61 protein-coding genes (2 of these 61 cut by a window edge) are annotated in these 54,377 nt (G+C 67.7%); 26 read left to right on the top strand and 35 right to left on the bottom strand.

All coding sequences use genetic code 11. The features are described 5' to 3' along the window. Positions 1-313, top strand: partial view of a cytochrome P450 gene (locus tag ACIBO2_RS15705; RefSeq protein ID WP_358539101.1) — the 3' end only. The gene continues 875 nt to the left of window position 1, outside the view; only the last 313 of its 1,188 coding nucleotides appear in the window; its start codon lies beyond the left edge, outside the window; the stop codon is at positions 311-313. Positions 314-584: 271 nt separating this feature from the next. Here the strand turns inward: ACIBO2_RS15705 and ACIBO2_RS15710 are convergent, their stop codons facing one another. Next, complete coding sequence (locus ACIBO2_RS15710) at positions 585-1,052, bottom strand: ATP-binding protein (RefSeq protein WP_397297498.1); 468 nt, start codon at positions 1,050-1,052, stop codon at positions 585-587. A 476-nt stretch (positions 1,053-1,528) separates the two neighbouring features. Between ACIBO2_RS15710 and ACIBO2_RS15715 the strand changes: the two genes are divergently transcribed. Both ACIBO2_RS15715 and ACIBO2_RS15720 read left to right on the top strand, forming a co-directional pair. After that, positions 1,529-2,329 carry a helix-turn-helix transcriptional regulator gene (locus tag ACIBO2_RS15715; protein WP_397297500.1) on the top strand — a complete coding sequence of 267 codons (801 nt, stop codon included), beginning with the start codon at positions 1,529-1,531 and terminating at the stop codon, positions 2,327-2,329. A 14-nt stretch (positions 2,330-2,343) separates the two neighbouring features. After that, the gene (locus ACIBO2_RS15720; protein WP_358539095.1) at positions 2,344-2,562 is read left to right on the top strand and encodes a DUF397 domain-containing protein; all 219 of its coding nucleotides are present in this window, start codon (positions 2,344-2,346) and stop codon (positions 2,560-2,562) included. 105 nt (positions 2,563-2,667) lie between these two features. Here ACIBO2_RS15720 and ACIBO2_RS15725 read toward each other — a convergent pair whose 3' ends face one another. The 4 genes from ACIBO2_RS15725 to ACIBO2_RS15740 all read right to left on the bottom strand — a co-directional run bounded on the left by ACIBO2_RS15725 (position 2,668) and on the right by ACIBO2_RS15740 (position 6,592). Then, the gene (locus ACIBO2_RS15725; RefSeq protein WP_358539093.1) at positions 2,668-3,171 is read right to left on the bottom strand and encodes a GNAT family N-acetyltransferase; all 504 of its coding nucleotides are present in this window, start codon (positions 3,169-3,171) and stop codon (positions 2,668-2,670) included. A 136-nt stretch (positions 3,172-3,307) separates the two neighbouring features. Then, a complete protein-coding gene (locus ACIBO2_RS15730; protein ID WP_397297502.1) occupies positions 3,308-4,123 on the bottom strand; it encodes a class I SAM-dependent methyltransferase in 816 nt (271 codons plus the stop codon). 167 nt (positions 4,124-4,290) lie between these two features. Then, a complete protein-coding gene (locus ACIBO2_RS15735; protein ID WP_397297504.1) occupies positions 4,291-5,877 on the bottom strand; it encodes an alpha/beta fold hydrolase in 1,587 nt (528 codons plus the stop codon). A 328-nt stretch (positions 5,878-6,205) separates the two neighbouring features. Then, positions 6,206-6,592, bottom strand: a complete 387-nt coding sequence (locus tag ACIBO2_RS15740; RefSeq protein ID WP_357949875.1) for a helix-turn-helix domain-containing protein — start codon at positions 6,590-6,592, stop codon at positions 6,206-6,208. A gap of 101 nt (positions 6,593-6,693) precedes the next feature. Between ACIBO2_RS15740 and ACIBO2_RS15745 the strand changes: the two genes are divergently transcribed. The 3 genes from ACIBO2_RS15745 (at position 6,694) to ACIBO2_RS15755 (ending at position 8,427) form a co-directional block, all read left to right on the top strand. Further along, positions 6,694-7,356: an NADPH-dependent F420 reductase gene (locus tag ACIBO2_RS15745; RefSeq protein ID WP_397297507.1), complete on the top strand. Its 663-nt coding sequence runs from the start codon at positions 6,694-6,696 to the stop codon at positions 7,354-7,356. A gap of 224 nt (positions 7,357-7,580) precedes the next feature. After that, complete coding sequence (locus ACIBO2_RS15750; RefSeq protein ID WP_358539083.1) at positions 7,581-8,141, top strand: RNA polymerase sigma factor; 561 nt, start codon at positions 7,581-7,583, stop codon at positions 8,139-8,141. After that, positions 8,134-8,427 (top strand): hypothetical protein, encoded by a 294-nt coding sequence (locus ACIBO2_RS15755; RefSeq protein WP_358539080.1) that lies wholly within the window; start codon positions 8,134-8,136, stop codon positions 8,425-8,427. The genes ACIBO2_RS15750 and ACIBO2_RS15755 overlap by 8 nt, the downstream gene beginning before the upstream one ends. An 81-nt stretch (positions 8,428-8,508) precedes the next feature. On the opposite strand, the gene ACIBO2_RS15760 is transcribed toward ACIBO2_RS15755, so the two are convergent. Together ACIBO2_RS15760 and ACIBO2_RS15765 are read right to left on the bottom strand one after the other, a co-directional pair. Further along, entirely contained in the window at positions 8,509-9,114 is a 606-nt protein-coding gene (locus ACIBO2_RS15760; RefSeq protein WP_397297509.1) for an SMI1/KNR4 family protein, read from the bottom strand. Beyond that, entirely contained in the window at positions 9,108-10,019 is a 912-nt protein-coding gene (locus ACIBO2_RS15765) for an endonuclease domain-containing protein (RefSeq protein ID WP_397297511.1), read from the bottom strand. The genes ACIBO2_RS15760 and ACIBO2_RS15765 overlap by 7 nt, the downstream gene beginning before the upstream one ends. A 61-nt stretch (positions 10,020-10,080) precedes the next feature. Between ACIBO2_RS15765 and ACIBO2_RS15770 the strand changes: the two genes are divergently transcribed. Further along, positions 10,081-11,037 carry a methyltransferase domain-containing protein gene (locus tag ACIBO2_RS15770; protein WP_358539071.1) on the top strand — a complete coding sequence of 319 codons (957 nt, stop codon included), beginning with the start codon at positions 10,081-10,083 and terminating at the stop codon, positions 11,035-11,037. Here the strand turns inward: ACIBO2_RS15770 and ACIBO2_RS15775 are convergent. Next, positions 11,034-11,918, bottom strand: a complete 885-nt coding sequence (locus ACIBO2_RS15775; protein ID WP_397297513.1) for an LLM class flavin-dependent oxidoreductase — start codon at positions 11,916-11,918, stop codon at positions 11,034-11,036. The genes ACIBO2_RS15770 and ACIBO2_RS15775 overlap by 4 nt on opposite strands. A gap of 85 nt (positions 11,919-12,003) precedes the next feature. On the opposite strand from ACIBO2_RS15775, the gene ACIBO2_RS15780 reads away from it, so the two are divergent. Further along, positions 12,004-12,468 (top strand): MarR family transcriptional regulator, encoded by a 465-nt coding sequence (locus ACIBO2_RS15780; RefSeq protein WP_358539066.1) that lies wholly within the window; start codon positions 12,004-12,006, stop codon positions 12,466-12,468. Here ACIBO2_RS15780 and ACIBO2_RS15785 read toward each other — a convergent pair. The 3 genes from ACIBO2_RS15785 to ACIBO2_RS15795 all read right to left on the bottom strand — a co-directional run bounded on the left by ACIBO2_RS15785 (position 12,465) and on the right by ACIBO2_RS15795 (position 14,945). Further along, entirely contained in the window at positions 12,465-13,295 is an 831-nt protein-coding gene (locus ACIBO2_RS15785; RefSeq protein WP_358539063.1) for an SRPBCC family protein, read from the bottom strand. The genes ACIBO2_RS15780 and ACIBO2_RS15785 overlap by 4 nt on opposite strands. Then, on the bottom strand, positions 13,288-13,845 hold the full coding sequence (locus ACIBO2_RS15790) for a helix-turn-helix domain-containing protein (RefSeq protein WP_397297516.1): 558 nt from the start codon (positions 13,843-13,845) through the stop codon (positions 13,288-13,290). Before ACIBO2_RS15790 ends, ACIBO2_RS15785 begins: the two co-directional genes overlap by 8 nt. A gap of 77 nt (positions 13,846-13,922) precedes the next feature. Next, positions 13,923-14,945, bottom strand: a complete 1,023-nt coding sequence (locus tag ACIBO2_RS15795) for a GDP-mannose 4,6-dehydratase (RefSeq protein WP_397297518.1) — start codon at positions 14,943-14,945, stop codon at positions 13,923-13,925. 250 nt (positions 14,946-15,195) lie between these two features. Here ACIBO2_RS15795 and ACIBO2_RS15800 point away from each other — a divergent pair, with 250 nt between their 5' ends. From ACIBO2_RS15800 to ACIBO2_RS15815, 4 genes are all read left to right on the top strand, one after another. Continuing rightward, entirely contained in the window at positions 15,196-16,449 is a 1,254-nt protein-coding gene (locus ACIBO2_RS15800; protein WP_397297520.1) for a glycosyltransferase family 4 protein, read from the top strand. A 59-nt stretch (positions 16,450-16,508) separates the two neighbouring features. Further along, the gene (locus tag ACIBO2_RS15805; protein WP_397297522.1) at positions 16,509-17,225 is read left to right on the top strand and encodes a class I SAM-dependent methyltransferase; all 717 of its coding nucleotides are present in this window, start codon (positions 16,509-16,511) and stop codon (positions 17,223-17,225) included. Then, positions 17,222-18,262: a prenyltransferase gene (locus ACIBO2_RS15810; protein ID WP_397297524.1), complete on the top strand. Its 1,041-nt coding sequence runs from the start codon at positions 17,222-17,224 to the stop codon at positions 18,260-18,262. Before ACIBO2_RS15805 ends, ACIBO2_RS15810 begins: the two co-directional genes overlap by 4 nt. A gap of 151 nt (positions 18,263-18,413) precedes the next feature. After that, the gene (locus tag ACIBO2_RS15815) at positions 18,414-19,418 is read left to right on the top strand and encodes a DUF1702 family protein (RefSeq protein ID WP_397297526.1); all 1,005 of its coding nucleotides are present in this window, start codon (positions 18,414-18,416) and stop codon (positions 19,416-19,418) included. Here the strand turns inward: ACIBO2_RS15815 and ACIBO2_RS15820 are convergent. After that, positions 19,415-20,044, bottom strand: coding sequence for a class I SAM-dependent methyltransferase (locus ACIBO2_RS15820; RefSeq protein ID WP_358540320.1), 630 nt, complete (start codon positions 20,042-20,044; stop codon positions 19,415-19,417). The two genes, ACIBO2_RS15815 and ACIBO2_RS15820, sit on opposite strands and share 4 nt — an antisense overlap. Before the next feature lie 85 nt (positions 20,045-20,129). Here ACIBO2_RS15820 and ACIBO2_RS15825 point away from each other — a divergent pair, with 85 nt between their 5' ends. The 3 genes from ACIBO2_RS15825 to ACIBO2_RS15835 are packed head-to-tail and all read left to right on the top strand — an operon-like array spanning position 20,130 to position 21,874. Then, positions 20,130-20,582, top strand: coding sequence for a pyridoxamine 5'-phosphate oxidase family protein (locus ACIBO2_RS15825; protein ID WP_358539045.1), 453 nt, complete (start codon positions 20,130-20,132; stop codon positions 20,580-20,582). Beyond that, positions 20,579-20,770, top strand: a complete 192-nt coding sequence (locus tag ACIBO2_RS15830; RefSeq protein ID WP_397297528.1) for a ferredoxin — start codon at positions 20,579-20,581, stop codon at positions 20,768-20,770. The genes ACIBO2_RS15825 and ACIBO2_RS15830 overlap by 4 nt, the downstream gene beginning before the upstream one ends. A gap of 18 nt (positions 20,771-20,788) precedes the next feature. Next, positions 20,789-21,874, top strand: coding sequence for a Zn-dependent alcohol dehydrogenase (locus ACIBO2_RS15835; RefSeq protein WP_358539042.1), 1,086 nt, complete (start codon positions 20,789-20,791; stop codon positions 21,872-21,874). Positions 21,875-21,888: 14 nt separating this feature from the next. Here ACIBO2_RS15835 and tsaA read toward each other — a convergent pair whose 3' ends face one another. Together tsaA and ACIBO2_RS15845 are read right to left on the bottom strand one after the other, a co-directional pair. Further along, the gene (tsaA, locus tag ACIBO2_RS15840; RefSeq protein WP_358539039.1) at positions 21,889-22,296 is read right to left on the bottom strand and encodes a tRNA (N6-threonylcarbamoyladenosine(37)-N6)-methyltransferase TrmO; all 408 of its coding nucleotides are present in this window, start codon (positions 22,294-22,296) and stop codon (positions 21,889-21,891) included. 45 nt (positions 22,297-22,341) lie between these two features. Next, the gene (locus ACIBO2_RS15845) at positions 22,342-22,794 is read right to left on the bottom strand and encodes a carboxymuconolactone decarboxylase family protein (protein WP_358539036.1); all 453 of its coding nucleotides are present in this window, start codon (positions 22,792-22,794) and stop codon (positions 22,342-22,344) included. A 171-nt stretch (positions 22,795-22,965) separates the two neighbouring features. Between ACIBO2_RS15845 and ACIBO2_RS15850 the strand changes: the two genes are divergently transcribed. The 3 genes from ACIBO2_RS15850 to ACIBO2_RS15860 all read left to right on the top strand — a co-directional run bounded on the left by ACIBO2_RS15850 (position 22,966) and on the right by ACIBO2_RS15860 (position 25,026). Next, entirely contained in the window at positions 22,966-23,508 is a 543-nt protein-coding gene (locus ACIBO2_RS15850; RefSeq protein WP_358539033.1) for an RNA polymerase sigma factor, read from the top strand. Beyond that, a complete protein-coding gene (locus tag ACIBO2_RS15855) occupies positions 23,505-24,401 on the top strand; it encodes a hypothetical protein (RefSeq protein WP_397297532.1) in 897 nt (298 codons plus the stop codon). Before ACIBO2_RS15850 ends, ACIBO2_RS15855 begins: the two co-directional genes overlap by 4 nt. 109 nt (positions 24,402-24,510) lie before the next feature. Beyond that, a complete protein-coding gene (locus ACIBO2_RS15860; RefSeq protein ID WP_358539027.1) occupies positions 24,511-25,026 on the top strand; it encodes a hypothetical protein in 516 nt (171 codons plus the stop codon). Between the two features lie 15 nt (positions 25,027-25,041). Here ACIBO2_RS15860 and ACIBO2_RS15865 read toward each other — a convergent pair whose 3' ends face one another. The 4 genes from ACIBO2_RS15865 to ACIBO2_RS15880 all read right to left on the bottom strand — a co-directional run bounded on the left by ACIBO2_RS15865 (position 25,042) and on the right by ACIBO2_RS15880 (position 28,546). After that, the gene (locus ACIBO2_RS15865) at positions 25,042-25,596 is read right to left on the bottom strand and encodes a dihydrofolate reductase family protein (RefSeq protein WP_358539025.1); all 555 of its coding nucleotides are present in this window, start codon (positions 25,594-25,596) and stop codon (positions 25,042-25,044) included. 99 nt (positions 25,597-25,695) lie between these two features. Continuing rightward, positions 25,696-27,336 (bottom strand): cytochrome bc complex cytochrome b subunit, encoded by a 1,641-nt coding sequence (locus ACIBO2_RS15870; RefSeq protein ID WP_358539023.1) that lies wholly within the window; start codon positions 27,334-27,336, stop codon positions 25,696-25,698. 176 nt (positions 27,337-27,512) lie between these two features. Further along, on the bottom strand, positions 27,513-27,728 hold the full coding sequence (locus ACIBO2_RS15875; protein ID WP_397297535.1) for a DUF397 domain-containing protein: 216 nt from the start codon (positions 27,726-27,728) through the stop codon (positions 27,513-27,515). Further along, complete coding sequence (locus tag ACIBO2_RS15880; protein ID WP_358539018.1) at positions 27,719-28,546, bottom strand: helix-turn-helix transcriptional regulator; 828 nt, start codon at positions 28,544-28,546, stop codon at positions 27,719-27,721. The genes ACIBO2_RS15875 and ACIBO2_RS15880 overlap by 10 nt, the downstream gene beginning before the upstream one ends. Before the next feature lie 217 nt (positions 28,547-28,763). Between ACIBO2_RS15880 and ACIBO2_RS15885 the strand changes: the two genes are divergently transcribed. Beyond that, entirely contained in the window at positions 28,764-29,237 is a 474-nt protein-coding gene (locus ACIBO2_RS15885) for an ATP-binding protein (RefSeq protein WP_358539016.1), read from the top strand. 74 nt (positions 29,238-29,311) lie between these two features. Here ACIBO2_RS15885 and ACIBO2_RS15890 read toward each other — a convergent pair whose 3' ends face one another. Further along, positions 29,312-30,196 carry an NAD(P)H-binding protein gene (locus ACIBO2_RS15890; RefSeq protein WP_397297538.1) on the bottom strand — a complete coding sequence of 295 codons (885 nt, stop codon included), beginning with the start codon at positions 30,194-30,196 and terminating at the stop codon, positions 29,312-29,314. A 275-nt stretch (positions 30,197-30,471) separates the two neighbouring features. Further along, positions 30,472-31,416, bottom strand: coding sequence for a LysR family transcriptional regulator (locus tag ACIBO2_RS15895; RefSeq protein WP_358539011.1), 945 nt, complete (start codon positions 31,414-31,416; stop codon positions 30,472-30,474). A gap of 113 nt (positions 31,417-31,529) precedes the next feature. Here ACIBO2_RS15895 and ACIBO2_RS15900 point away from each other — a divergent pair, with 113 nt between their 5' ends. From ACIBO2_RS15900 to ACIBO2_RS15910, 3 genes are all read left to right on the top strand, one after another. Further along, entirely contained in the window at positions 31,530-32,423 is an 894-nt protein-coding gene (locus tag ACIBO2_RS15900; protein ID WP_358539009.1) for an NAD(P)H-binding protein, read from the top strand. Positions 32,424-32,465: 42 nt separating this feature from the next. Continuing rightward, complete coding sequence (locus tag ACIBO2_RS15905; RefSeq protein ID WP_358539007.1) at positions 32,466-32,831, top strand: darcynin family protein; 366 nt, start codon at positions 32,466-32,468, stop codon at positions 32,829-32,831. A gap of 156 nt (positions 32,832-32,987) precedes the next feature. Beyond that, a complete protein-coding gene (locus tag ACIBO2_RS15910; protein WP_397297541.1) occupies positions 32,988-34,034 on the top strand; it encodes a class I SAM-dependent methyltransferase in 1,047 nt (348 codons plus the stop codon). A 7-nt stretch (positions 34,035-34,041) separates the two neighbouring features. On the opposite strand, the gene ACIBO2_RS15915 is transcribed toward ACIBO2_RS15910, so the two are convergent. The 8 genes from ACIBO2_RS15915 to ACIBO2_RS15950 form a co-directional block, all read right to left on the bottom strand. Then, entirely contained in the window at positions 34,042-34,308 is a 267-nt protein-coding gene (locus ACIBO2_RS15915) for an ECF-type sigma factor (RefSeq protein ID WP_358539002.1), read from the bottom strand. A gap of 17 nt (positions 34,309-34,325) precedes the next feature. Then, a complete protein-coding gene (locus ACIBO2_RS15920; protein ID WP_358539000.1) occupies positions 34,326-34,553 on the bottom strand; it encodes a hypothetical protein in 228 nt (75 codons plus the stop codon). Between the two features lie 376 nt (positions 34,554-34,929). Next, a complete protein-coding gene (locus tag ACIBO2_RS15925; RefSeq protein WP_358538998.1) occupies positions 34,930-35,934 on the bottom strand; it encodes a sugar phosphate isomerase/epimerase family protein in 1,005 nt (334 codons plus the stop codon). Further along, positions 35,931-37,061 (bottom strand): Gfo/Idh/MocA family protein, encoded by a 1,131-nt coding sequence (locus ACIBO2_RS15930; protein ID WP_397297544.1) that lies wholly within the window; start codon positions 37,059-37,061, stop codon positions 35,931-35,933. Before ACIBO2_RS15930 ends, ACIBO2_RS15925 begins: the two co-directional genes overlap by 4 nt. 11 nt (positions 37,062-37,072) lie before the next feature. Then, on the bottom strand, positions 37,073-38,119 hold the full coding sequence (locus ACIBO2_RS15935) for a substrate-binding domain-containing protein (protein ID WP_358538994.1): 1,047 nt from the start codon (positions 38,117-38,119) through the stop codon (positions 37,073-37,075). Continuing rightward, a complete protein-coding gene (locus tag ACIBO2_RS15940; RefSeq protein WP_225292217.1) occupies positions 38,116-39,123 on the bottom strand; it encodes an ABC transporter permease in 1,008 nt (335 codons plus the stop codon). Before ACIBO2_RS15940 ends, ACIBO2_RS15935 begins: the two co-directional genes overlap by 4 nt. Beyond that, positions 39,123-40,610 carry a sugar ABC transporter ATP-binding protein gene (locus ACIBO2_RS15945; RefSeq protein WP_358538991.1) on the bottom strand — a complete coding sequence of 496 codons (1,488 nt, stop codon included), beginning with the start codon at positions 40,608-40,610 and terminating at the stop codon, positions 39,123-39,125. The genes ACIBO2_RS15940 and ACIBO2_RS15945 overlap by 1 nt, the downstream gene beginning before the upstream one ends. A 10-nt stretch (positions 40,611-40,620) precedes the next feature. Continuing rightward, the gene (locus ACIBO2_RS15950; protein WP_358538988.1) at positions 40,621-41,778 is read right to left on the bottom strand and encodes an ROK family transcriptional regulator; all 1,158 of its coding nucleotides are present in this window, start codon (positions 41,776-41,778) and stop codon (positions 40,621-40,623) included. 782 nt (positions 41,779-42,560) lie between these two features. On the opposite strand from ACIBO2_RS15950, the gene ACIBO2_RS15955 reads away from it, so the two are divergent. From ACIBO2_RS15955 to ACIBO2_RS15965, 3 genes are read left to right on the top strand one after another with little or no spacing between them, the layout of a single operon-like run. Continuing rightward, positions 42,561-42,674 (top strand): LPXTG cell wall anchor domain-containing protein, encoded by a 114-nt coding sequence (locus ACIBO2_RS15955; RefSeq protein WP_358178670.1) that lies wholly within the window; start codon positions 42,561-42,563, stop codon positions 42,672-42,674. 15 nt (positions 42,675-42,689) lie between these two features. Beyond that, the gene (locus tag ACIBO2_RS15960) at positions 42,690-44,471 is read left to right on the top strand and encodes a DUF4012 domain-containing protein (RefSeq protein WP_358538985.1); all 1,782 of its coding nucleotides are present in this window, start codon (positions 42,690-42,692) and stop codon (positions 44,469-44,471) included. Between the two features lie 53 nt (positions 44,472-44,524). Continuing rightward, a complete protein-coding gene (locus tag ACIBO2_RS15965) occupies positions 44,525-45,100 on the top strand; it encodes a hypothetical protein (RefSeq protein ID WP_397297548.1) in 576 nt (191 codons plus the stop codon). Here ACIBO2_RS15965 and ACIBO2_RS15970 read toward each other — a convergent pair. The 4 genes from ACIBO2_RS15970 to ACIBO2_RS15985 are packed head-to-tail and all read right to left on the bottom strand — an operon-like array spanning position 45,078 to position 49,653. Continuing rightward, complete coding sequence (locus tag ACIBO2_RS15970) at positions 45,078-46,472, bottom strand: polysaccharide biosynthesis tyrosine autokinase (RefSeq protein WP_397297550.1); 1,395 nt, start codon at positions 46,470-46,472, stop codon at positions 45,078-45,080. The genes ACIBO2_RS15965 and ACIBO2_RS15970 overlap by 23 nt on opposite strands. 4 nt (positions 46,473-46,476) lie before the next feature. Continuing rightward, positions 46,477-47,520 (bottom strand): MraY family glycosyltransferase, encoded by a 1,044-nt coding sequence (locus ACIBO2_RS15975; protein ID WP_358538977.1) that lies wholly within the window; start codon positions 47,518-47,520, stop codon positions 46,477-46,479. Next, complete coding sequence (locus ACIBO2_RS15980) at positions 47,517-48,497, bottom strand: GDP-mannose 4,6-dehydratase (RefSeq protein WP_358538974.1); 981 nt, start codon at positions 48,495-48,497, stop codon at positions 47,517-47,519. Before ACIBO2_RS15980 ends, ACIBO2_RS15975 begins: the two co-directional genes overlap by 4 nt. Before the next feature lie 4 nt (positions 48,498-48,501). After that, complete coding sequence (locus ACIBO2_RS15985; protein WP_397297552.1) at positions 48,502-49,653, bottom strand: glycosyltransferase; 1,152 nt, start codon at positions 49,651-49,653, stop codon at positions 48,502-48,504. A gap of 312 nt (positions 49,654-49,965) precedes the next feature. Here ACIBO2_RS15985 and ACIBO2_RS15990 point away from each other — a divergent pair, with 312 nt between their 5' ends. Continuing rightward, positions 49,966-51,237, top strand: coding sequence for a hypothetical protein (locus ACIBO2_RS15990; protein WP_397297554.1), 1,272 nt, complete (start codon positions 49,966-49,968; stop codon positions 51,235-51,237). Here ACIBO2_RS15990 and ACIBO2_RS15995 read toward each other — a convergent pair. The 3 genes from ACIBO2_RS15995 to asnB form a co-directional block, all read right to left on the bottom strand. Next, complete coding sequence (locus ACIBO2_RS15995; RefSeq protein ID WP_397297558.1) at positions 51,194-52,336, bottom strand: glycosyltransferase; 1,143 nt, start codon at positions 52,334-52,336, stop codon at positions 51,194-51,196. The genes ACIBO2_RS15990 and ACIBO2_RS15995 overlap by 44 nt on opposite strands. A 7-nt stretch (positions 52,337-52,343) precedes the next feature. Beyond that, entirely contained in the window at positions 52,344-53,513 is a 1,170-nt protein-coding gene (locus tag ACIBO2_RS16000) for a polysaccharide biosynthesis C-terminal domain-containing protein (RefSeq protein WP_358538964.1), read from the bottom strand. A gap of 228 nt (positions 53,514-53,741) precedes the next feature. Further along, positions 53,742-54,377 carry the 3' portion of an asparagine synthase (glutamine-hydrolyzing) gene (gene asnB / locus ACIBO2_RS16005; protein WP_358538961.1) on the bottom strand. 1,278 nt of this gene lie beyond the right edge of the window, so only the last 636 of its 1,914 coding nucleotides appear in the window; the start codon falls outside the window, past its right edge; the stop codon is at positions 53,742-53,744.

Raw genomic sequence — 54,377 nt, forward strand, 5'->3', positions numbered from 1 at the left:
CACGGTGCTGGGCGGCCAGCAGATCGCCGAGGGCGACAAGGTCGTGGTCTTCTATTCGTCAGCGAATCGGGACACCTCCATTTTCCCGGATGCCGAGATATTCGACATCGGCCGCAACCCGAACCCGCACATCGGCTTCGGTGGCGGTGGGGCACACTTCTGCCTGGGCAACCACCTGGCGAAGCTGGAGTTGCGAGTGCTGTTCGAGCAACTGGCCCGGCGGTATCCCCGACTGCGGCAAACGGGAGAGGCACGGCGCCTGCGGTCGAACTTCATCAACGGCATCAAGGAACTGCCGGTCGTCATGGACTGATCGCCGGCCAGCCGCCCTTCGACCGGCTGGCCGCCATGGATGATCGCGAGCCAGCCGACTCGTAGGGAGCTGGCTCATCCTTCATCTGGCATAACCGAAAAGCAAGGCGATCCACATGTCATTTGCCACGTGGAGCGACCAGCGATCACTCTCATGAATGACAGTCTGCCCGTTCTGGAGAGCTGTCCGGCGAATGAACCGCAACCCACCGAGCGCGATCAGTTCATAAACGACCTCATTACAGTCGCAGGTCCACCGCATAACCCGGCCGCTAAATTCGCGCCGTCGCGGAGGGCGCCATGTCAGTTGGTCGCAGTGCGACTGCACGGCTGACACGTGCGGCGCCGAGCAATGAGGGGGAAACCGCCTGCGACCGAGCACCCAGCAAGCGCACGCCCCACTTGAGCGACACCTGCTCGACCAGCCACAGACCCCGCCCGTGACAGTCGTCATCGCCGGACTCGCGCGATCGAGGAACCGTGTCCGCCCCATCATCGGTCACCTCAACGCGAACAATCTCGGCATCAACGGCGATGACCTCCACCGTGATCACCCCGCCATACAGCCCAGAAGCGGTATGGATTAGCGCATTGGTAACCAACTCGCTGACGATCAATCGCGCAGTCTCCACGTCCCGGTGCCCTGCCGACGCAAGCATCTCCCCAACGCAGTGACGAGCCACCGCCACCGAATGCGCCACCCCCGGCAACACGACTTCACCCAGAAATCGCTCGTTCACCGCGCCACCTCCCATCTCTGCACGGCCACGACTCATCTGCATCCGACCGATGCCACAGCCATGCCATAGCGGTCGAGCCTGTAGGCCTTGATCGCGTAGACGTCTTCCAGAAAGCGCCTCGGCTCCGCAGCAGTCGCAGCAGCAGAAGTCGGCGCAGACACCTCGGGAGATCTTGACGCACTCATTGCGTCGGCTCCCGGGCTTCGTTCGGGAGCCGACAATCTCACCAAATGCATGGAACGTTCCATTTTGCGCGCGCTCAACATTTACTCCCTCCAATTGGTGGGGTATTTTCGCTATCACCCAATCATGTCCGTTTAGTCGCAATTAGCTACGACCGCTTATGTGCAACATGATGCAGAGTTGGCGTTAAGAACGCAACAGATTCCGAGAGCATCAGCCTTAGGGGTTCCGCTACTCTTGCCCGCATGGCTCAAAAGAGACGGGCCCCGACTACGCGCCAGAGGCGGCTCGCCATGGAGTTGCGGCAGCTCAGGGAGCGTTCCGGCCTATCGCGGGAGGAGATCTCCGAAGCTACTGGAGTCAACCGAACGACCCTCTATCGCATCGAAATGGCACAAGCCAAACCGCAGCTGAGAACTTTGCGAGTACTGCTCGACATCTATTCAGTACCGGAAAGTCGTCAGCACGAGCTGATTACAATGCTCAGACTCGCCAAAGAAGAGACATGGCTTGAGGTTGCTTCCGAAGACTTGCCGCCTCAGTACGCCACCTACATCGGACTTGAGCACGGAGCCAAGGCAATCCTCAACTACGAGACCCTGTTCGTACCTGGATTGCTTCAGACGGAAGCGTACGCACGTACAGCAATCCCAGGTGGACTAACCGACCTCCACCCCGAAGAGGTAGAGAAACGCGTCAAAGCACGTTTGGCTCGCCAAGCCCGCGTTCCCGCGCTCCCCATCTACGCGATCATTGATGAGGCCGTGTTGCGTCGTTCCATTGGCGGACCTGCGGTGATGCGTGAGCAGCTACAACGTCTCATCGACGAGAGCAAGCAACCGCATGTCACCTTGCAAGTGATCCCCTTCACGGCGGGCATCCATCCAGGGATGTATGGCTCGTTCGTCATCCTCCAGTTTCCGCAAGACGTTCGTGACGTTGTCTACATCGAGACCAGGACGGCGGACTTGTTTTTGGATGGCGAAAATAGCTTGCAGGAGTATAACGTGGTATTCGAGCGACTCCGCGAGATCGCCGCCAGCCCTGCAGAGACGCGGGACACCATGGCCCACATGCTTGCCGACATAAAGTGAAAGCAGGTACTGAGATGACTGGTGAAGAGCTTGGTCTGCCTGATGCTGAATGGCGCAAGAGCAGCCTCAGCGCCCCCAACGGCCAGTGTGTAGAGGTCGCCTTCATCGGCCAGCGCGTAGCCGTGCGGGACAGCAAGAATCCCGACGGAGCGACATTGCTCTTCACGCGTGACGAGTGGCGAGCCTTCACCGGCGGCGTCCACCTGCAGGAGTTCGAGCTCCCCTCAGACTGAGCAGCCGGACATACCCAAGAGGCCTCACCACTCGCAGGTCTTCACACCGATGATCAGCGGTTGGCCGCAACTCCCCCACAGCCGGTCCACCAGCAAGATCACGGTCTACGACTGGGGTGCCACCAAGTCGCGCTGATACCAACTGCCCGGCTTGCCGCCAAGGTCGGCCGGGTCAGCTGGGCCGACCAGGACGAACCCGGCTTTGGTCAGCACCTTCTGGGACGCGGCATTCTTGTGGGCGGTGGCCGCCCGTAGTGTGCGCAGCCCGTGCCGCGACGCCGCCAGCCGGCACAGCTCCCGAACGGTCGCGGTCGCCACGCCGCGGCCGGCGACGTGCTGCGCCACCCGGTAGCCAAGGTTCGCCATGCGATCCTCGATGTCGATCAGGTTGAACCTGCCGAGCACCGAGCCGTCCTCGGCGATGAGTACGTAGAAAGCACAGATGCCGGCCTCCTGCTCAGCCAGCAAGGCGTTGTACCGGTCGGTGAACTGGTCGAAGAAGTCGTCGCCGCGGTCAGAGATCGAGGCGGCGAAGTAGGCGCGGTTCGCCAGTTCGAAGGCCAGGACCGCCGGGGCATGACGAGCATGCAGTTGCTTCAGCTCGGGCACTGCCCGACTCTAGCCAGAGGGCGCCTGCGTTTCTTCCAGCGGCAGACAGCCTCGAGACCACGGCACTGCTAAGCCCATCGATCAAGAACAGATGGAACGCGGCGAAAGACGACCGCAGCACCAACCATCGGCCGCGTCAGAAGCGGAACCGCACGATGCGGGTGGACCGCTTCAGGCCCGGCAGCAGGTTCAGGAGGCGGTACATGCGGCGTACGCCCGCGGGTGCCTTGGCCATCAGCACCGGCGCGTCGTACATCGGCGTCTCGTCGACGTATTCGAGTCGTGGGTGCCAATCGGCCGGCTCTGCCGGGTCGTTGAAGCCGCAGTGGAACTGGGCGCCGTATTTGCGCAGCGTGGGATCCCATTTCGAGGTACGCCACGCCCAGACCGGCACCGTGTCGAACTGTATTTGGCCGCTAGGGAAGGCGTCGACGACGCTGGTCAGCAGCCGCCGGACGTCGGCCTCGGTCAGGTAGGGCACCAGTCCCTCGGCGATCATCAGCACCGGCCGCCCCCGGGGAATGCGTTCCAGCCAGGTCAGGTCGGTGACGCTGGAGTCGATCAGGGTGTAGTGCTCGCGCGGTGGCAGGAATTGTCGCCGCAGTTCGATGACGGAGGGGTAGTCCAGGTCGTACCAGTCGACGGTGGCGGGCGGGTCGATCCGGTACACCCGGGCATCGAGACCGCAGCCCAGGTGCAGTACCACCGCGTCGGGGTGATCGGCGAGGAAGCTTCGAGCCCAGTCGTCGTGGGCCTTGGCGCGCACCACGGCGGCAAGGCCCATCTGGCTGGTGCCGAATCTGCGGCTGTCGTAGCCGGGGTCGAGGCGGCGCATCGCCTGCTCGGCGTATTCGTCGCCAAGAATCGGATCCGACAGTCGGTTGTCCAGTGCTTTGGCCTTCAGGACCGGACTGAGGGTCTTCTGCACTCCGACGAGTTCGGGTTCTTTCATGACAACTACACTAAACTTATTTCAAGAATTTCGTGAAGTATGTGAATGATTTCAACCGGGCTTGGCCGGGGGTGCGGAACTCGAACGCGCCCATGGCGTAAGCCCGGCAGGGCGGCACGCTGTCACACGATCCTGATTGCGGGAATACCGCGCCCGAGAACCGGTGATCAGCTCGGATTTGCGCTCCCCTCACAGCCTCTGTCGATCCGGCCCGTCTCGAAGTACCGCACCACCTCGGCGGCGCACTCGGGTACCCGGGTGGTCGAGACGTGCACGTCGTCGGCGACCGTGTAGACGGTGCCGCCGATGGCGCGCCGCGTCTGCAGTGTCCAGTCATAGACGGACATGAACTCATACAGGTGCCCCGCCAGTACCAGCGACCCGCTGCTCCGCTTCAACGTGGCCTCCTGCACCGGCAGCGGCCAGCCGGCACACATGACACCCAGTCCCCAGGACCGGCCGGTGGCCGGATGACGCTTCACGAGCTCCTGGTAGGCACGCCAGGCGGTGTCGAAACCGGCCCGGCTGCTGTCCTCGTTGCAGGCGACCGCCCAGTTCATGGTCATGTTCAGCATTTCGGGTGCGCCGGGCACGGGCGTCCCCATCATCTGACCGCCGCTGAGCATCTCCTTGACGGTGGGCGGGGCGGTGGTGCCCGTCGCCGTCCGAAGTTCGGCCAGTGCCTTGCCCGCGCGTGCCCACTCGGTCGAGTTGCGCTTGGCCAGGTCGGCGACGGCCGAACCGTCGATGGGCCGCGGCAGGTCGGTGTACGTCTTGGGGTTCTTGTCGTAGTCGCGCACCAGCTGGGCCACCTGCTCGCGCACCTGCCGGGCGGTAGCACCGAGACCATAAGTCTCATCGCGGCGGCTCAGCCAGGCGGCCATGCGCCCGAAGTCACGCTCAGCCGCCTCCGCGCTGTCCTTGACGTGCTCGTCGAAACGGGTCCACGGTGGCGCCACGCTGTCCAGGAAGGCCCGTGCAGTGTGCTCGGGGAACAGGCTGCGGTACACCATGCCCAGATAGGTGCCCCAGGAGAAGCCGAGCAGGTTGAGCTTGCGCTCACCCAGTGCGGTCCGCACCAGGTCCAGGTCCTTGGCCACGTTGCCGGTGGTGAGCTGTCCGAGGAAGGCTGGGTCGGAGCGTCCGCACTTCTGGTTGGCGGCCACCTGGCCGTCGTAGATCTTCCTGGCGGCCTCCTTGGTCAGCGCGCCCGGCTCCTGCGGGCCTCCTGGCAAGGTGGGGCAGGCGACCTTGGTGCTGTACCCGACCCCGCGCGGATCGAAGCCGATGATGTCGTATCGCTCGTTGAGCTTGGCCATCTCCTCGTTCCTGAGCGCGGCCCGCAGGATCGGGTCCAGGTATCCGCTGTTGCCCGGCCCTCCTGGCAGGACGGCGGTCGCGCCGAGCCGGTGTGCCTTGTCGGTGGCGGCCAGCCGGGTCACCGCGATGTCGATCTTCCGCCCGCCGGGCTCGCGGTGGTTCAGCGGGACACTGACCGTCCCGCATTCCAGGCGCTTCATCAGCGTCCGGAAGGCCGGAAGCTGCTCCTGCGTCACGCGCAGGCTCCGGATCACCTCATCGGAGTAGTCCGGGCAGGATTTCCATTGAACGGACGATACGCCGGAGCTCGGGCTGGGGTTCGCGGTGACGCTCGCGCTCGGGTCGGCCTCAGTGGCAGCGCCTGCCGCGGCAGGATGCGCCGCCAGCCCCGCCAGCGCCAGTGCCATTGCCGTCAGTGATCTTCGGTACGTCATGCGGACCAGTTGTAACGCAGCGGTTGTTTCCTTCCTGTTTCTAGGAAAATGGCCGCCGGGCCGCAGGCTCTTCGACACCGCCCCGAGAGGACTCTTCTTCCCGGACGTGGGCGGACGCCCTTGCGCTCCGTGATGCCGTCGGCGGGGAAATCCGGCATTGTGCGACGTTGCCCCAGCTAGGGCCGGGTGTGGTCTGGACGCTGAGTAGGCCGCTAGGCAGGCTGACCGTTGTGAAGGGGCACGAGCCAGACCCGGCGGCGCGACCCAGCCTCCATGGAGCACCTTCCCCGTCGGCTGATCCGGCCGTGCGGGCGCCTGGCCGTGCGGGTCAGCCGGCCGTGCGGGCGGAGTCGTCGTAGGCGGTCAGGACCGTGTCGGCGTGGCGGAAGGCCCAGTCGCCTAGAGCACGGATCGGCACCAGCAGGTCCTTGCCCGCTTGGGTCAGCTCGTACTCCACCCGCGGCGGGGCTTCGGCATAGCGTCGGCGTTCGACCAGGCCACAGCGTTCCATGCGACGCAGGGTCTGAGTGAGCACTTTCTGACTGATGCCGCCGATCTCCCGGCGGAGTCGGCCGGGGCGCATGGGCCCCTCCTTGAGGGCGAACACCACCACCGGCAGCCAGGCATGGGCGAACAGGTCCACGGCCAGACGGGCCGGGCAGTCGGCGACGAAGTCGCCGTAGGGCTCGAACGGAGCGTCATCGTGGTGGTCCACATTGGCCAGTCTCCCGCATCCGTTGGACACCTGGAGGTGCCTATCGGCACGCCTACTGTCTTCGCGGGAAGCTGCAGTTCAGGCGAGGAAGAGGGAAAGACATGCGTATTGGCATACTCGGGGCCGGGCAGATGGCCGAGGCGCTGGGATCGGGCTGGGCACGGGTTGGGCACGAGGTGATGGTCGGCTCACGGTCGCAGGAGAAGGCGCGCAAGCTGGCCGAGGCGATCGGGGCGGGCGCCTGTGGCGGTGATCTGCGGGCCGCCGCGGAGCACGGCGAGGCGTTGCTGCTGGCCGTACCGGCCTTGTCGGTGGACGGGATTCTCGCCGGGGTCGGCGCGGCGGACGGCGCGTTGGCCGGGCGGACGCTGATCGACTGCACCAACGCCTACGAGCCTGACGCGTTCACCGACGCGCCGAACTCGTTCCTACTGGCCGACGACGCGGTGGCCGAGCGGGTGACCAGGCTGGCCCCTGAGGCGGGGGTTGTCAAGGCGTTCAACATGTGCGCCGCGGAGGTGTGGACCTCCCACGCAGGGCGCGGGCTGGGGGTGCCCCTGTGCGGCGACGATGAGCGGGCCGTGGAGGTGGTCGCCGGTCTGGTGAGCGATCTGGGCTTCGAGCCGGTACGGGCAGGTGGGCTGAGGCGGGCGCGATACCTGGAAGCCGTGAGTGTGTTCGTGGTCGGCTTGTGGTTCGCCGGGTACGACGCTCGCCAGATGCTGCCGCCCCTTCAGGAGGCCTTCGCCCACTCTGACGCATGACATCGACCCGTTCATGGGTTTTAGGAGAGGGCACCCCTTGGATGAGTTCCGGTCTTGGGGTGCTGGGTGAATCCTTTGGTGGGGATCGCGTCTCTTATACCTGTACCCGGCAACAGCGTCGGGACAGGTTCAGGAGGTTGTCATGCTCGTTGGTATCGTCGTCGTGGCGGCTGTGCTCTTGTGCGCGTGCACCATCGTGGTGCTGCGTCGGCGGAGTCGTTCGCGTGGCTGAGGTGAGTTGGCCGGTTGAGCAGCTGGTCGTCGCCGCGCGGGATGGCGACGTCGAGTCGATCGCCGCGTTGGTGTCCGGCGCGCACCCGCATGTGCAGCGATTCGCCTACTCGATATGTGCCTCGCCGGAAGATGCTGAAGACGCCGCGCAGGAGGCATTGATCATTCTGTACCGCAAGATCGGGACGTTGCGGGCCTCCGGTGCGCTGGCGTCGTGGATGTTCCGCATCGTCCGCAACGAGTGCCTGCGGCGGTCGCGGCGGCTGGTGCGACACCATGAACCGGTCGTGGACGTCACCGTGTGGTCGGCCGAGGATGAGGTATTGCAGCGGTTGGAAGCCGACCGGGTGGCTTCGGCGATCGCTTCTCTGCCCACCGATCAGCGGCGCGTTTTGATCATGCGAGATGTTCTCGGCTATCGCGGACGGGCTGTCGCCGATGCGCTCGGCCTCAGCACCGCCGCTATGAAGTCGCGGCTGCATCGCGCCCGCGCAACGGTGCACGACACGCTGCAGGGCACACCTGGCACAGCCGCGGGAGACAACGATGACTGACGATCGCAGCTTTGCCAGCGCCTCTTTGCCGCGACACCTGGTGCGCGGCCTGGTGGGATTCGGCGCGCTGGTCGGTTCGGTCGCCCTGATTCCAGTGGTCGGACTGGGTAGCTTGCTGCTCGCACCGGCTGGTCTGCTCGCTCTGCGAGGGTGTCCGACCTGCTGGGCCATCGGTTTGATCCAGACCATTTCGATGGGCCGGGTGCGACGCTCCTGCGTAGATGGCCGGTGCGAACTGACCGTGGCCCACTCTGCTGGATCGCACCGCGCCGACGAAAGCTCGTAAACCGGCGCCGCAGACGTACTCGTCCGGTCTCGGAAATCAGGTGGATCCCGGCGCCTCTACCGGATGGCGATGTGCGCCAGGTCAGGGGGTTGGGAGAAAACGCCTGGCACCCGCGGGCGCAACCTCCGGATTTTCGGTGCTCCACCACAGCTCGCCGTCGACCGTCAGGTACGGCACCCAGTAACGCACCGCAGCACCCACGGCGAGCGCGTCGGCCACCTCGGTGAGGTAGGCGCCGAGCGTGGGCCAGGCAGCATCGAAGTCGCCGAGGCCGTCGTGCGCGGTCCAGCCGACCCGGCCATACTCGGGCCCGGGCCGCAGGTCGATCACCTGCGCATCGCCGTCCGCGGCGGCAAACGGTACCCATCGCTCGTGCCACCACGGTTCGGCGCCCGGCCGGTGCGGGGTGAGCCCATCGACGCTCACGGCGACGTCCATGCACGCGCGCCAGTGGTCGACGATGCCGGCGGTCGACAGCGGCGGCCCTTCGGGCAGGATGTTCGCCCAGATGCGTTGGCCGTCGTGGCGGCTCAGCGACTCGACGAGCTCAGGTGGAAAGGCGAGCCCCAGCGCGGCTTCGGCGGCGGCGACGTCGGCCGGATCGGCGGGCGGCGCCAGCGCGGCCGCGCTGGCCGGGGCATACCGCGCCAACCACTCCTCGATCCGCGCCCACGCTTCCGTCACCATGCCCACACACCCTTGCCTCGCTCGTCCCAAGACCAGCACCCCCTTGACCGCACACAACGTACGACGAGACTTCCGGAATGGTCTGGTACGGGCGGCCTCCCTGTACCAGGTAACCGTCGTCGTCGGCGGGCGGCTCTGATGCGGGCGAGAATGCGGGTCGTCTGCCGGGCGCCTGGTTGCCAGCCCTGCTGAATGAGGGTATCCGCCACCTGGTGGAGCAGGTCGGCGGTCTGGCCGGGGATGACGTCCCGGCGGACGACGATGACCCGCCAGCCGAGAGCACGCAACTCTGCGCGGCGCTGCTCATCACGGAGTTGGTCGACGGGCGACGTGTGATGTTGCTGACCGTCGTACTCGACCGCCACCTGGAACTCCGGCCAGCCGAGGTCGAGGTAGGCGAAACGGTCGTCCGCCAGAGGAACGCGGACCTGGGTGGTGGGTCTGGGAAGGCCGCCGTCCACCAGGATCACGCGTAGCCAGCTCTCCCAGGGCGAACCGGCACCCCGGTCGGCGAGGCTGAGCGTGTCGCGGAGATGCCATGAAGTGGACTGGTGCCAGAGGGCCTCCAGGTCCACTCCGTGCCGGAGGAACTGGTCCAGGGCGGCCACGGCCTCCAGGCGGGGAAGCCAGCGGACGCAGTCGAGGGCCGTGCGCTCCCGGGTGGTGAGGCGGGCGCCCTTGCACTCCGTGATGTCGTCGGCGGGCAGAGTGGTCACGTGGGTGACGCAGCCGGGGATCGCCAGGTGGCCGGGAGCTATGAGCTCCACCGGCCAATCGTCTTCGGTGGTGTCGAGGCTCAGTACGTGCAGGCCCCAGATGTGAGCGGCCGTCCGGCGGCAGGCGACCGCCTGGGGAATCAGCCGCGTAATGCGCTGGGCACGTTCGAGCAGCGAGGGTTCGTTCACGCCGTTCAGAATGAGGGAGCGGAGGATGGGCAAGAGGCGCCGAATCCGATTCTGTGGATAGATGAAACAGATCACCCACAGCCACGGAGTAGTTGATCAGCGATCGCCCATTGGGAGGTTGATCCGCCGCCCAGATCGGCCGCGCGATCAGAGCCCGCCGCCGATCTGGGCCGATCCTTCCCAACGAGGGAATCATGATCTTTGTGTAGCCGATGTCGATCTCGGAGAAGCCATGCCAAGCGTCTATGACAGCGAACGGCTGGCGGCAAGCTATGCCTTCGACCGCCCTCCGGTGCATCAGCAAATTCTCAAGTCAGTTCACCTAACGCGTCCGGTTCGGCGAGCCCTGGATGTCGGATGCGGTGCCGGTGTATCTACTGCCGCGCTCGCTCCATTGGCCGAATGCGTAATCGGCCTGGAACCGGTCCCAGGAATGCTTGTACACCGACGGTCCGTCGCGCCATCCGCTCGATTCGTCATCGGCGCAGCGGAAAGGCTGCCGTTCGCCGCAGCGTCGTTCGACCTGGTCGCCGCCGCAGGCTCGCTGAACTACACCAACCTTTCGTCGGCCCTCGCCGAGGTGGCCCGCGTCCTGACTTCGGATGGGGTCTTCCTTCTGTACGACTTCTCGCAAGGCCGGTATTCGCTCACAGGTGACGCACTGGCGGCGTGGTTCACGTCGTTCGAGCAGCGGTTTCCATCGCCGCCTGGATGGCGGCCACTGGCTGTACAAGAGTTGCGCCTCGCCGGGACGGGGTTGCGCCTGCTCGACTACACCGACGTCGAGATCCCGATACCGATGACACTCGGCGACTATCTCCGCTATGTGCTGGGCCAGGTCAACGTGGACAGTGCCATCGCAGGCGGGAACGACAGGGCCGAGCAGGCGCGCGACTGGTGCCACCACACGCTTGCGGAGGTATTCCGGAGCGGGGAGGTAACCGTGATTTTCCGAGGGTATCTAGCCACGCTCAGCCGGTCCGGAATTACCGGGCTTGGGATGGATCTTAGGTATTAGGAAGAGAATGCGCGCAATGCCGGAAGGATGTCGGTCGCGAGTCGTTCCATCTGTCCCCGGAAGTCCGCCCCCACAGGCATGAGGTTCAACGAGGTGAACCCCAGCCGGACGAACTCCAGCAGCTTCTCCACCACCTCCTCCGACGAGCCCGCCACGGTAGAGGAGGACGAGGACCCGCCGACCGAAACCGGCACGTTGTACACGCACTCCACCTCCCGCCCCACCCGCCCAGCAGACGCCAGCACCCGCGAACGCATCTCCACCGCCACCGAAGGCGGCGCGAACCCCAGCGAAGGGATCCACCCGTCCGCCAGTTCCCCGGTCGCCGCCAGCGCCCGGTTGCCGTACGTCCCCAGCCAAATAGGAATCGGGCTCACAGGCTTGGGCTCCAGCGAGGCGTCGAGCGTGTGATACCGGCCGCCCTCGTACGTGAACGACGGAGACGACCACAGCCCGCGCATGATGTGGATCGCCTCCACCATCCCGTCCACCTTCTCCCGCGGCGTCGGCACGCCCAGCCCGAACGCCCGGAACTCCTCGTCCGAATAGCCGCCGCCGAGCCCCAGGATCAGGCGGCCGCCCGAGAGCCGGTGCAGCGACTCCGCCATCTTGGCCACCATCGCCGGCGGCCGGTACGGCACCCCGAGGACCCGCGTGGCGACGCGGATCCGCGAGGTGGCGGCGGCGATCCAGGTGAGCAGCGTCCAGATCTCGTACGTCGGCGACGTCCCGCACGGGTGGTCGGACGTCGAGACGAAGTCGAACCCCAGCTCCTCCGCCAGCCGCGCGTCGCCGACCGGATCGGCGCCGGGAGCCGCCGAGGCCGAGATGCCCACACCGAACATCGCACCCGACATTCCACTCGGCATTCCACTCGACATCGCGTCCGCCTCCCAGCATTTGGTTTACATGGAACCTAAAACCAATGTTGGTTACACGTCAACTAAGCCGGCTAGTCTGGGCGGCATGGGTGACCCGCGTTGGTTGGATGAGGCGGAGTTCCGGGCCTGGCTCGGCTACCGCCGGATGCGGTTGCTCCTGGACGCCCAGGTGAGCCGGGATCTGCTGCGCGACTCGGGGTTGTCGGCCCCCGACTACGACGTGCTGTCGTCCCTGTCGTCGGCCGAGGGGCGTCGGGGACGGCTCACCGAGCTGGCCGAGCGGATGCTGTGGTCGAAGAGCAGGCTTTCGCGGCACATCTCACGGATGGAGCAGCGCGGCCTGGTCACTCGTGAGGAGTGCGAGAGCGACGGCCGCGGCGCCGTGATCATGCTGACCGAGGAGGGAATGCGGGCCATCGAGGTGGCGGCTCCCGATCATGTGGAGTCGGTACGCCGCCACTTCATCGACCTGCTGACGCCGGAGCAGATCGAGGTCCTGGGGGCCGTCGCGACGACCGTGCTGACCCATCTGGGAGAGAAGGGCGACTAGGACACCCAGATGGGGCTCCAGTCGGCCACCTCGTGGAAGCGGCGCAGTTCGGAGACACCGGCCACGGTTCCGAGCCAGGCCGCGTACGGCGGGCGGTCGAATCCGCTCTGCACCATCGTAAGCCGCGTCTTGCCGCCGGACTCCGCCAGCTCCCAGGTGCTGACCCCGACGCCGCCCCAGTCGATCGACAGCCGGCGCCCCGGCTCCAGCTCGACGATCTTCGCCGGGTCGGGGTTGTCCGCCAGCCCGCCCATGGCGAAACGGCCGCCGACGTGCGGCTCGATCTCGATCGGGAAGCCGAACCAGCGGGTCACCGACTCCGAGTCGATCAGCGAGTCGAAGACCTTCTCCGCCGAAGCGGCGATCAGCACCTCCGCCCGCAGGTCGGAGGCGGTGAAGTCGGGCTTCGGGGTGAGCGGGCGGCCGTCGAAGTGCTCGGCCAGGTTGGCCAGCATGAGGCACCAGTACGTCTGGATCACGCCGCGGATCGTCGCCTCGGTGAGCGCCTCCTGGAAGTCGAAGTGGGTCTGCGAGACGGACACGATGGTGGTCTCGGGGCTCTCCTCCTCCAGGCCGAACTCGACCGTGGTGTCCACGCCGTCCAGCAGCCAGGAGAAGCGCACCGTGTGGTCGTCGACGTGCAGCGGGCGCTGGTGGGGCGCGTCGCCTTCGGGGGTGTGGCGACCCCAGAACCCGTAGCGCTCCGGCAACTCCACCTCGGCGTGCTCGGCCAGCCAGAGCCGCATCGTCGCGGCGTCGGTCAGCGCGTGGTGCACCTCCTTCACCGGTGCCTGGACGCGGGCGCGGACGGTCATCGGCTCACTCATGTTCATCTCCCTTGGGGTAACAGGCGACGACGAGCTTGAAGGCGTCACCTTCCGCTCCGCCGTACCTCGTGAACAGGTCCTGCAGCATCCCCTGCAGCTCGTGCAGGAACTCCTGACGGTTCTCGGGGCGCACGTGGATCTCCCCTGACAGCCCGATAGACGGCAGCTCCGTCGCGGTCCTGTCGAGGCTCGCGATGTCGGCCTGGACCTCCTCCATGAGGTCCAGCAGGTAGCCCAGGCTCAGCTCGTCCTGCACCCTGCGCACGCCGATCCGGCCGACCAGGCGGGGTGACAGCCAGTACGCCCGAGCGCTGGCCTGGTAGATGCCCTCGTGGACGCCGCGCACCTTGCGCTCCGACACCAGGTCGACCAGGCCGGCGTCCACCAGCCGTTTGACGTGGTAGTAGACGCGCTGTGGCGTCTGACCGAGCCGGCCCGCGACCTCGGTGCAGGTGCGCGGCTCGGCCAGCTGCCGCAGCACCTCGACGCGCTGCGGCTTGAGCAGCGCCTCGGCCTGCTCGATCTGTTCCAGATACAGGACATCTCTCATCGCAAAAACAATCCTTTACGTAAAATAGGATTTTGTCAATGGGGCATGCTCGAAGGAGCACTGCCAATGGGGGTGGATCAGGGCCAGGAACTGTCCTGGTCGGGGTCGCCGCCGTTCGACAGCAGGCGCAGGTCGGCTTCGACCATCGTCGCCACCAGCTCGTCGAACGGCATCGTCGGCTCCCAGCCGAGCTGCACCCGGGCCTTCTTCGGGTCCGCGCAGAGCAGGTCGACCTCGGCGGGCCGATGCAGGGCCTGGTCGGTGACGACGTACTGCTCCCAGTCGAGGGAGGCCGCCGCGAAGGCGGCCTCGACCAGCTCACGGACCGACTTCATGCGCCCGGTGCCGATCACGTAGTCCTCGGGGGTGCCGGCCTGGAGCATGAGGTGCATGGCCCGTACGTAGTCGCCCGCGTAACCCCAGTCCCGCCTGGCCTCCAGATTGCCGAGCCGGAGCTCGCTGTCGAGGCCGAGTTTGATGCGCGCCACGCCGAGCGAGACCTTGCGGGTGACGAACTCGGCGCCCCGCCGGGGCGACTCGTGGTTGAACAGGATGCCGGAGACGGCGTACATGCCGTAGGACTCGCGGTAGTTCTGCGTGAGGAAGTGCCCGTACGCCTTGGCCACGCCGTACGGCGAGCGCGGGTGGAAGGCGGTGCGCTCCGTCTGCGGCGTCTCGCTGACCTGGCCGAACATCTCAGAGGACGAAGCCTGATAAAAGCGGATCTGGCCGGAGGCGGCGCTGCCACGCGACACACCCGAGCACACCCGGATGGCCTCCAGCATCCGCAGCACGCCCATCCCGGTCACCTCGGCCGTGAGCTCCGCCTGCTCCCACGACATGGGTACGAACGAGATGGCGCCCAGGTTGTAGACCTCATCGGGCTGAACCCGTTCCACGGCCGAGATCAGCGATCCCTGGTCGAGCAGGTCGCCGCGGACCACCTGGACATCGGTCAGCAGCTTGCGCAGCCGCGACACGCGCGGGTTCGCCTGACCTCGTGCCAGGCCCCACACCTCGTACCCCTGACCGAGCAGGTACTCCGCCAAATAGGAACCGTCCTGGCCGGTAATGCCGGTGATCAGAGCGCGCCTGGCCAAGGGGTCCTCCCACTATCACGACCGCGTCCGTTTGGACGGGAATGTACAGCTAAGCGCCTCGATACAGCACCAGAGCCCCCTAGAACACGTTCCACCGAACCGCGCTCGGTCATGCCAACATCGCAGTTCGCACGGCCTTTGGCGGCAGTTGTGAACAATTCCAGATGACCTACCGAATGGTAGCCTTCTCGGACTAAGGTCATCTTCACGGTACACGCCCATCTCTGGGTGCATACCGGGCTAGAAAGGGGTGTCCGTGAGCGACACGCTGCGGATCGCGTTGCTGTCCTACCGCAGCAAGCCGACCTGTGGTGGCCAGGGCGTCTACCTCCGCCACCTGAGTCGCGAGCTGGTCGCCCTGGGCCATCACGTCGAGGTGTTCTCCGGCCAGCCGTACCCGGAGCTGGACGAGGGCGTGATCCTGCGGAAGGTGCCGAGCCTCGACCTCTACCGCGACGAGGACCCGTTCAGGACGCCGAAGCTGCACGAGTACCGCGACTGGATCGACTGGCTGGAAGTCGGCACCATGTGGACCGCCGGGTTCCCCGAGCCGCTGACGTTCACGCTGCGGGCGCACCGCGCGCTGAAGAAGCGGGTGGGCGACTTCGACGTCGTCCAGGACAACCAGACGCTCGGCTACGGCCTGCTCGGCATCCAGAAGCTGTTCCCGGTGGTCGGCACGATCCACCACCCGATCAGCGTGGACCGGCGCATCGAGCTGGAGGCCGCCACCGGCGCCAAGAAGCTGACCATGCGCCGCTGGTACGCCTTCGTGAAGATGCAGGCCAAGGTCGCCCCCCGGCTGAGCCCGATCCTGACCGTCAGCGAGTCGTCGCTGGCCGACATCCACCGCGACTTCAACGTCCCGCAGGCGAACATGCGCCTGATCCCGCTCGGCGTCGACACCCGCTACTTCCACCCGCGCCCGGACAAGCCCCGGCGCAAGGGCTCGATCGTGGCAGTGGCCAGCGCCGACTCCCCCATGAAGGGCGTCGCCACGCTGCTGCGGGCGGTGGCCAAGCTGGCCACCGAGCGCGACGTCAACCTCACGGTGGTCAGCAAGCCGACCTCCGGCGGGCCCACCGAGCAGCTCGTACAGGAGCTGTCGCTGCAGGACCGGGTCCGCTTCGTGCACGGCATCTCCGACGACGAGCTGGGCGAGCTGATCGCCACCTCCGAGGTCTCCGTGGTGCCGTCGCTGTACGAGGGGTTCTCGCTGCCGGCCGTCGAGCACATGGCCTGCGCCACCCCGCTGGTCGCCAGCCGTACCGGGGCGCTGCCCGAGGTCGTGGGGGACGCCGCGATCCAGGTCGCGCCCGGCGACCCCGAGGAGCTGGCCGCGGTGCTGCGCCGCCTGCACGACTCCCCCGAGGAGCGCGAGCGGGTGGGCAAGGCCGGATACGACCGGGTCATGGAGCGTTACACCTGGCGCGTCGTCGCCCAGAGAACCGTCGAGGCGTATCGCGAGGCCATCGCGGCCCGCCGTACTCGTCCTACCCGCTGAACTCGTCCTACCCGCTGAACTCGTCGTACCCGCTGACCGAACTTCAAGGAGATCGATAAGTGCTGACGGTGGACTTCGCCCGGCTGCCGGTCGGGCCCGGCGTACGCGTGCTCGACCTGGGTTGCGGCGGCGGCCGGCACGCCTTCGAGGTGCTGCGCCGGGGCGCGGACGTGGTCGCCTTCGACATGGACCAGTCCGAGTTGGACAGCGTGGCGGCCATGTTCGTGGCGATGGACAAGGCGGGTGAGGTGCCGCCCGGCGCCGACGGTGAGACCGTTCAGGGTACGGCGCTGGACATGCCGTTCGAGGAGGGCTCCTTCGACCGGGTCATCGCGGCCGAGGTGCTGGAGCACATCCCCGACGACATGGCCGCGATGCGGGAGATCTTCCGGGTGCTCAAGCCCGGCGGCACCGCCGCGATCACCGTGCCGAGCTTCCTGCCCGAGCGGATCTGCTGGGCGCTGGACGAGGACTATCACACGGCCCCCGGCGGACATGTCCGGATTTATACGTTGGCTGAGCTGTCAGCCAAGCTGAAGTCCACCGGCTTCGACATCGGCCCCCACCATCACGCCCACGGCCTGCACGCCCCGTACTGGTGGATCAAGTGCGCGGTCGGCGTCAACAACGACGACCACCCGCTCGCCAAGGCCTACCACGAGCTGCTGGTCTGGGACATCATGAAGCGCCCGCCGCTCACCCGGCTGGCCGAGAACCTGCTCAACCCGCTCATCGGCAAGAGCGTGGTGCTCTACGTGAGGAAGCCCGCCGCGTGATCTCACGCGAGGAGGCCGTACGGACGGCCTTGAGCATCTCGGCGATCCAGAGCGACGACGGCGGCGTGCCCTGGCCGGAAGGCCACGTCGACGCGTGGAACCACGTCGAGTGCCTGATGGCGATGAGCGTGGCGGGCCTGCGCGACCCCGTGGCGCGCGGCTACGACTGGCTGGCCCGGCACCAGCGCGACGACGGCTCGTGGGCGATGAAGCTGGTCGACGGCGTGGCCACCGAGCAGGGCGGCGAGTCGAACCATGCCGCCTATGTCGCGGTGGGCGTCTGGCACCATCACCTGGTGACGGGCAGCCAGGAGCTCACCGAGCTCAGGTGGCCGATGGTCAAGCGGGCGCTCGACTACGTCGTGGGGCTCCAGACCGAGCGCGGCGAGGTCGTCTGGGAGCGCGACGCGCATGGCCGGGCCTCCTCCTACGCGCTGCTCACCGGCTGCGCGTCGATCCACCAGGGGCTGCGTTGCGGCGTCCTGCTCGCCGACCACTTAGGCGACCCGCAGCCGCACTGGGAGCTGGCCGCCGACCGGCTGGCCCACGTGCTGGCCGCGCACCCGGAGGCGTTCGCCGACAAGAGCCGCTACTCCATGGACTGGTACTACCCCGTGCTCGGCGGCGCCGTCCGGGGCCCGGCTGCGGAGGAGCTGCTGGAGCGGGAGTGGGGCACATTCGTGGTGCCGGGGCTGGGGATCCGGTGCGTGTCGGACCAGCCGTGGGTGACGGGGGCCGAGACGTGCGAGCTGGCGCTGGCCCTCGACGCGCTGGGCGACCGCGACCGGGCCGCCCGGCTGTTCGCCGACATGCAGCATCTGCGCCATGAGGACGGGTCGTACTGGACGGGCTGGCAGTTCGTCAACCAGCGGCACTTCCCGCACGAGCGGAGCGGATATACGGCCGCGGCGGCGGTGCTCGCGGCGGACGCGTTGTCCGCCTTCTCCCCGGGTGCGGGGATCTTCCGCGACATCAGCGCCCCCTCCGTCTCCCCCGCCGACCCGCACCTGTGTGGGTGCACGCCCGCGCGCGCCTGATCTTGTCTCGGTACGCAAGGGCTTTTGCGGGTTCTTTGCCGGGAAATGCGGAGCGGCGCCGCCGAACGCCTCATTGGGGTTACTAGCTTCGTGAGTGGCCGTACGAGGCGTCTTCGGGGGAAGCGTGGGCGACACGGGCACAACAGCGTTCTTGGAGCAGGACAGGACCGAGCCGACAGCGTTCTTGGCACAAGACAGGACCGAGCCGACGTTTTCGCCGGTTCGCGGGCTACGGAAGCTGCTGCTGAAGGAGCAGTCCGAAGCCGACCTGGCCCGGCGGAGGTTCCGGCTACGGCAGGGACATTCCCGGGCGGCCGTCGAAGGGGCCGAGCGGTCATACCTTTTCGGGTACAACGCCACTCTTTCCGGTGAAGCCGACAGGATCGACGAGGTGGCTCCGGAGCAGCGGAGCTTCGCCTATGAGGGGGCCGGTGCCGCCTGCACCGTGCTCGACCTGCTCACCATGACTCGGGGCCGGCGCCTTCACGAGCTACTGGCCGGCCCCGCCCAACTTCACCCGTACGCCGTGCACCTCGGTGCCGGGCGCGGCTACGCGCTGCTGCGCGTACGGCCTATGTGGGGCGTACGGCGGGCCCACCCGCTGTTCCGGTGGCTGGCCGTGGACGGTTTCGGGTTCCAGCGGTGCCTGACGCGGGCCGATCGGATGGTGGGCGAGCGGGCCATGCCCGATCTGCTCACCCGGAGCCACTGCGCGATCTTCGACCAGGGGCTGGGGCGGCTGCTCTGGTACCACGAGTGCGCCTCACCGGACGACGTGGCGGCCAGGATCGCCGCCTACCCCGCGGGCCGCCGGGCCGGTCTGTGGAGCGGTGTCGGGTTCGCGGCGACGCACACGGGTGGCGCGAGCGCCGACGAGCTGTGGTGGCTGACCGACCACGCGGGGGCCGACGGGTTCCGGGCCCATCTGGCTCAGGGGAGCGCGTTCGCCGCCTCGGCCAGGCTCCAGGCGGGGGCGCTGCCGGATCACGTGGCGCAGGCCGTACCGATCCTGGCGGGGGCGGAGCCCGAGGAGGCCGCCGGGTGGACCGAGGGGGCGCTCATCGCGCTCGGCCACGACCCGCACACCCACGAGGACTTCCAGTCCTGGCGAGCCCACACCCGCAGAGCGTGGACCCGCCGCCGGATGCGGCATTAAATCCCTGGGGCCACGCGCTCCAGGACGCGCAGCGAGCCCTCCACCGAGGTCTCGGTGAACGCGCCCGAGGCCAGCGCCCGCAGGTAGACCTGGTAGGGAGCCTGACCACCGGCGGCCGGGTCCGGATAGATGTCGTGGAAGACCAGCGCGCCGCCGGCCATGACGTGCGGAGCCCAGCCCTCGTAGTCGCGCGTCACCGGCTCCTCGGAATGGCCGCCATCGATGAACAGCAGCCCCAAAGGCGTGTTCCAGAGCCGGGCCACCTGCTCGGAGTGGCCCACCACGGCGATCACCTCGTCCTCCAGCCCGGCGGCGGCGATCGTCTGGCGGAACGTCGGCAGCGAGTCCATCTTGCCGAACCGCGGATCGACCAGCGTCGGGTCATGGTGGGCCCAGCCGGGCTGGATCTCCTCCGAGCCGCGGTGGTGGTCCACGGTGATGACCACGGACCCGGCCAGCCTGGCCGCCGCCCCGAGGTAGACGGCCGACTTGCCGCAGTAGGTGCCGATCTCGCAGATCGGCCCGAGTTTGCCGTACTGGCAGGCCGCCTCGAACAACGCCAGGCCCTCCCGTTCCGGCATGAAACCCTTGGCATGCTTGGCGGCGTATCGCAGTTCAGGCGGCATCGTCATAGGGATGCACCCTAGTAGAACCGAACAACATTCCAGCGCCCCCTTGCCCGCCATTCTGCAACCTGTTCTACTTGGCAACGTGAATCAGCGCGCTCGCATCGCGATGTCCGGAGACGAGGTCACCGCCTTCCTCGAAGGGGCCCGCAAGCTCCAGCTCGCGACCATCAACCCCGACGGTACGCCCCATCTGGTGACCATGTTCTACGGCCTCGACGAGGGGCGGATCGTCTTCTGGAGCTACGCCAAGGCGCAGAAGGTCCGCAACCTGGAGCGCGACCCACGGGTGAGCTGCCTGATCGAGACCGGCGAGGACTACAACGAGTTGCGCGGCGTCCTGCTGTACGGCGAGGCCAAGCGCGTCGACGAGCCCGAGCAGGTCCTGGCCGTCGGCATGAAGATCACGCGCAGGATGACCCCGGACGTGCCGGACGAACTTTTGCAGCCATATGTCGAACAAACCGGGCGGAAACGGGTCGCTTACCTTGTCGAGCGCACCAAAGTGGTCTCATGGGATCACAGGAGGCTCACATGAGGGTCAAGGTAGATGAGATGGTGTGCGAGGCCAATGCGGTGTGCATGGGGCTCGCACCCGAGGTGTTCGACGTGGACGACAATGATCAGCTCCACATCCTGCTCCCGGAACCACCCCCCGAACTCCTGGACCGCGTCCGCCACGCAGTCCGGTCCTGCCCCAAAGCCGCTCTTTCCCTAGAGGAATAGCCGGAGGAGGAACTCCCCATGCGCGCCGCCCTTCTGCACGCCGTAGGCGACGACAAGCTGGACATCCGCGACGATGTCACCCTCACCCCCGTCGGCCCAGCCGACGTACGGGTGCGGATCAAGGCTACGGGCGTCTGCCATTCGGACCTGTCGGCCATGTCCGGCGTGCTGCCGCAGCCCGTACCGCTCGTCCCGGGTCACGAGGGCGCGGGCGAGGTGGTCGAGGTGGGCGAGCACGTCGACTCGGTCCAGCCGGGCGATCACGTGATCATCAACTGGCGGCCGTCCTGCCAGGCCTGCGAGCTATGCCTGGGCGGCCAGCCGTACCTCTGCATGAAGTACGTGATCGAGTCCTTCACCAAGGGCAACTTCCGCTTCGGCGGCGACCAGACGGCGTACGGCATGGCCGGGTGCGGCACCTGGGCCGAGGAGATCGTCGTCCCGTGGCAGGGCGCGATCAAGGTCGACACGGACATCTCGTGGGAGGCGGCCGCGCTGATCGGCTGCGGCATCACCACCGGCGTGGGCGCCGCCCTCAACACCGCCAAGGTACGCCCCGGCTCGACGGTCGCCGTCATCGGCTGCGGCGGCGTCGGCCTGTCCGTCATCCAGGGCGCGCGCGTCTCCGGCGCCCGGACGATCCTGGCGATCGACCCGCTGGAGTCCAAGCACGAGCTGGCCAAGAAGGTCGGCGCCACCCACGCCGTCACCCCCGAGCAGGTTCCCGAGGCGGTCAACGAGCTGACCGGGGGCGGCGGCTTCGACTACGGCTTCGAGGTGGTCGGCAAGGCGGCCACCATCCAGAGCGCGTGGCAGGTCACCCGCGCGGGCGGCGAGGTCATCGTGGTCGGCGCGGGCGCGGTGGACGACATGGTGTCGATCTCCGCGTTCAGCCTGCTGTTCGAGGGCAAGAACCTGCTGTCCAGCCTGTACGGCGAAGCCGACGTACGGCACGCCTTCCCCTACTTCGCCAAGCTCTACAAGGCCGGCCAGCTGGACCTGGAGTCCATGATCAGTGCCCGGATCCGGCTGGCCGACCTGAACGACGCCGTGGCCGCGCTCAAGGGCGGCGAGGTGCTGCGCCAGATCGTCCTGATGGACTGAGTGCCCGTCAGGGCTCAGCGTTCGGTATCGCGGTCGAGCACCGGCTTGACGTCCACGATCGGGGTGCCGTTCAACGCTTCGAGGTCGCTGACGCGCAGGCGCCTCCCCTCGATGGCGAGGATCCGTACGCGGTGCAGCCCGATCGGGTTCGGCCGATCGGGCGACCGAGTGCTGAACACGCCCTGCGCCGGCCGCGAACGATCGCCACGCGGGTGCACCACCAGCGTGTCCCGGCCGGCCCGGTCGAACCAGGTCAGCACGATGACCTCCGCACCCACCCGCAGATCGCGCAGCCCGTCGAGCACCGAGTCCACGAACACCAGCCACGCCTCGGGCGCGCCCTCGTCACCCTGCTTCGGCGCCTGGTCCCGCTCCACCAGCGGGGACTCGACCCAGCCGATGGGCTCCACCGCGATGCTCATCCGCGTTTCTCCATTCTTGTCACCAAACGTGTTCCCGCATTCTCGTCACCAGGCTCCCGCCACTGCCCGGGTGGCGACGTTGAGGCGGTTGAAGACGTTGGTCGCGGAGATCATCAGGAGCAGGGAGGAGAGCCCCTGCTCGTCGTAGTGCTTGGCGGCCGCGTCCCAGACATCGTCCGGAACCGGGTCCGTACGGTCGCTGAGCCGGGTGACGGCCTCGGCGAGCGCCAGCGCGGCGCGCTCGGCGTCGGTGAAGTAGGGGGCCTCCCGCCAAGCCGCCACCGCCCACAGCCGCTCGTCGCTCTCCCCCGCCTTCTTGGCGCTGCGCGAGCCCATGTCCACGCACACGCTGCAGCCGTTGATCTGACTGGCCCGCAGGTGGACGAGCTCGAGCGTCGTGCCGGGCACGCCGCCCTGCTTGCACGCCTCGAGGAGGGCCAGAATCGCCTTCATGGCGTCGGGTACGAGCTTCGCCGGGTTGGTCATCCGCGCTTGCATGATCGCGTTCCTCCAGGAGTCATATCGGGCGGCCAGGTTCGGACCGTTACCCCTATGACCCCCCGAATCGGAGAAACGTGACCGACCACCGGAATCCGATGGTCACCCGGTGGCGGGCCGCCTGCGAAACCTGCGCTGCAACAGGCCAAAGGATGCCGGACACTAACCAAGGTGTCCGGCACCTTTCGGCAAGGAGACTCTGTGACACACCGAGATCGCTTCGAAGCGGTCTATGACGCGTACTATCCGGCGATACATCAGTACGCCGCCCGCCGTACCAGCTCCCCCGACGACACCGCCGACGTCATCTCCGAGACGTTCCTCACCGCCTGGCGGCGCATCGGCGACGTGCCCGAGGGCGAGCGGGCGCTGCTCTGGTTATATGGCGTGGCCCGCCGCGTACTGGCCAACCAGCAACGCGGCGCGTCCCGCAGGGCCGGGCTCGCTGAGCGGCTCCGCGACGAACTGGCCGCCGAGCGGCCCGTCAGACCGGTCGATCTGGATTACGTACGCGCCGCCTTCGACGAGTTGCCCGAGCGTGACCGCGAGGTCATGGCGCTGGCCCACTGGGAGGGTCTGAGCAGCGAGCAGATCGCCAAGGTTTTGGGATGTACGGCCGTGGCCGCCCGGACCCGGCTGCATCGGGCGCGCAAACGGCTGGCGGCGGCGCTGGAGCGTCAGACGTCCATGACGATCGCGATGGGGAAAGCATGAGTGACATCGACAACCTGATGAGGGCCATCGATCCGACCCCGCACGCGCCGGAACAGGGGCCCGGCGCGCGCGAGCTGCGTGCGGCGATCATGGCGACACCGGCTCCAGGCCGCCGACGGTCCTGGCTTCCGCAAGCGGGAACCTATCGCTGGCCTGTCCTGGCATCGGCGGTCACCGCCGCGGCCGTGGCCGTGGCGATCGGCGTCGGCCTGCCGGCCAGTGGTCCGGTGACCGAGTTCGCCAACGCGGCCGTCTCCATCAAGCGGGCCGAGGACTCTTTCAGCGTCACCATCACCGACCCGGCGGCCGACCGCCGGCGCTTCGAGGAGGCGTTTCGGGCGGTCGGGTTGAACGTCACGGTGAAGGTCATCCCGGTGGCGCCGGACGAGGTCGGCAAGCTGATCGGCCCAGTCGTTCCGGAGGGCTTCAAATGGCACGGAAGCATCGGGGTGCAGGACGTGACACCTTGCGCGTCGGTGTTCTGCGGCAAGGTCTGGATGCCCTCGGACTTCCCCGGACGCGTCGTCTTCGGGGTCGGCCGCCCCGCCAAGCCGGGCGAACCCTATGCCGAGGACGTTGCCTTCGATCCCGAGGGAGAGGAGGCCATGGACGGCTACACGGCTCACGGCAAGACGGTCGCGGCTGTGCGCGCCGAGGCGCGCCGCCGCGAATTGAAGGTCGGCTACCGCCTGCTGTGGAAGTACCCTGACGGCAGCTTCTTCGACCGGCCCGTCCCTGCGGACCGGATCAAGGACGACTGGACCGTAAGCGGATCCCGCCACAGCAGCTCCGACACCGTCGACCTCTATGTCCTCCCCGGTCCTGGCGCCGGTCCCGCCCCCGCCCCGCTGAAGGTCAGGACGCCTCAGTGGTACGACGACCTCACCGGCTGAGGACCAGCGCCGTGTCACATTTCCCCCGGTTGGAACGTCTTATAGGTAGCCGCCCGTAGGTAGCCGCCCGTTAGTCCAGGCGTCCGCGCAGGGGAGATGAATCCTGTTGGTGTCCATCCCGGAAGTCCCTTACACCGACCCCACCAGCTGGCGGATCGCCATGGAAGCCAGTGCGGCGAGCCTGTCGATGAACACCCTGAACGGCCCGCGACTCCTCGACGAGCTGCCGTGGTTCCGGGGTTCCTTCCGGCTGACTCCGGCCGGACTGCCGGCGGGATTCACCCTGCGACTACCGCTGCCGACCCGCCCGGCGTGGCTGCGGGAGGAGGAGACGGCCGAACTGCTGTGGGAGTCGGTGAGCCTCGAAGCCGCCGGGATCCCGAACCAGTTCAGCGGGCGGACCCGGCTGCGGCTCGGCCGACGGGAGACGTTCACGAGCGTGTCCGCTCTGTGCGCCAAGATCCCCGTCGGCCGTTCCGGCCGTCCCTACCTGAAGATCGTCCTGGAGACGGTGTTCCCGTCGTTGAGCCTGCGCTGGCCACGTGAGGCACGGCTGCGGCTGCGGCCGGTGACGCTCAAGCTGTTCAGCGAGATCCGCCTCGCCGAGACCACCCCGTCGTCGTGATCCCAGGCCCATCCGTCACTCGGCCGCCTTGGGCCGGTAGGAGGCGATGATCACGCCGCTCTTCATGACCTTGGTGTCGACCAGCTCGAACGACGCCTTGAAGTCCTTGAGCGGCGTCGTCACGCTCTCGGCGCCTTCCAGCACCGGGGTGATCCAGAACCGGACTTCGTCCAGCAGACCCGCCCTGATGAGCTGGGTGGTGACCGAGCCGAAGCCGTACTGCAGGATGTCCTTGCCGTCCTGGGCCTTGAGCTTGGTGACCTCCTCGATCAGGTCACCCTGCAGCACCTCGGTGTTCTTCCAGGTGGGGTCGGTCAGGGTGGTCGAGGCAACGTACTTCTTGACGTTGTTGAAGTAGGCGGCGCCGGTGGTCGGGTCACTCTCGTCACGGGTCGGCCAGGCGGCGGACATGCCGTCGTACGTGGCACGACCCATCAGCAGCGCGTCGGCGCCATTCGTCTGCTCGCCGGCGAAGGCGGCGGCCTCGTCGTCGAAGTAGGGCATCGTCCACATCGGGTTCTCGATGACGCCGTCGAGGGTGATGTAGGTCGAGTTGATGAGCTTGCGCATCGGGATCTCCTCAGTGTCGGGGTGCTGCTCGGTGACACCCACAACATTTCAGGTCCCGCTGACGATTCTCTTAAGATGCCCTACTCGGCCGATCTTCGGCTAATGGATCAGCGTACGGTCGTCGCCCGCGCGATCCAGCTCTCCGGCCCCGTGGCCGTCGTCAAGGGGGACCTTCTCGCCCCCGTACGCCTTCGACATCCGAACGCGCAGTCTGCCCAGTGGGCCGCGCATGCCCTTCGGCGGGATGCCCGCGCTGTCGGGCTCGGCGACCGCCAGCATCGCCACCGGCTCCTTGCCCCGTACGTGCGCCTCGATGTCGTCCGCCGCCGGAACGTGGGCCTCGACGAACTCACCGCTGGGCAACCGCTTGATCACACCCGATTCGACGCCATGGGAAATGATGCCCGCGTCGTAGCGCTGGAGTCCCAGACATATCCGGTACGTGATCACATACGCCAGCACGGGCGCCACGAAGATCAGCACCCGGCCCGCGTACGTCGTCACATTGAGGCTGATGTGGAAATAGGCGGAGATCTCGTCGTTGGCACCGAAGAGCCAGAGCACGCCATAGAACACGATGGCCGTCATGCCGATCGCCGTGCGGTGCGGGTTGTTGCGCGGGCGGTCGGCGAAGTTGTGCTCGCGCTTGTCACCCGTCACCCACTGCTCCAGGAACGGATACACCGCCAGACCCGTCAAGACGATACCCAGCGGGGCCAGCGCCGGGATGATGACGTTGAGCGGCACTGTGCCCGCATGAGACGTACCGAACAGGTTGATCTCCCACGGAGGCATGATGCGCAACGCGCCTTCGAGGAAGCCCATGTAGAAGTCGGGCTGCGAACCCGCCGACACGTCGGCGGGCGTGTAGGGCCCGAACAGCCAGATCGGGTTGATCTGGGCGAACGTCGCCAGCCCCGCGATCACCCCGAACGTGAACAGGACGTACGCGCCCGCCTTGGCCATGAAGGCCGGATAGAACGGCGCACCGACCACGTTCTGATTCGTCTGCTTCTTACCGGCCATCTGGGTGTGCTTCTGCATCCACATGAGCACCAGGTGAGCGGTGACCAGCGCCAGGATGATGCCCGGGATCAGCAAAATGTGCAGCGAATAGAACCGGGAGATGACATCTCCGCCCGGATACTCTCCGCCGAACAGGAAGAACGTCGCGTACGTACCGACCAGCGGCAATGAGACCAGCACACCCTCGGTGATCCGCAGACCGGCGCCGGACAGCAGGTCGTCGGGCAGCGAGTATCCGGTCAGCCCCTCAAGGAGCGCCAGTGTCAGCAGCAGCACGCCGATCACATGGTTGAGCTCGCGCGGCTTGCGGTAGGCGCCGGTGAAGAACACCCGCAGCGCGTGCACGATGGTGCTCGCCACGAAGATCAGCGCCGACCAGTGATGCATCTGCCTGAGCAGGAGGCCACCCCGGACGTCGAAGCTGATCTCCAGCGACGACGCGTAGGCCTCGGACATCATGACGCCTTTGAGCGGGGCGTATGACCCGTCGTAGACGATCTCCGCCATGCTGGGCTTGAACCAGAACGTCAGGAACGTCCCGGTCAGCAGCAGGAAGACGAACGCGTACAGCGCGATCTCCCCCAGCAGGAACGTCCAGTGGTCGGGGAAGATCTTGCGCATGTTGCGCTTGATGAAGTTGGCCGCGCCGAGGCGTTCATCGAGCCAGTTCGAGGGGCTTGAGACGGCGTTCGGGATGGTCTTGAGCTCATTCATCCGTGATCTCCGACCGCCATGTCAGGCACTGTGGGCATGTCGCTCCCCGTTCTCGTGGACACCTCCCTACATAGACGCCATAGGGGTCGGAAATGTGACATGTCCGCCCGCACTGGGCGCCCTCCGCACCCATGACAAAGGGACCCGGCACGCTGCCGGGCCCCTCCTTGAGATGGCTAGAAGTCGAACTCGCCCCGCTTGGCGCCGTCCATGAACGCGGCCCACACCGACGCGCTCACCACGTAGGGCTGCAGGTCAGGCCGCTCGGTGTCGCGGATACCCACGCGACCGGCGGACAGCGGAGCAACCTCCAGGCAGTCTCCGTTGTCACCCGAGAACGAGGACTTCCGCCAGTCAGCAGTCTTGAGTTCCTCGATCAGCTTCAGGTCCATTCCTGCTCCAACCTCTCTTCGATCCTCTTGACAGACAAGCTCTGGGGAAGGGCTTCCGCGCGGCACATGTGATAGCGGAGGCCGAGGACCTCGATCTCAGCCGCCCTGTCCCACACCTTCCCCGAAACCGGGCTATCTACGAAGGCGGCTCTGGGACCACCCGTCGTATGCGCGATCACGAAGCCTCCGAGCAGCCCAGCCGTGACGCGGGCCCTGAGCGGGAGGATCTGGATCGTGATACACGGACTATGAGCCGCCTCGACGAGGTACGCCAGTTGGTCGCGGGTGATACTTTCGCTCCCGATCGGACGGTAGAGGATCGACTCATCAAGAACCGCCCAGAGCGTGGGCGGATTGTCTCCGGCGAAGATGCCCTTCCGCGCCATCCGCGACTTGACCGCCTCCTCAACCTGGGCATCGGTGACGCCCGGTTTTCCCTCCACGATGGCGCGGGTGTAGTCCTGCGTTTGCAGGAGACCAGGAACAATGGTCGGCGCCCAGGTCCAGAGTTCGCGAGCGGTCGCCTCGATGTCGAGCCAGGGGGCGAGCGTCTTGAAGACGGACTCCCGCTTGCCGACCGGCAGGAAGTCGACCAGACGGCCCGGCTCCAGCCCCAGTCTTTCCTCGCAGCGCTTGGCGAGCACCTCGGTCGGTGTGCGTACGGCTCGTTCGACGGAACCGACCTGGTTGGCGGAGAAACCGATCTTGTGGCCGAGTTGCCCTTGGGTCAGTCCCGCTTCGAGACGAAGCTGACGTAGTTCGTACCCGAAACGGGCCTCCGCACTGGCGTCTGGATTCAACTCTTTGGCAGGACGCATCGGGGGCTACTCCTGGTCTGATCCCACAGGATCACACAACATTTCCCACCGAGGGACTCATATTCGTGTGGCACGAGCCCTTACGGTCATCCCAAAAATTACCTGCCGGATGGCACGCTTACCAGTGCTTCAGGCCAACAATTCCCCGTGCGACACACGAATTCTCTAGATCGCGTGTTATAACGGCACAGAAATTCGGGCGAGTCAGGTGATTTACATGCCAATGCGAGCAAAAGATGCAATTCCCATCGGAGCAACCCGGCTGCGGCGCGACCACATGGCGCCGAAACAGGCGCGCGCGGCTGTCGCCTGGTGGCTCGCGAACGATCTCGCGACGGTGCCCGATGTGCAGCAGGCGGTCTCTGAGCTGGTCACGAACGCCTGCGAGCACGTGGAAGGGGGCCCGGACCGCGAGTGGGTCACGGTGAGCGTGGGACGCGGTAACGGCTTCTTTCGCGTCGAGGTGACCGATCCCGGCGCATTCGTAGGTGAGCCGCATATGGCCGAGTCCGCTCCCGAGGCCGAATCGGGGCGCGGTATTCGCATTGTCGCTGAACTGTCCAATGGGTGCTGGGGGACATTTGTCACCGCAGCCGATCACCGCATCGTGTGGGCCGACGTGAAGTTTCGGACGGTAAGGCCGAATGCCGAATCCATGTGTCTGGAAGCCCACCATTCAGCCACGACCTGAGTGCGGCGCCGCGTCCAGGTGACGAACAGGATCCCGGGCGAACCGTCCGAAGAGCGCGCGACCGAGAAGGGGCCTCAGCGGATACCACGCGCCGTCTTCGGCGCTGGCCACCAGGCCGCGTCTGCAATTGGGGTCGCCGGTGAGCCGGTGAGCCGGGGGACGACGTCGGTGACCACGGAGACCTCGCCCTTCTCGATCGCCTGGAACCACGAGATCCAGGTCTCGATCTGCTCTCCGCTGATGCCCAGTCGCCATCGCCGTGCGAAGGCTTCCTCAAGGGTCTCGGTTTCGAAGCGGTAGGGCCGGCCTGTGGCCGCGGCGATCCGGGTGACCGCTTCGTCGAGAGTCAGGGCCTCGGGCCCGGTGATCTCAAGGATCGCGCCGTCGTACTCGGAGCGGGGACCCTCATCGAGCGCGACGGCCGTGATCACGTCGGCGATGTCCTCGTGGGTGACGAAGGCGGCCCGGCCGGTGCTCGCGGGGCCGCTCACGACGAATTCCTCGTCGGCGAGGGCGGCCGGCGTCGACGCGTAGATGCCCGCCCGGAGCACCGTGTGGCGGATCCCGGCCCCTGCCAGGAACTGTTCGGTCAGCCACTGGTCGCGGGCGTTGACATAGGTGGCGGTGGGCGCCGCGCCGACGAGGGACACATACAGGACCCGGTTCACGCCGACCGCGATCGCGGCCTCGACCACGGTGGCGTGTTCCTCCAACCGACGTCCCGTGCGATGTCCGGAGACCAGGATGAGGGTCGACGCGCCCTCGAGCGCCGCGCGCATGTCCGAGGCGTCGGCGTAGGCGGCCGGACCGCGTCGCTGGGCGCCTGGCAGTTCGGGTATGCGGTCGGGGCTGCGTCCGACGAGGAGTTGGGGGACGCCATGCTCGGCGAGCCGGGCCGCGATCCGGCTGCCCAGCGCCCCGGTCACCCCGGTGACCGCCACCGTGTGATGGTTCCCCATGGATTTCCCTCCATCCGGGGCACCGCCGATCGTGGAATCTTGCTTCCGATTACCTACCTGGAAGTTGGAGCACATACGAAGGCATGCCACGAGCATATTCCCGCGCCTACTCACGAGGCCCTGTGACCTGCCGAAACGGCGAGCGAACAAGCCGTTTCCGCGCTAGCTCCCACCTGCCCGCGCGTTCTCCGAGCCAACCTTCGCGGCTGTGCGGGGCCCACCTCGCTCGGATCTTGTTGTCGCCTGGTCGTGGCTGTCCCGGTGTCTCAGTCAGATCATGTGGTTGGGCTTCCCGGTGTGCCGAGGGTTCGGCGGATGGCGTTGCGAAGCCAGTGGTGGGCTCCGTCGGCTCTGTGCCGGGGGTGCCAGGCCATGCCTATGGTCAGTGGTGGCAGTGCCAGAGGGATGTCGAGGAGGCACAGTCCGAGGACGGTGGCGGCGTCGGTGAGGGGTGAGTGGGCGGCGCCGGGGGGTGCGGCAGGTACGAGGCAGACGATGTCGCTGCGGCTGGCGAGGGTCATCGCGGCCAAGTGGCTGGGGAGGACGACGCTGACCCGCCGGTGAAGGTTCTGCTCGGCCAGGGCGGTGTCGAGAGGACCGGTGAACCGGCCGCGGCGGCTGACCGCGACGTGCTGGGCGGCGGCGAGCCGGGCCGGGGTCAGAGGTCTTTCGGTGAGGGGGTGGCCTGGCCGGACGGCCGCCATCATGCGGAGGGTGACCAGTCCTTCTATCTGGGTTTCGGGGTCCACGTGGTCGATGGATCCGATCTCCAGGTCGATCCGGCCGTCGCGGAGGGCGGTTCCGGCCTCCAGTTCTTCGGCCCGGAGCCGGAAGGAGACCCCCGGCGCTTCCTGCTGGGCAAGTCGCAGCAGTCCGGGGGCCAGTGCCGCGCCGACCAGGTCGGCGGCTTGGAGGGTGAAGGTGCTGCGCAGGCTGGCGGGGTCGACGCCGGTGCCGGGGCTGAGCAGTGCGCCGAGGCTGCGTACCACTGCGGCGGCTTCGTCGCGCAGGGACTGGGCGCGTGGAGTGGGGACCATGGCCTGTCCGGCCCGGACCAGGAGGGGGTCCTGGAGGATGCGACGGAGGCGGGCGAGAGTGCGGCTCATGGCGGCGGGCGAGGTGTGCAGGCGGGCGGCGGCGCGAGTGACGCTGTGCTCGGTCAGGAGGGCGTCCAGCGCGATGGCGAGATTGGCGTCTATGACCGGCTCTGGGCTGTCCACCAGCATTATTCCGTTTCAGTCAATGATTGCGTGCCGAAGTTCCCATTGTGGCAACACGGCTGCCCTCCGCAGGATGAGGGTCGTACCGATCCGGCACGACCTGCGAGGTTTTCATGATCGTTATTACCGCTCCCACCGGGAACATCGGCCGTCATCTGCTTTCCAAGCTCCTGGAGTCCGCCCCCGCCACGGGTGAGGAGCTGCGCGTGATCGTGCGCGACCCCGCCCGCCTTCCGGACGCGGCGCGCGGACGGGTCGAGGTGATCACCGGCTCGCACGCGGAAACCGAGGTCCTCGACCGGGCCTTCGAGGGTGCGGACGCCGTCTTCTGGCTCGTCCCCCCGGACGCCTCCCTGGCCCCGCACGACGCCTTCAGCGGCTTCACCCGCCCCGCCGTGAAGGCGCTCGCCATCCACGGTGTCGGCCATGTCGTCGGGGTCTCGGCACTCGGCCGCGGTACTCCGGTCGCCGACCGCGCCGGCCTGGTCACCGCCTCCCTCGCCATGGACGACCTCATCGCCGGTACCGGTGTCGCCTACCGGGCCTTGGCCAGCCCGTCCTTCTTCGAGAACCTCCTGGAGGAGTCCGACTCGATCCGCGACAAGGGCGTCTTCACCGACACCGTCGACGCCGACCGCAAGGCCCCCCTCGTCGCTGTCGCCGACATCGCGGCCGCCGCCGCCGGCCTGCTGCTGGACCGCTCTTGGAGCGGAACCGACAGCGTCCCGGTCCTCGGGCCGGAGGACCTGTCCCCCAACGACCTGGCCCGCATCATGACCGCACAGCTCGGCCACCCCGTCCGCTACGAACGCCAGCCGCTCGACGAGCTGTACACCACCCTCGTCGGCTACGGCCTCAACAAGGCATTCGCCCAGGGCGTCGCCGACATGAAGCGAGCCAAGGACGAGGGCCTGGACGCCGGCGTCGCCCGCACCCCGGAGACCGCCTCCCCCACCGGCTTCGAGCAGTGGTGCGCCCAGACCCTCAAGCCCGCCGTCCTCTCATGAGGGCCCACCACCCGTCCCACTACCTTTGGAGGAGGCGTCCTGATGCCCGCTGAGGAAACCGAACCGCCGGTCACGGCGTTCATGCTCGTCAAGACCACACCCGCGTGGCTCGCCCTGACCGTCCAGGAACGTGTGGACGCCTTCACCACCCAGGTCCTGCCCGCGATCGAGGCCAGGACCATCGGCGTCCGGTCACGCTTCTACGACACGGAGTTCTACTCCACGCGCGTCACCGACATCTGGATGTGGGAAACGGAAGACCACCACGCCTACCAGCTCCTCATCGACGCACTGCGCGAAACCCCGTTCTGGGACCGCTACTTCGAGGTCGTCGACCTCCTCGTCGGCACCGAGAACGGCTACGCCCGCACCTATGGCCTCGATCCCGTCGCCACCATCACCACCTGACACACCACCCACCCCGCAGCGAGTGGGGGATGCCCGTCGACGTCGCGCGACACGGTGATGACCTGACCCGGCAGCGGATCGCCCTGAACGGATAACAAGCCTGTGAGCAGGGCAGAGTCACCCCTGTCGGGTCCTCTTGCGGGGAGGAGACCACAGATGGACCAGAACAAGGTGACGGAGTTCCTGGGCAGGTTCGTGAGCGACCTGGGGGCGACCGAGGCGGCGGGCTCCGTCGTGATCGGTCACCGACTCGGCCTGTATCGCGCCCTCGCCGAGGGGCCCGCGACTCCCGAGGAGTTCGCCGAGCGCACCAGGTGCCACCCGCGCTACCTCACCGAATGGCTGCGTGCGCAGGCCGCCGGCGGGTACGTCGGCTACGACGCGGCGACGGGCCGGTTCTCGCTCTCGGAGGAGCAGGCGTACTGCCTGGCCGACCCGGCCGGCCCGAACATACCGGCGGCGTACCTCATCGCGCTGGGCATGTTGCGCGCCGAGCCGCGCATCACCGAGGTGTTCCGCACGGGTGCCGGCTTTGGCTGGCACGAGCACGTGGAGGACGTCTTCGTCGGGTGCGACGCGTTCTATCGGCCGGCCTACGTGGCCGCGCTGGTGTCGAGCTGGATCCCGGCGCTCGATGGGATTGAGGAGAAGCTGAAGGCGGGGACCGTGGTCGCGGACGTCGGCTGCGGCCTCGGGTCGTCCTCGATCCTCCTCGCGCAGTCGTACCCGCGTACCACGGTCGTCGGCTCGGACTACCACGCCGAGTCCATCGAGCTGGCCCGCGAGCATGCCGCCGAGGCCGGGGTGGCCGACCGGGTCGACTTCGAGGTGGCCACCGCGCAGACCTTCGCCGGCACCGACTACGACCTGGTGACGATGTTCGACTGCCTGCACGACATGGGCGACCCGCTGGGGGCCGCCCGGCGGGTGCGGGAAGCGCTGGCTCCGGAGGGCGCGTGGCTGCTGGTCGAGCCGTACGCCGCCGACGCGGTGGAGGAAAACTTCACCCCCGTGGGGCGGCTGTACTACAGCGGGTCCACGTTCCTCTGCGTGCCCAACGCGCTGTCCCAGCCGGGCGGCTACGCGCTGGGCGCGCAGGCGGGCGAGGCGAGGATCCGCGAGCTGAGTCGCGAGGCGGGCTTCACCCGCTTCCGAAGGGCCGCGGAGACCCCGTTCAACCTCGTCTACGAGATCCGGCCATAGAGAGCCGTTATGCGACCTTGTCGGCGTACTTCTGCCGGGCGGCTTGCCGGGAGACACCGAGCGCGGTGGCGATGTGGTTCCAACTGTGGCCGTGGGCACGCGCAACCGCCACCGCCTCGGTGAGCCGCGCCTCATCGGCTCGGACCTGCTCGGAGGTCTCAGCGATCGCCCGCAGTTCGGACACGTCGTCGAACTCGACGTTGTCGGGCAGGGCGTCAGCCAACTGCTCAAAGCGCAGAGCCGCGCGCTCGATCTCCTCATCAGTGTGCTTCATATGATCACCTCTCTTCGCTACAGGGCTCGTCGGAACTTGGCGCGTAGCGGCATCGCATGGATGGCCACCGGGTCGTCCCCGTCGAGGTCGAGGACACCGATCTCCAGCATCCGCCCCGCCGAGTCCGGGCCGATCAGCATCGTGAAGCCTTCACCCATGTCAAGGCGGCGCATGGCACACCGCCAGGCGTGGACGATGTCGGCATCGGCCACATCATGCTTGCGGGCAGGCTCTCCAATCCGCATACAGACAATATACCTTGTCTAGTGCGTGTTCTCGGGTTCAAGCCCGAACCGGGTCGGCCTGGCATTCCCTATGTGCAAGAACAAGACCAGCCACTGGAGACGCCTCCAGCTCGAAGACCGAATCGGCTTAAAAGTTAGCTGGTTTGTCCGCCGCACAAGGCTGGGGTGCGCGAGGGGCGGGAGCCCCTCGCCCGGGGGCGAAGCCCCCAAGGAAATACGCCTGAGCGCCCGTCCGCGCGAAGCGCGCCACGGCGAAGCCCACGCTTGTCGGGGGTCGAAGGGGGCGGAGCCCCCTGGGCGACACGCCCGAACGCCAAACGCGCGAAGCGCGCCCCACCGGAAGGCCCACGCCTGTGGGCCCCCAGGTGAGAAGGCGTCAGGTGGTGGAGAAGGCCGCGTCGAAGGCGGTGGTCGGTGGGGTGATGGAGTTGAGGCCACGGATGTAGCCCAACGCCTCCCGTGCCCCGTCCAGCCGGTCCATCCCCGCGTCCTCCCACTCGATCGAGATCGGGCCCGCGTACCCGATCGAGTTGAGCGCCCGGAAGCAGTCCTCCCAGGCCACGTCGCCGCGACCCGTGGAGACGAAGTCCCAGCCGCGCCTCATGTCCGCCCACGGCAGGTGGGAGGACAGGCGGCCGCGGCGGCCGTCGCCCACGCGGACGCGGGTGTCCTTGCAGTCCACGTGGTAGATGCGGTCGGCGAAGTCGAGGATGAACGCCACCGGGTCGAGGTCCTGCCAGACCATGTGGGACGGGTCCCAGTTGAGGCCGAAGGCGGGGCGGTGGCCGATGGCCTCCAGGGTGCGCTGGGTCGTCACGTAGTCGTAGGCGATCTCGCTGGGGTGGATCTCGTGGGCGAAGCGGACGCCCTCCTGGTCGAAGACGTCGAGGATGGGGTTCCAGCGGTCGGCGAAGTCCTGGTAGCCCGCCTCCACCATCGAGGCCGGCACCGGCGGGAACATGGCCACGGTGTGCCAGATCGACGAGCCGGTGAAGCCGACCACCGTGTCGACGCCCAGCAGGGCCGCGGCTCGCGCCGTGTTCTTCATGTCCTCGGCGGCCGCCTGGCGTACGGACTCCGGGTCGCCCGAGCCCCAGATGCGGGAGGGCAGGATGGCCTTGTGGCGCTCGTCAATCGGATGGTCGCAGACCGCCTGGCCGACAAGGTGATTGGAGATCGTCCAGACCTTGAGGCCGTGCTTGTCGAGCTGGGCCCGCTTGGCGGACACGTACGACGGGTCGCTGATCGCCTGCGCCACGTCGAAGTGGTCGCCGGAGCAGGCGATCTCGAGGCCGTCGTAGCCCCATTCGGCGGCGAGCCGGCACACCTCCTCGAACGGCAGGTCGGCCCACTGGCCGGTGAACAAGGTGACCGGTCTCATATGTCCTCCACAACTGTGAAACGGCTGGAATCAGCCGCGCTACGCTCGACCGCCGCGAGCACGCGTTGCACCCGGAGCCCGTCCGCGAACGACGGCGCCGGGTCGCTGCCCTGGGCGATCGCTTCCAGGAAGTCCTTGACCTCATGGGTGAACGTGTGTTCGTACCCGAGTCCGTGTCCGGGTGGCCACCACGCCCCGGCGTAGGGGTGGTCGGCCTCGGTGACGAGGATACGTTTGAAGCCGCTGTCGCCCTCGCTGACCCACAGCTCGTTCATGGCCTCGAAGTCGAAGGCGAGGCTGCCGTTCGAGCCGTTGAGCTCGATGCGCAGCGCGTTCTTGCGGCCGGTGGCGAACCGGGTGGCCTCGAAGGAGGCCACGGCACCGCCGGTGAGCCGCCCGATGAACAGCGCGGCGTCGTCGACGGTGACGGGCCCGGTCTCCGATGAGCCCGCCGACACGGGACGTTCCTTGACGAACGTCTCGGTGAGCGCCGAGACGCCCACGATGTTCTGGCCGGTGATGAACTGGGCGGTGTCGATGATGTGCGCCCCGATGTCACCCAGGGCGCCCGATCCCGCCTTGTCCTTCTGCAGCCGCCACACCAGCGGAGACGAAGGGTCGACGATCCAGTCCTGGAGGTATTGGGCTCGTACGTGCCTGATCTCGCCGAGCCTGCCCTCCTCGACGTAGCGCCGGGCCAGCGCCACCGCGGGCACCCGCCGGTAGTTGAAGGCCACCATGCTCTTGGCGGTCGACGAGGCCGCCGCCCGCACCATGGCCTCCGCCTCGGCCACAGTGTTGGCCAGCGGCTTCTCGCAGAGCACGTGTTTGCCGGCCTCCAGGGCGGCGATGGCGATCTCGGCGTGGGAGTCGCCCGGCGTGCAGATGTCGACGATCTGCACGTCGTCGCGTTTGACCAGTTCCCTCCAGTCGGTCTCGGTGTCGGCCCAGCCGAGCCGGGCGGCCGCGGCGGCGGTGTGCTCCTCGGACCGGCCGGCCAGCACCGCCATGCGCGGTGCCAGCGGCAGGTCGAAGAAGGCGCCGACGCTGCGCCATGCCTGGGAGTGGACGCGGCCCATGAACGCGTAGCCGATCATGCCCACGCCGACGGTGGTTTGGTCTGACATGCAACCCCCGATCAGGATTCGAAGCCGAGTGGCAGGTATTTCTCGACGTTCTCCTTGGTAATGGTCTCCGACGCGAGCGTGATCGACTGTGGCACCTGGTTCTCCACCAGGTCGCTCATGCCCTTCTGCTGCGCGATCAACCTGGCCAGCTTGATGGCTGACGAGGCCATCGTAGGACTGTAGGTGACGGTGGCCTTCAGCACGGAGGTGCCTGACTGGATCTCCTTCATGGCGTTCAGGGAGCCGGCGCCGCCGACCATGAAGAACTCGTTCCTGTTCGCCTCCTTGATGGCGGCGAGCACGCCCACGCCCTGGTCGTCGTCGTGGTTCCACAGGGCGTCGATCTTCTTGTGCGCCTGCAGCAGGCTGGCGGCCACCGAGTTGCCCGTCTCCACGGTGAACTTGGCGTCCTGCTTCGCGGTGACGCTGAAGCCGAACGTCTTCAGCGCGTCGGCGAACCCCTTGCTGCGGTCCTGGGTCAGCGGGAGCGTCGCGATGCCCTGGATCTCCACGATCACCGGGTTCGAGACGCCCTTGTCCTTGAGCTGCTTGCCGATGTACTGGCCGGCCGCGACGCCCATGCCGTAGTTGTCGCCGCCGATCCAGGTGCGGTACGCCAGCTTGTCGGGGAAGATCCGGTCGAGGTTGATGACCGGGATGCCGGCCTGGGTCGCCTGGAGCGCGACCTGGTTGAGCTGCTGGCCGTCGTTCGGCAGGATCACCAGGGCGCTGACCTTGGCCGCGATCAGCGACTCGACGGCGGAGATCTGCTGGTTGATGTCGTTCGTGGGCTCGACGGGCTTGAAGTCGACGTCCGAATACTGCTTGGCCGCGGACTCGGCGTTCTTGGCGATGGCCGCGATCCAGCCGTGGTCGGCGGCGGGCGCGGAGAAGCCGATGACCACCTTGGTGCCGGGCTGGTCGTTGCCGCTGGCCGCGGGCGCGGGAGCGGGCGCCGTTGACGAGGGCGCGGCGGCGGGCTCGTTGCTGGTGCAGCCGGCCGCTAACATCACGGCTCCACCGACCAGGAAACCCCTGCGCGCGACGTTGTTGCTCATGGTGCTCTCTCCTTCAGGTTCCGTCGCTGGAGAAGGACGGCGACGACGATGATCAGGCCCTTGGCGATCAGCTGGTCGCTGGTGTTGAGCCCGTTGAGGATGAACAGGTTCGTGATGAGGGTGAAGATCAGCAGGCCCAGGATCGAGCCGATGATCGTGCCGCGGCCGCCCGTGAGCAGGGTGCCGCCGATGATGACGGCGGCGATGGCGTCGAGCTCGTACAGGTCGCCGTGTGTGGAGGAGCCCGTGGTGGTGCGGGCCATGATGAGGATGGCGGCGATGCCGCAGCACAGCCCGGACAGGGCGTACAGGAGCATCGTGTGCCGGCGGACGTTGATACCGGCCAGCCGGGCCGCTTCGGGGTTGCCGCCGACCGCGTAGGTGCGGCGGCCGAAGGTGGTGCGGTTGAGCAGGATCCAGCCCAGCACCACGACTAACGCGAAGATGTAGACCAGTAGCGGGACCCCGAGCAGCCGCGTGGTCGACAGGTCCACGATCGCGCCGTTGTCGGACTGGATGATCTGCGTCTTGCGGTCGGACATGCGCTGGGCCAGCCCGCGCGCCGCGACCAGCATCGCCAGGGTGGCGATGAAGGGCACCAACCGCCCGTACGCGATGAGCAGCCCGTTGACCAGGCCCGTGCCGGTGCCGACGAGGATCGCGCAGACGGCCATGACAGCCGGTCCGTACGCCTGCGTGGCCAGTGTGGTGGCCCAGACGGAGGCCAGGGCCATGGTGGCGCCCACCGACAGGTCGATGCCGCCGCCGATGATGACGAACGTGGCGCCGACCGTGATGACGCCGATCGTGGCGGCCAGCGACAGGATGCTGACCAGGTTGGAGGTGGTGGCGAAGTTCTCGGGCTTGGTGACCAGGCCGACGATCGCGAGCAGTACCAGCGCGACCACCAGGCCCAGGTGCCGCGCCTCTCCAAGCCAGGCCAGCGGACCGGGCGCCCGCACGGCCAGGCGGTTCTGCGGGCCCGCTTCTGCGGGGTTGCTCATCAGGCGGCTCTCCCATCCATGATCATGTCGAGCACGCGATGCTCGTCGAGCTCTTGGGCGTCGCCCTGGTGGATGACCGTCCCCTCGCGCAGCACCAGCACGCGGTCGGACAGGCCCAGCACCTCGGGCACCTCGCTGGACACCAGCAGCACGCCGATTCCCTGGTCGGCCAGCCCGCGGATCACCGCGTACAGTTCGGCCCTGGCCCCGACGTCCACGCCCCTGGTCGGCTCGTCGAGCAGGAGTAACTTGCGCCCGCCGAGCAGCCAGCGAGCCAGTACGGCCTTCTGCTGGTTGCCGCCGGACAGCGTCTTGATCGGCCGTTCTGGGTCGGGCGGGCGGATGTCGAGCATCTCGACCAGGCGCTGCGCCTCGGCCTTCTCGCGCACCCGGTTCATCCAGCCGAACGTGGCGAACTCCGGCAGGCTGCCCAGGGTGATGTTGGCGGTTACGCTCTGGTCGAGCAGGAGCGCCTGGGCCTTGCGCTCTTCCGGGGCCAGGCCCATGCCTTGCCGTACGGTGCCGACGACGTCGCCCCGCCGCAGGGCCTTGCCCGACAGCAGGACGCGGCCGGAGGCGCGACGGGCGCCGTAGACCGCCTCCAGGATCTCCGAACGGCCGGAGCCGACCAGCCCGGCCAACCCGACGATCTCACCGGCGCGGACCGAGAACGACACGTCGGCGAACGCGCCCGGCGAGCTGAGTCCTTCGACGCGCAGCACCTCCTCGCCAGGGGACTCGGCGGCGCGGGGCGGGAAGACGTACTCGACGTTGCGGCCGGTCATCAGCGAGACGATCTCGGAGGTCGGCGTGTCGCGGGCGGGCAGGCCGACGGCGACCGTGCGCCCGTCCTTGAGCACGGTGACCCGGTCGCCGATCTCGCGGATCTCCTCCAGCCGGTGCGAGATGTAGACGACGGCGACGCCCTGGGCGGTGAGCTCGCGGATGATGCGGAACAGGTTGGCCACCTCGTCGTGGGCCAGCGCCGCCGACGGCTCGTCCATGATGATCAAACGTGCCTCGTGGGAGAGCGCGCGGGCCATCGAGACGACCTGCTTGGCGGCCGGTGCCAGCCGCCCGACCTCGGCCTTCGGCCGGATCTCCGGGTGGCCGAGCCTGGCCAGCACCGCGGCGGCGGCCCGGTTGGCCGCTCCCCTGTTCACGAAGCCGGCGCGGGCGTGCTCGTGGCCCAGGAAGATGTTCTCCGCGACGCTGAGCCCGTCGACGAGGTCGAGTTCCTGGTAGATGGTGGCGAAGCCGAGCCTGATGGCGTCGATCGGGCTGCCCGCCCTGACCTGCGCACCGTTGAACTCGATCGTGCCCTGGTCGGGTTGGTGGACCCCGGCCAGCACCTTGATGAGCGTCGACTTGCCCGCGCCGTTCTGGCCGAGCAGACAGTGCACCTCGCCGGCGCTCACGTCGAGGTCCACCCCGTCGAGCGCGCGCACGCCGGGAAACTGCTTGACGATCCCCCTCATGACCAGCATTGGGGTCCCTTCAGGCGTTGACGATCCGGTTGATGTTCTCGGGTGACAGGTAGTTCTCGATCGCCAGGAGCCCGGCGCCCAGCGCGGCGGCGTTGATCCCGGTACGACTGGGCACGATCGAGAGGTGATGTGTGGCCAGCGGCAGCGATCTGCGGTAGACGGTCTCCTTGATGCCGGCGAGCAGGTGTTCGTGGACCCGCGACAGGGCGCCGCCGATGACGATCACCTCGGGGTTGAAGAAGTTGACCAGGCTGGCGAGCACCTCGCCGATCAGTCGGCCCGCCTCTCTGACCAGCCGGAGCGCTTGGGTGTTGCCCGCCTGTACCAGCGCCACGACGTCGGCCCCCGTCTCGGCGGGCGTGCCGAGCTCGGTCAGCCTCCTGGCGACGGCCGCGCCGCCGGCGACGGCCTCCAGGCAGGCGCTGTTGCCGCAGCGGCAGCCGGCGTCCTCGTGGCCGGAGACCCGGATGTGGCCGATGTCGCCGGCCGAGCCCTGAGCGCCGCGGTGCAGCTTGCCCTCGGCCACGATGCCGCAGCCGATGCCGGTGCCGATCTTGACGAACAGCAGGTGGCCGGCGCCGGGGTAGGCGTTGCGGTGCTCGCCGAGCGCCATGACGTTCACGTCGTTGTCGACGAGTACGGCGCAGCCCGCGAAATGCTCGGGAATCGGGTAGTCGTTCCAGCCGGGCATGATCGGCGGGTTGTTGGGCCGGCCCGTGGCGAACTCCACCGGCCCCGGCACCCCCATCCCGATCGCCTTGAGCGCGGCCCGGGGCCGTCCCGCCTCGGCGAGCAACCGGTCCAGCCGCTCGTCGACGTGGGCCAGAACCGTCTCCGGCCCCTCGGCGATCAGCAGCGGGTCCTCGCACTCGGCCAGCACGTCGCCCGAGATGTCCATCAGCGCGATCCTGCAGTGGGTGGCGCCCAGGTCGACGCCCGCGAAGGCGTGGTCCGCGGTGTGCAGGCGTAACTGCCGCGGCGGCCGGCCGCCGGTGGACTCGCCGCTTCCGGTCTCGGAGACCAGGCCGCGCTCGATCAGCGCGTCGACGCGCTGGCTGATCGTGGACCTGGCCAGGCCGGTGAGCCGGGCGAGGTCCGAGCGGGTGGTAGCGGAACCGGCGCTGATGAGCGTCAGAACGTCACCGGGCGAGCCCGGAGCGGAGGTCATGCGGCGACAATAAGATCACACAAGCAGCAAATCAAGAGTGTTAGCCGCCCAAACCCTCCCTACTTCCGCCGATAATCAAACAAAGATCTCTGAATTCGGACATAAGGGCGGTTCGGCCCCAGCGAGGTCGCGAAGCGCCGCCCAGCGGCGGCGACGCCGGGCGTACTCCTCGCCGCCCATGCCCCTGGCGCCCCCGCCACAAGCCCTGGCAGCTTGCCGCCACACGTTCCGGCGTCTCGGAGCAACCTCCCCCCGCGTGAGCGGTGCGCTGCCGAGCATCGGAGCCCGGCAGACCGTCAACATCTGGAGAACCATTAGTGGTCATTCGGTAAGAACTGTGCGGCGACCGGAGCACCCATTAGGAGGGCGCATATAACGGGTTCCGTGGCGAACACTTCGCTGGAATTCCGGGCGAAATGTCCCATGACCCGAACCGCCATCCACACGGGGAGTCCGAAATGAGAGAAAAAATCACGATACCTATTTTCGTGGCGATGGCCGTGGGAGGTGGGATCGCCTTCGGGACCGCAGGATTGGCGTCCGCCTCCACGGACAGCCAGGTGGCACCCACGAGCACCGCGAGCCCGCGACCCTATCCGCCGAGGCCCACTGCCAGTGCTAGTGCCGCCGCCACGCCGAGGGCCACCTCGACGTCGTCGTCGCACGTCAACATCGACGTCGACATCGACCCCGAGGAGTTCCGTGGGTGGCATCGTCGCCATCGGGGCTGCGGCCATGGGTGCTGTGGCCACGGGTGCCATGGCCACCACAAGGAGCTGCCGATGACCGGAGCACCCGTGAAGGCCCTGGCCGCGGCCGGTGCCGGCATGCTCCTGACGGGCACCGCCGGCACGCTGATCGCCATGCGGCGTCGCCGTTCGTACAGCGCGAAGTAAGTCGCCGATCTCACAGTGCGAAGTAAGAGACGCCGAGTTGTCATCGCCGGCCTGCTGGCTCCCGCCGCGGGCCTCACGCTGGCCGGGGGTTGGACCGCGCACCTCGCTCTGAGCGTGCGCGACCACCTGCAGGCGACCAGGAACGCGCTGGTCCTGCTGCGCGCGAGCGACCCCGGCCGGCTGGCCGGGACGCTCGCGGACGCGCAGTGGCACGCGACCGAGGCCCGCCGGCTCACCTCCGGCCCGGACTGGTCGTTGCTCGCTCGCACTCCCCTGGTCGGAGAGAGCGCGACGACCATCCGCGGTCTGGCGGAGGCCGCCGCGGAGCTGACCGGTGCCCTGACCGACGTGCACCGGGCCGCCGCGCCGCTGATCACGGCCGATGGGTCCGCCAAGGGCGCTTCCATGACCGACATGGGCGAACTGCTGGCCGACCTGGAGTCGGCGGCACCGGCCCTGGACGCCGCCGCCGACCGGGTCGCTCTGGCGCGCTCACGCCTGTCCGTTACCCCGGCGGACACGGGCGTGAGCGAGCTGGACGAGGCCCGCGTCACGGCCCTGGAGCAGGTCGATCGGCTGCACGGCTGGCTCGGCGCGGCGGCCGACGCCGCCGCCCTGCTGCCGCCGATGCTGGGCCATGACGGCCCACGCCGCTATTTCCTGGCATTCCAGACAAATGCGGAGGCGCGCGGAACCGGCGGCCTGGTGGGCGCCTTCGGCATTCTGAAAGCCGGGCAAGGAAAACTCGGCATTCAGCGGCTCTCCGCCAACACCCGCCTCGCGCCGAGTCCGGCACCGGTCGCCGACAATGGGCCGGCATTCAGCGCGCGTTACGGGCCGAGCGCGCTTTCCCTGCTCTCCAATTCCAATCTTTCCCCGCATTTCCCGTACGCCGCGACCACCTGGACCGCGCTCTGGGAGCGGCAGACAGGGCGGCGGCTGGATGGCGCCATCGCGACCGACCCGGTCGGGCTCTCCTACCTGCTGCGGCTGATCGGCCCGGTCACTCTCCCGGGCGGTGAGACGGTGACCGCCGAGAACGTGACCGACCTGACCGAGCGGGTGGCCTATGTCCGCTACCAGGATCCGGACGAGCGTAAGAAGTACCTCATCACGATCGCCGGCGCCGTCAGCGAGGCGATGACCCGGTCCCATCCGGATCCCCGCACCTTGATGTCCACCTTGGCGCAGATGGTGGATGAGCGGCGGATCCAGGTGTGGAGCCGCAGGGGCATCGAGCAGCGCCGCCTGGCGACGACGCCGCTGGGCGGAGTGCTACCCCGGGAACCTGGACCGTTCGCCGGACTGGTGGTCAACAATTCCGGCGGCAACAAGCTCGACTACTACCTCAAGCGCTCGGTCGACTATGAGCTGGGCCCCTGCCGTCCCGACGGGCAACGCGTCACGAAGGTGCGGGTCAGTCTCACCAATGACGTGCCGCGCAGGAAGCTGCCCAGGTACGTCACCAGCCGCCTTGACTCCCCGGAGCGCCCCCATGCCGTCGGATCCAACCTGCTGTGGGTGTCGCTGTACACCGGGGTCGGCGCGAAGAACGGCGGCGTGCGGATCGACGGCAAGCTCGTGGAGGTCATCAAAGAGGTCGAACGATCCCACCCCGTCTACTCCATCATGCTGGAGCTCGCGCCCCGGCAGTCGAAGACGCTGGAGTTCCTCCTGCTCGAACCCGCCTCGGACGCGGCGCCGCTGGTGCCCGTGCAGCCACTGGTCCATCCCCAGCAGACCAGCGTCACCCAGGACCATCGGGGCTGCACCTTCGAGACTCCCACCAAACAATAAAGACCGGCGTGCCGCCAACGAGCTTCTGACCAGGGCGTTCTACCGTCGCGCTCATGGAAGGCACGCCGGCTCGTTTCCACATCCTGTTCGTGTGCACGGGCAACATCTGCCGCTCCCCGCTGGCGGAGCGGCTGACCCGGTCGGCCCTCGGGCCGGCGTTCCGGGTGACCAGCGCGGGCACCCACGCCGAGCCGGGCATGGAGATGGCCGAGCACACGCGGCGGACGCTGCTTCGCCTCGGTGGCGATCCCACCGGCTTCGTCTCCAGCCCGCTGACCACCGAGGTGGTGGCCGCCGCGGACCTCGTGCTGACGGCCGCCGCCGCGCATCGCGCCGAAGTGGTGACCAGGCATCTCCAGGCCGCCGGGCGTACCTTCACCATCGTCGAGTTCGGCGCCTTGAGCGGCGCGGTCGAGCCCGCGGCGGTCACGTCTCATCGCGATCCGGTACGGCGGGCGCACGCGCTGGTCGACGAGGTGCGCGGGCTACGCGGCCTGGTGCCGGTGGACCGGCCCGACATTCTCGACCCCATCGGCGGCACCCGCTGGCACCACCGGATGGCGGGACGGAGGATCGCCAGATCACTCGACGTCCCGCTCCGGCTTCTCACACAGCCGTCGGCGCCTTGACCGCGGCCCTGGCCTCGGTCGCGGTGTCGGTCTCATACCCGTAGCCGTAGCCGTAGCCGTCGTATCGGCTGGCCTTGGCCGGGACGAAGTTCATGACCGTGCCCACGATGCGCGCGTTGATCGACGTCAGCAGCTCCGTGCCCCGGACGATGTGCTCCTGCCGGGTCTTGCCGTAACGGGCGACGAGCAGGACTCCGTCGCAGATCGCCGAGAGCGTCGCGGCGTCTGTCACCGGCAGCAGCGGCGGCGCGTCGACGATCACGATGTCGTAGTCGTCCATGACCTGGTCGATCACCTGGCGCATCCCTCGTGAGCCGAGCAGCTCGCTCGGGTTCGGCGGGATCTGACCGCTCGGCAGTACGAATAGGCGCGGCTCGCCCCAGGGCTGGATCACCTCGTCCAGCTTCGCCTTGCCGATCAGCACGTCCGTCAGGCCGACCGCGCCCTCGATGCCGAGGTAGGTCGGGATGCGCGGACGACGGAGGTCGCCGTCGACCAGGAGCACCCGCCAGCCCGCCTGGGCCAGGGTGATCGCGAGGTTGGAGGAGGTCGAGGACTTGCCCTCGTTCGGCAGGCAGCTGGTGATCACCAGGGATTTGGGCTGCCGGTCCACGCCGATGAACTGCAGGTTCGTACGGAGTGAGCGGAACGCCTCCGACCTGGACGATCGGCCTCCGCTACGGACGATCAGCGGGTGACGCCGCGCGTCCCGCTCGTACCCGATGATCCCGAGAGTCGAGCTCTTCGAGACCTGCTGCAGCGTGTCGGAGGTCTTGATGGTGGTGTCCAGACGATCGCGGAGCGTCAGCGAGCCGATGGCGATAACCAGCGCGATCAGTACGGCGACCACCAGGTTGACCACCGGCCTGGGGCTGACCGGCGTCTGAGGGATCTCCGCCTGGTCCACCACGGTGACCTTGACCGTGGGCCGGGTGGTCGAATTGACCCGCTCGAGCTGCTCGATCAGCTGCGTGAACCGCGCGCCCAGGGTGTTGGCCAGCTGTGCGGCGCGGGCCGGGTCGGTGTCGGTGACGGTCGCACGGAGCAGGACGGTGCCGGGGACGACCTCGGCGGAGATGTTCGCCTGCATCCGCCGGATGTCCTCGGGCGTGGTGATCTGGCTGACCACCCGGCGGCTGGACAGCAGAGTGGCGTAGGACTGCACCCGCTGCGCCGACAGCATTCCCGCCTGGTAAGCGGTGGAGAGGCTTCCTTCCCTGTCCTGGCCGGAGACCAGCATGGAGATCGTCGCGACGTACTGCGGCGGAGTGTTCGCGGTGACCACGACCGCCGTGCTGATCCCGATCCCCAGCGAGATGAGGAGGAGCAGCCAGTTCCGGCGCAGGAGCCGCATGTAGTAGAGCAGGTCCACTGGATCAACGCCGCCTTTCGCGGATTCTTGGAGGAGCCTTGAGGTCTTCGATCGGCGCGTAGATGTGCACACCCTGCAGCAAGGCGATGAGAACGATGGCGGTTCCGCCCGCGACCATCGTCGTGACCAGGGGCGATATCCAGCGCATGGCCATCAGCAGGCAGCAGCCGCCGGCCACGGCCGCCAGCGCGCCGAGCGTCGCGGCGGCCGTCCGGGTGCTGAGCCCCAGCCGGCGGAGCCGGTGTGTCACATGGTCGGTACCGCCTATCAGCGGCGAGCGGCCCGCCCGCACCCGCGAGAGGAACACGACGCCGGTGTCGACGGTGGCGACGAAGGTCGGCAGGAGCAATCCGGCGATCATCTCGCCCGGATCCTGCCCCCTCACCAGGAAGACCGCCGAGCAGGTGACCACGAATCCGATGAACAGGGATCCGGAGTCACCCATGAATATCCTCGCGGGCGCCCAGTTGTGCGGCAGGAAGCCGAGGCTGGTGCCCGCGAGCGCGATCAGCAGCAGCCCCAGCGCCGGGTGGCCGGTCATGAAGGCCGTGCCACCCAGGAGGGCGGCCGTGACGGTGCTGACGGCTCCCAGCGCGCCGTCCATGTTGTCCAGCAGGTTGAAGGAGTTGAGCATCACGACGATCCACACGACCGTGAGTCCTCCATCCACCCATCCATTGGCCGGTGTGCTGATGTGGACACCGGCCAGCGCGACCCCGCTCGCCGCCGCGGCCTCCACGACCAGCCTGGTGACCGGGCGCAGCGGGCCGACGTCGTCGATCAGGCCGACCAGCGACACCGCGGTAGCCGCCAGGAGGATCGCCATGATCCGGAGTTCGGCGAAGCCGAGCACCGCGATCACCGGCACGACGGTGCCGAGCGTGATCGCGATGCCACCCAGGTAAGGAGTCGGGCGGGCGTGCGCCTTCTTCTCGCTGGGGCGATCGGTCAGTTCCCATTGCAGCGCCAGGCGCCTCAACGGCACGATCGCCGCACAGCTGATCACGAAGGCGGCCACGCCGGTGGCGAGGGCGATCGTCGCGTTCACCGGTTGGACGCCGTGAGCTCTTCGCGCACCTGCTTGACGACCTCGGCCAGGATCTCGTCGAGAGTGTGCCGGGGAGCCCAGCCGGTGAGCTCGCGGATCCGGGTGGTGTCGGGGACCCGGCGGGTCATGTCCTCGAAACCCTGCTGGTAGGCCTCGTGATACGGGATGAGGTCGATCCCGGAGGTGGACCCGGTGTGCTCGATGACCAGCTTCGCCAGGTCCAGAATGCTCACCTCCTCCGCGGAGCCGATGTTGAAGGTCTGACCGACCGCCGCCTCGAGGTCGAGGAGGCGCAGCAACGCGTCGACGACGTCCGCGACGTGCGCGAAGCAGCGGGTCTGGCTTCCGTCGCCGAAGACCGTGAGCGGCGCGCCGCCGACCGCCTGATGGACCAGGCGCGGGATGACCATCCCGTACGCCGGGCTCTGCCGTGGGCCCACGGTGTTGAACAGCCGCACGACGATCGTCGGCAGGCCGCGCTCCTGGTGATAGGCGTTGGCCAGGATCTCGTCGACGGCCTTGGCCGTGCTGTAGGCCCAGCGCACCACGGACGGGCTGCCGAGGATGCGGTCGGCGTCCTCCCGCAGCGGTCCGGACGAGTTCTTGCCGTAGATCTCGCTCGTGCTGGTGATCAGGATCTTTTTCCGGTAGCGATGCGCGGCCTCGATGACGACCTCCGAGCCGCGGATGTTGGTCGTCAGGCACCGCAGCGGCTGCTCGACTATCAGCTTGACGCCGACCGCGGCCGCGAGATGGACGACGACGTCGCACTCGTGGACCAGTTCGTCCACCATGAGCTCGTCCAGCACGGAGCCCTGGACGAACTGAAGGTGGGGGTGGCCGGCGGCGAGCGCGAGGTTCGCGGTCCGTCCCGTAGACAGATTGTCGACCACCACGACGGAGTCACCGCGCGCCAGCAGCGCGTCGGTGAGATGGGATCCGATGAAGCCGGCCCCGCCTGTCAGCAGGTATCGCATGTTGTCACCTCGCCCTTCTGGCTGAAGCGCGTGCCCGGCGCTCTTCGTACAGCGATCGATACATGGCCTCGGTGTCTGCCACCAGGCGCTCCACCCCGAACGAGGCGGTGGTCCAGTCGCGGGCGGCCTCGCCCATCCGGTGCCTGAGGTCGGGATCGGTCAGCAGCCGTACGGTGTGCTCCGTCAGCTCGCCGACGTCGGCGCTGCTCACCAGACCGGTGTGCTCGTGCCTGATGACCTCGGCGACGCTGCCCACCCGGGTGGAGACGCAGGGCCTGCCCGCCATCCCGGCCTCGATGAGCGCGACGGGCATCCCCTCGTTGTCGGAGGTCAGCAGGACCATGTCGGCGGCCGAGCAGATGGTGGCCACGTCGTTCCGCCAGCCGAGCAGATGGAAGGAGGCGCGCATGGGAGTGACCGCCTGCTCCATCTGCTCGCGGAGCTCACCGTCTCCGCAGACGACGAAGTGGCAGTCGGGCACCTGCCGGAGCACCGCCCTCGCCGTGGCGACGAATCTGTCGGGGCGCTTCACCTGGGTGAGCCGGCCCACGAAGGCGACCACGGGCGCGTCCGGCGGAAGTCCCAGCGACCGGCGGGCCTCCTCGCGGCTGGGGATCGGGCCGAGCCCGACGCCCGGCGGGGTGACGATGTACTGCTCGCGACGGCCGATCCCGGCCTCCAGCAACTCGTCGCGGACGCGCGCTCCCACGGTCACCAGACGATCGGACATCGAGGCGAGAAGGCGCTCGGTCCGCACGTAGACAAATTGCTTGGGCGGCGAGAAATGGCCATAAAGGAGATGACCGTGAAACACGTGGGCCAGGGCCGGGTTGATCCCGGACAGGCGAGCGGCCACGCGACCCAGCAATCCGGCCTTCGTCGTCCGCGTGTGCACGATATGCGGCCGGAACGTGCGTATCGCCTTGATCAGGTGGGCGACGGCCCGGACGTCATCAGCGGGCTTGATCGAGCGGCCGAGCCCAGGAACCCGGTGAACCGGCATAGCCGACTCCCGGAGCAGGAAATGGTCGCCTTCGTCGCCGCCGACATCACCCGTGTAGAGGCGGTGATCGAAGGTGTCGTGGTTCAGCTGCGCGCACAACCCCGTCAGCTGAGTAGCCGGGCCGCCGATGTTCATCCGGGCGATGACATCCATGACTCTTATGCGGCCGTCCGGCTTCGCACAAGCTCCTGCGGAATGGGTCTTCATGCCGCAGAAGCTAGCTTGGGCCTTGACTCGTTCAATGGTCCGAGTCGCGGTGCCGACGGAATATTTGCATATCTTGTCCCCGCAGGTTATGGAATCACATCGGATGAGCTGACCGGCCGACGTCTTTCCTACTGACTTGCAGCGGTTCGGTGTGCCATGCCGATCTCGGCGGCCACTCGCCGTATTGTTCGTCGTGCCGTCCCGATCACATCGACATAGAGGTCGATATGGCGCCAATACGAGCGTTGAGGAGTTTGGGTGGAGTACCTTATCGTGGCCGCCGCCGTGATCACATTGGTCTTCCTTGTTTCGGTAAGTTTTGACAAACAGGCGGCGTGGCACGTGTTGCCGGTGCTGCTTGCCGCCTTCGCCGCCCGGATCGTCATTCACGTCGCGGTAGTACGGCCAGATGCCGTCGGATACGGCGGCGACTATCTGGGATACGAAGCCATGTCCCTGGAGACCGCCACGTTCTGGCAGCGTGAAGGCTTTCAGTTCGCCACCTCGGTGCCGGCCGAGCGCTTCGACTCCGTGGCGCTACCGTGTTATGTCTTCGCCATCCTCATGTATCTGTGCGGCGGCCCGGCTCCGCTCGCCTGTGTGGCGGTCGTGGCGTTGATAGCGTGCGCGCTGTGCATCGTCATGTACAGGTTCGCGCGGTTGGTGGGCGCCGACGAACGGGCGGCATTCGTCCTGCTGGCCATCACCGCCTTTTCCCCGATGTTCCTCCTGTGCACGTCGGATACGTTCAAGGATGGATTCAACGCGTTCCTCGTCGTGGGCTGTCTTTACCTCGCCGTTTCGAATGCTCGACGGTTTGACATACGCAAGCCACTCACGACGCTGGCATTGTTGTGGGGGCTCCTCAACGTACGCGCCTACATGGTGTTCATGTGTGGGGTTCCGTCGCTGCTCGGGCTCATGGGTTCGCGGAGCGCGATGTTCACCCGCGTTCTGGTCGTCTCCGCCGGCTTGCTGGTGTCGGGCCTGTTCTTCGCCGGCTACGTCGACGACGACGGGTTCGTGGATTCGGCGCTGGGACAGTTGGAGTTCGGCCAGTCGGAAGAGGCTCGCCGCTCATATGCCAGCCAGGGTTCAGGCGTGCTGTTCGAGGACAGTGGCCGCGCGTGGGGTTCGCTGCTCCCGAAGTTGCTCTACACGCTGCTGGCTCCCTTCCCCTGGGCTGATGGCAGCGCGACGCTGCAGCTGGCGAAGATCGAGACGCTGGTCTGGTACTTCATGCTCTACAGCGCGGTACGCGGCGCGCGGCTGCTGTGGCGTTATGACCGGCGATCGCTCTTGATTCTGCTGCTCTTCATCGTGCCGAGCACGATCGCCTACGCGACGACCGTGGCCAATGTCGGCCTGATCTTCCGGCAGCGCATGCCCATCGTCATGCTCACGAGCCTGCTGTCCGCTGTGGCATGGAGCAGGAGGCAGCCGGCGGCGGACATCGAAGAAGCTTCTCGTCCGCCGCTGACCGCGCTCAGTAGTCCTTCCGGATCCGGGCGAGCCGCTGGTAGAGATTGATGTGCTGATCGACCAGCACGTCCACATCAAGATGCTCGCGCGCCCAGGCGCGCGCCTCGCGTCCTAGACAGGCCGCGAGGTCCGGGTCGTCGAGGACGCGGACGATGCCGTCGGCCAAAGCCTCCGCGTCGGACGCGGGGATCAGGACGCCCCGGCCGTCCAGCAATTCGGGTGTGCCGCCCACCGCGGTGGCGACGATCGGCCGTCCCGCGGCCATCGCCTCCATGACCGCGTTGCTCAGGCCCTCCCAAAGCGAGGGAAGGACCACCACATCGGCTCTGGCCAGGAGCGCCTTCACGTCAGTGCGGTCACCGAGGAAACGGACATCCACCCGCGCCCCGCGGACCAGCTCCTCCAGGCGGTGCCGTTCCCTGCCTTCGCCCGCGAGCAGGAAGGTGCACGGCCGGCCGCGCTGGAGCAGCCGCGAGGCGGCCTCGATCAGGACGTCGTGCCCCTTCTGCGGCGCCAGGCGGGCCACGCACAGCGCAACAGGGAGTTCGGTGTCTTCGATGCTCGCCGGCTCGGCCCGCTCGAAGGCGGAGGCCCGAAGACCGTTGTAGATCACGCTCAGTTTGCCTGCCGGGATCCTGGTGATCGTGCGGGCTTCCTCGGCCACGGCGACCGCGTTCGTCACGACGTGATCGGTGAGCCGGGTCATCGCTCGTTCGAGAACGAGCACCCGCCGATGGCGTTGTTCCGGCTCACCCGCGTTGCGCCGACCGGCCACCATGACGGGGACGCCGGCCAGCCAGGCGGCGGGTGGTCCCAGCATGCGGCCTTCGAAGAGATAGGCATGCAGCACTTCGGGCCGAATATGCCGCAGCGATCGAATGAGGCGCGCGAAACCCCGTAGACACCGCACCAGATCAGCTGATCCTGACGAGGTGCGGCCGAAGCCGAGGTGATGCACTTCTATTCCGGCGTCACGGAGGGCCGCTTCGTGCGGACCGCTTTTCGAGATGAGGAACATGTGCACCTCGATGCCTCTGCCGGACAGACCTTGCGCGAGCAGGGATATCTGAGCCTCGGCTCCCCCGCGCCCCAAGTGCCCGATGAGGAATGCGACACGGCGTAGAGCGGATCGGTCTCTTCTCCGCATAGCTCCTTTACTCCTTCCTGCTTCCTTGAAGTTCGCTTTTTTTAAGCTCCGCCGAAGCCGCGCGGGCCTGGAAGAACCACATCACCTCGATGACCGCCAGCAGGCTGTACGCGATCGAAGATGACAGCGCGGCTCCCGCCGCACCCATGTGGGGGATCAGGACCAAGTCGAGCGCGATGTTCACAGCGAGCGCTACGACGGTGATCCCGGAGATGCGAAGGGGGCGGTCGAGCCGGATCAGGTACTGCCCCGTCAGGCGCACGATGCCGTACGCGGCGATCCCGGGGGCCAGGATCACCAGCGGCAGGACGCTTCTCTCATAGGAGGCACCGAACACGAAGGGGACCAGCAGCGGGGAGGCGGCGGCGATGAAGAACGCGCAGCCCGATGAACAGAGCAACGCGAGCCGGAGCGCGCGCGCGGTCGCTGCGGCGGACGCGGTCATGTCACCGCTGGCCTGCTGGGGCAGGACGACCTGAATGACGGCGTCCGCGGGCACCCGGGCTATCGTGATCACGACGACCGCCACGCTGTAGAGACCGGCCTCGGACGCGGACACCAGCGCGTTGAGCAGCAGGATGTCCGCCGCCGACCACAGCAGGAAATACTGGGCGATGTGGCCGATGTGGTAGCGCCCGGCCGGGCCGAGTTGGCGCACGGCGAGGTCCCAGCTGGCGTGGCTGAGATTCGGGCGCAGCGTCCGCAGGTACAACGGGAGCGGTACGACAGCGGACAGAGTCCACATGATGACGACCGCGGAGATCGTGAAGTGGCCCAGCACCGCCAGCAGCACCAGGGGCAGGCAGTTGATCAAGCCGGAAATGAGGATACTGCGGTTGATGAGGGCCATCCTGGCTTGGAGCGTCAGCATGCCCCGCAGGTTGACGATCGCGGCCATGGCGGGCACCCCCGCCAGAGCCACCGCCAGGAGCAGGGCCGGCCGGTTCGGGAACACCAGCGGTGACACGGCGAAGACGGCCAGGCCGGCCACCGCGCCCAGCCCTATCCCGAGCAGGAGGCCGTTGGCGGTCAGCACGCGACTGAGAGCGCCGTCCTTCCAGAGCGCGATCTGGGTGTTGACGACGGAGAAATGTCCAAGGATGACCGCTCCGGAGACCAGGCTGACGATCAGCGCGTACTGACCCCGGCCATCAGGCTGAAGGTAGCGGGCGATCAAGATGCTGGTGACTGTCGACAGCAGAAGGCGGAGTGACTGGCTCGTCCCCGCCTGTACCATCCTGGCCGTACTCGAGGTTTCCGAGAAGATCCAGGCGCGAAGGCGCAGCACGCCCAAGGAGAGCCTGTTACCGACGTCGGTGCTCGGTTGTGACGGGCTCCGCCTTCTTACCTCGCGCTGGCTACGCATCACATCTTCCTTGTCGTGGTGAGCACGCGGCCACCGGGGCTACGTCAAAGGGGCACAGCCGGTTTCTGGCATCACCAGGTCGTCAGAGGTCACGTGAGCTCGGTACCAGAGTTCGAACTGCAGGAGAGCCCACAGCTGGGCGCTGTGGTCGGCCCCTTCGACGTGCCGCTGGAGGAGGTTCCGGACGACCTGTGGCCGGAACAGGCCCCGAGCGCGGGCGGTGGCGTCGGTGAGCAGGTCGAAGGCCGGCTCACGCAGCTCACCCCGGAGCCAGGTCGCCAGCGGCACGTTGAACCCCTGCTTGGGGAAGCCCAGGATCTCCTTGGGCAGCCAAGGAGCGACGGCCCGCTTGAGCAGGACTTTCGTCTCACCGTCGCGCACCTTCAGCGCGATGGGCAGGCCGGCCGCCCATTCCATGAGGTGGTGGTCCAGGAGCGGAGAGCGGGCCTCCAGCGAGTTGGCCATGGCGGAGATATCCACCTTGACCAGGAGATCGTCCGGCAGGTAGCTCGAGACGTCCACATCCAGGATGCGGCCGACGTCGGTGGCCGCCGATGACCGCTCGAACGCCTCGTCGAGCAGCCGGTAACTGTCCGCCCCCACCAGAAGATCGCGGAGTTCGTCACTGTAGACGGCGTACTTCTGCCGGTGGGTGTACTGGGACACGAGGCGGGC

The organism is Nonomuraea sp. NPDC050022, from assembly GCF_044460705.1.
In the GTDB taxonomy this organism is placed as follows: domain Bacteria; phylum Actinomycetota; class Actinomycetes; order Streptosporangiales; family Streptosporangiaceae; genus Nonomuraea.

Excerpts from the sequence above, each read along its gene's own strand:
- ACIBO2_RS15715 (WP_397297500.1), top strand. The coding sequence starts at position 1,529 with ATGGAGTTGCGGCAGCTCAGGGAGCGTTCCGGCCTATCGCGGGAGGAG.
- ACIBO2_RS15720 (WP_358539095.1), top strand. The coding sequence starts at position 2,344 with ATGACTGGTGAAGAGCTTGGTCTGCCTGATGCTGAATGGCGCAAGAGC.
- ACIBO2_RS15730 (WP_397297502.1), bottom strand. The coding sequence starts at position 4,123 with ATGAAAGAACCCGAACTCGTCGGAGTGCAGAAGACCCTCAGTCCGGTC.
- ACIBO2_RS15735 (WP_397297504.1), bottom strand. The coding sequence starts at position 5,877 with ATGACGTACCGAAGATCACTGACGGCAATGGCACTGGCGCTGGCGGGG.
- ACIBO2_RS15745 (WP_397297507.1), top strand. The coding sequence starts at position 6,694 with ATGCGTATTGGCATACTCGGGGCCGGGCAGATGGCCGAGGCGCTGGGA.
- ACIBO2_RS15755 (WP_358539080.1), top strand. The coding sequence starts at position 8,134 with ATGACTGACGATCGCAGCTTTGCCAGCGCCTCTTTGCCGCGACACCTG.
- ACIBO2_RS15760 (WP_397297509.1), bottom strand. The coding sequence starts at position 9,114 with ATGGTGACGGAAGCGTGGGCGCGGATCGAGGAGTGGTTGGCGCGGTAT.
- ACIBO2_RS15770 (WP_358539071.1), top strand. The coding sequence starts at position 10,081 with ATGAAACAGATCACCCACAGCCACGGAGTAGTTGATCAGCGATCGCCC.
- ACIBO2_RS15775 (WP_397297513.1), bottom strand. The coding sequence starts at position 11,918 with ATGTCGAGTGGAATGCCGAGTGGAATGTCGGGTGCGATGTTCGGTGTG.
- ACIBO2_RS15780 (WP_358539066.1), top strand. The coding sequence starts at position 12,004 with ATGGGTGACCCGCGTTGGTTGGATGAGGCGGAGTTCCGGGCCTGGCTC.
- ACIBO2_RS15785 (WP_358539063.1), bottom strand. The coding sequence starts at position 13,295 with ATGAGTGAGCCGATGACCGTCCGCGCCCGCGTCCAGGCACCGGTGAAG.
- ACIBO2_RS15790 (WP_397297516.1), bottom strand. The coding sequence starts at position 13,845 with ATGAGAGATGTCCTGTATCTGGAACAGATCGAGCAGGCCGAGGCGCTG.
- ACIBO2_RS15820 (WP_358540320.1), bottom strand. The coding sequence starts at position 20,044 with ATGCCGCCTGAACTGCGATACGCCGCCAAGCATGCCAAGGGTTTCATG.
- ACIBO2_RS15830 (WP_397297528.1), top strand. The coding sequence starts at position 20,579 with ATGAGGGTCAAGGTAGATGAGATGGTGTGCGAGGCCAATGCGGTGTGC.
- ACIBO2_RS15835 (WP_358539042.1), top strand. The coding sequence starts at position 20,789 with ATGCGCGCCGCCCTTCTGCACGCCGTAGGCGACGACAAGCTGGACATC.
- tsaA (WP_358539039.1), bottom strand. The coding sequence starts at position 22,296 with ATGAGCATCGCGGTGGAGCCCATCGGCTGGGTCGAGTCCCCGCTGGTG.
- ACIBO2_RS15845 (WP_358539036.1), bottom strand. The coding sequence starts at position 22,794 with ATGCAAGCGCGGATGACCAACCCGGCGAAGCTCGTACCCGACGCCATG.
- ACIBO2_RS15855 (WP_397297532.1), top strand. The coding sequence starts at position 23,505 with ATGAGTGACATCGACAACCTGATGAGGGCCATCGATCCGACCCCGCAC.
- ACIBO2_RS15865 (WP_358539025.1), bottom strand. The coding sequence starts at position 25,596 with ATGCGCAAGCTCATCAACTCGACCTACATCACCCTCGACGGCGTCATC.
- ACIBO2_RS15870 (WP_358539023.1), bottom strand. The coding sequence starts at position 27,336 with ATGAATGAGCTCAAGACCATCCCGAACGCCGTCTCAAGCCCCTCGAAC.
- ACIBO2_RS15875 (WP_397297535.1), bottom strand. The coding sequence starts at position 27,728 with ATGGACCTGAAGCTGATCGAGGAACTCAAGACTGCTGACTGGCGGAAG.
- ACIBO2_RS15880 (WP_358539018.1), bottom strand. The coding sequence starts at position 28,546 with ATGCGTCCTGCCAAAGAGTTGAATCCAGACGCCAGTGCGGAGGCCCGT.
- ACIBO2_RS15885 (WP_358539016.1), top strand. The coding sequence starts at position 28,764 with ATGCCAATGCGAGCAAAAGATGCAATTCCCATCGGAGCAACCCGGCTG.
- ACIBO2_RS15890 (WP_397297538.1), bottom strand. The coding sequence starts at position 30,196 with ATGGGGAACCATCACACGGTGGCGGTCACCGGGGTGACCGGGGCGCTG.
- ACIBO2_RS15900 (WP_358539009.1), top strand. The coding sequence starts at position 31,530 with ATGATCGTTATTACCGCTCCCACCGGGAACATCGGCCGTCATCTGCTT.
- ACIBO2_RS15905 (WP_358539007.1), top strand. The coding sequence starts at position 32,466 with ATGCCCGCTGAGGAAACCGAACCGCCGGTCACGGCGTTCATGCTCGTC.
- ACIBO2_RS15910 (WP_397297541.1), top strand. The coding sequence starts at position 32,988 with ATGGACCAGAACAAGGTGACGGAGTTCCTGGGCAGGTTCGTGAGCGAC.
- ACIBO2_RS15915 (WP_358539002.1), bottom strand. The coding sequence starts at position 34,308 with ATGAAGCACACTGATGAGGAGATCGAGCGCGCGGCTCTGCGCTTTGAG.
- ACIBO2_RS15920 (WP_358539000.1), bottom strand. The coding sequence starts at position 34,553 with ATGCGGATTGGAGAGCCTGCCCGCAAGCATGATGTGGCCGATGCCGAC.
- ACIBO2_RS15925 (WP_358538998.1), bottom strand. The coding sequence starts at position 35,934 with ATGAGACCGGTCACCTTGTTCACCGGCCAGTGGGCCGACCTGCCGTTC.
- ACIBO2_RS15930 (WP_397297544.1), bottom strand. The coding sequence starts at position 37,061 with ATGTCAGACCAAACCACCGTCGGCGTGGGCATGATCGGCTACGCGTTC.
- ACIBO2_RS15935 (WP_358538994.1), bottom strand. The coding sequence starts at position 38,119 with ATGAGCAACAACGTCGCGCGCAGGGGTTTCCTGGTCGGTGGAGCCGTG.
- ACIBO2_RS15940 (WP_225292217.1), bottom strand. The coding sequence starts at position 39,123 with ATGAGCAACCCCGCAGAAGCGGGCCCGCAGAACCGCCTGGCCGTGCGG.
- ACIBO2_RS15945 (WP_358538991.1), bottom strand. The coding sequence starts at position 40,610 with ATGCTGGTCATGAGGGGGATCGTCAAGCAGTTTCCCGGCGTGCGCGCG.
- ACIBO2_RS15950 (WP_358538988.1), bottom strand. The coding sequence starts at position 41,778 with ATGACCTCCGCTCCGGGCTCGCCCGGTGACGTTCTGACGCTCATCAGC.
- ACIBO2_RS15955 (WP_358178670.1), top strand. The coding sequence starts at position 42,561 with ATGACCGGAGCACCCGTGAAGGCCCTGGCCGCGGCCGGTGCCGGCATG.
- ACIBO2_RS15965 (WP_397297548.1), top strand. The coding sequence starts at position 44,525 with ATGGAAGGCACGCCGGCTCGTTTCCACATCCTGTTCGTGTGCACGGGC.
- ACIBO2_RS15980 (WP_358538974.1), bottom strand. The coding sequence starts at position 48,497 with ATGCGATACCTGCTGACAGGCGGGGCCGGCTTCATCGGATCCCATCTC.
- ACIBO2_RS15985 (WP_397297552.1), bottom strand. The coding sequence starts at position 49,653 with ATGGATGTCATCGCCCGGATGAACATCGGCGGCCCGGCTACTCAGCTG.
- ACIBO2_RS15995 (WP_397297558.1), bottom strand. The coding sequence starts at position 52,336 with ATGCGGAGAAGAGACCGATCCGCTCTACGCCGTGTCGCATTCCTCATC.